Raw genomic sequence first — 57,671 nt, forward strand, 5'->3', positions numbered from 1 at the left:
GTTAGCCGTGAAGCATTATCCCACCAGATCACTATGGCCGGCCTCGAAGTCGATGGCGTTGATGCCGTGGCTGCCGAGTTCAACGGCGTTGTGATTGGTGAAGTGGTCGAATGTGGCCAGCACCCAGATGCAGACAAACTGCGCGTGACTAAAGTCAGTGTCGGCAGTGGTGAACTTATCGATATCGTTTGCGGCGCACCAAACTGCCGCCAAGGTCTACGCGTTGCCGTTGCCATGGTTGGCGCTGTACTGCCAGGCGATTTTAAAATTAAAAAGGCTAAGCTGCGTGGTATGCCTTCAGAAGGCATGCTGTGTTCATACAGCGAGCTGGGCATCGACATCGACAGCGATGGCATTATCGAACTGCCATTAGATGCGCCATTAGGCACGGATTTACGTGAGTATCTCCAGCTTGATGATGCTGTGATTGAAGTGGATTTAACTGCTAACCGTGCCGACTGTTTAGGCATGGTGGGTCTGGCCCGTGAAGTCGGCGTGTTAAACCGTGCAGCTGTGACTGAGCCACAATGGCAAGCCGTAACGCCAACGATTGATGCCAAAGTGGCTATCAATGTGAAGGAAACCGCAGCTTGTCCACGCTACTTAGGCCGTGTGGTGAAGAATGTGAACGTGAAAGCGGCTACGCCATTATGGATGCAGGAAAAACTGCGCCGCAGCGGTATCCGTTCTATTGATCCTATCGTCGATATCACTAACTTCGTGTTAGTTGAATTCGGTCAACCTATGCATGCGTTCGATCTTGCCAAACTCACTGGCGATATCCAAGTGCGTTTGGGTAATGGCGAAGAGAAAATCACCCTGCTCGATGGCAGCGAAGTCACCATTCCAAGCGACACTTTAGTGATTGCCGACGATGCACGCCCATTAGCGCTTGCTGGCGTATTTGGTGGCGAATATTCGGGTGTGAGTGACACCACGCAAGACATTCTGCTGGAATGTGCCTTCTTCGCACCGTTAGCGATTATGGGTAAATCACGCCGTTTAGGTCTGCATACCGATTCATCACACCGTTTCGAACGTGGTGTTGACCCTGAGATGCAGCATAAGGTTATGGACCGTGCGACTCGCTTAGTGCTGGATATTTGCGGCGGTGAAGCGGGTCCTGTGGTTGAAGCCAAATCTGACGCTGACTTACCAAAGCCTACGCAAATCTTATTGCGTCGCAGCAAGTTAGATAAAATTCTGGGTCACCATGTTCCCGATAGCGATGTAGTTGAAATCCTCGAACGTTTAGGTTTTGGCGTCGTTGCAGGTGAGGGTAGCTGGCAGGTCACCACCGCCACTTACCGCTTCGATATGGCGATTGAAGAAGACTTAATCGAAGAAGTTGCCCGTATCTACGGTTACAACAACATTCCAAACGTTGCGCCTGTGGCGTCACTGCGGATGTCAGACCATAAAGAAACCGACTTAAGCCTCAAACGCGTACGTTCGCTGTTAGTGGCCCGTGGTTTCCAAGAAGCCGTGACTTACAGTTTCGTCGATCCTAAGCTGCAAAATCTGGTTCACCCAGGTGAGCAAGCCATGGTGTTACCGAACCCGATTTCTAGTGAAATGTCGGCCATGCGTTTGTCGATGTTCACAGGATTATTGACTGCGGTTGGCTACAACCAAAGTCGTCAACAGGGCCGTGTGAGACTTTTTGAAACTGGCCTTCGCTTTGTTCCTGATATTAATGCAGAATCAGGTGTAAGACAGCAAGCTATGCTCGGTTGCGTCATAACTGGCCTCCAAAATGACGAACATTGGGCTATGGAATCGAAAACTGTTGATTTTTTCGACCTTAAAGGCGATTTAGAAGCAATTATCGGCTTGACAGTTTCCGCATCAGAATTTAGCTTTAGAGTAGCGACGCATTCTGCTCTTCATCCAGGGCAATGTGCTGAAATATTGAGAAATGATCGAGTGATCGGTCATATAGGTGCTATCCATCCTAGTTTGGAGAAGCCTTTTGGACTCAATGGTAAAACCATCGTTTTTGAGTTGGAATTGGATGCTTTATTGCATACCAGTTTACCGCTAGCCCAAGCTGTATCTAAGTTCCCGGCTAATCGTCGTGACATCGCAGTAGTCGTAGATGAAAGTGTATCTGCAGGCGATGTAATGAAATTGATAAGAAAAGTTGGCGAAAATCAGTTGGTTGGCATAAACTTGTTCGATGTATACTTAGGTAAAGGTGTTGAGCCCGGCAAGAAGAGCTTGGCGATAGCACTTACATTACAAGACACTACTCGTACACTTGAGGAAAAAGAGATCGCTGAGACAGTAGATTCAGTTGTTTCTGCCCTGAAGACCGAGTTCAACGCATCGTTGAGGGATTAAAGTATGGCACTTACCAAAGCCGAAATGGCAGAACATCTTTTTGAAACACTAGGTATTAACAAGCGTGTCGCCAAAGAGATGGTTGAGTCGTTCTTTGAAGAAATTCGAGGCGCACTTGAAAGTGGTGAGCAGGTCAAGTTATCTGGCTTTGGCAACTTTGACCTTAGGGATAAGAATCAAAGACCGGGAAGGAACCCAAAAACAGGCGAGGATATCCCGATTTCCGCTCGCCGTGTCGTGACCTTCCGTCCCGGCCAGAAACTGAAAACTCGCGTAGAAGCTGCTAACGCGGGCAAGTAATTTCTTAAAGTTTGATAGGAAAGCCACTCCATCGCGAGTGGCTTTCCTATTTTCTTCCTATGTGAATTCAGTCTTTTACTGTCTGAGGTGATTTCTTTGTCAAGACAGCCAAAATATTTCGACCGTCGCTTCCAAATGGCCCTATTGCACCCTAAATATTGGCTCACTTGGTTGGCGATCGGCCTATTAGTCATTTTTGGGATCATGCCCGCGTGGCTGCGTGATCCTATCGCCAGAACCTTGGCCAAACTGGTGGCGCCTATTGCGAAAAAGCCGATAGGCATTGCTAGAGCAAACTTAAAGGCATGTTTCCCTGAAAAATCTGCCGCAGAGATCGAAGCCTTAATCGATGAGAACGTGCAGAACTTCGTCTTAGTGCTGTTATCTCAAGGTGAGCTGTTGGTACGCTCAAAGGCGCATTTACGCCGCCGTGTGAATCTCATGGGCTTTGAGCATGTGCAAGCGGCACAAGCGGAAGGGCAGCCTGTGATATTTATCATGCCCCATGTGTGGCCCATCGATTATGCGGGACTGAGGTTAAACCTCGACTTGCCTATGGTGACTATGGCTAAGGCCCATAAAAACGCGTTATTTAACTGGTTTAATAATAGGGTACGTAGCAGCTGCGGTGGTCATGTTTATATGCGAGAGGCGGGAATACGCGCCTTGTTGGCCGAATTGAAGCAGAACAATAGCTTTTTCTACCTGCCCGATGAAGATTTAGGCCCAGATCAGAGCGTGTTTACCCCGTTTTTAGGCACAGTTAAAGCGACATTACCCGTGGTTGGCCGCTTAGCTCAGGCAGGAAATGCCCAAGTGCTACCAGTAAAAATTGGCTATAACCAAGCTTCACGCCAGTTTGATTTAACTGTTATGCCCGCCATTGCCGCCGAAGACATGGTCGGTAAAGAAAATGAAGCGTTGGCACTGAATAAAGCGGTTGAGCAAGTGATCCTCGCTTACCCTGAGCAGTATATGTGGTTCTTAAGACTGCTGAAGACCCGTCCCGAAGGGCAGGCTTCGATTTATCAGTAAGTGTTTATGCACATATTGTGAACCTAAACAAAATGGGCTTTAAGCGGAATACTTAAAGCCCATTTTTTATCAAGTGCGGATGCTTAAGTAAGAGGCTTACAGCCACTCAGTGCTCGTCCTCTTGCTCCATCTCGAGCTGCATCAGCAGCATATCTTCGCCATCTAATACCCGCGTATGGTAGCTGTGACAAGTAGGACAAACGATAGAGCGCTCAGCAAGTTCAGACTCTTGGTGGCAATCCAAACAGGCAATCACTAAGGGTTGTAGTGTCATCCGCAGTTCAGCATCACGGCAGATCCCATCGAGTTTAAAGGTCTCAAAGGCGGTCTCAAGCAAGGTGGGTTCGACCCCACTCATCACCCCGAGTTTGATATCGACGCGGGTGATTTTATTGGCTCGATTGGTCTTAGCATGTTGCTCGCATTGCTCAATCAAGGCGCTGACGATGGAATATTCGTGCATTAACAAATCCTTGGCAGCAGTTCACCCTGGGGCAGGTCTAAGTAACGTTTGGTATTCCATGGCGTTCTTAAGATCACTTTTCCTGGAAGCTCGTCGCTGACGGTGCCGATGATGGCCGCCTGCTCGCAATGACCAAAGCGCTGCATGATTTCTAAGGCGCCTAGGGCGATATCGTTAGGGACCGCCAAGATAAAGGTGCCTTCATTGGCTAAATCCATGGCCTCAAAGCCATAGAGTTCGCACAAGCCTTTGACTTCATCGCAAACCGGAATACTGGCTTCATTGACGGTTATCCCGACATTGGCGGCCGCCGCCCACTCATTTAACACGGCAGAGAGCCCGCCACGGGTCGCATCACGCATCGCATGAATGGGAATATTTGCCGCAATAAGCTGCTCAACCACGGGCCAAAGAGTGGCACAATCGCTTTGCAAAGCTGATTCGAGGGTCAGACCTTCGCGCGCCATCAGAATCGCGGCGCCATGGCAGCCCACATCGCGGGAGACAATGATTGCATCCCCCGGTGCGACATTCGCCGCCGAGATATTCGGACGTAAAATGCGCCCAACGCCTGAGGTATTGATAAACAAGCCATCGGCACAGCCCTTAGGCACGACTTTAGTATCGCCACAGACGATTCTGGCGCCGCTCTGTTTCAGCTCCTTCGCCATGCTGCGCACAATAGTGGTTAACTGATTGAGCGAAAAGCCTTCTTCGATGATCACGCTGCAACTTAAATACTGTGGCTCGGCGCCCATCATGGCGAGATCATTCACAGTGCCGGCGATCGCCAACTTGCCAATATCTCCGCCGGCAAAAAACAGCGGTGATACGGTAAAGGAATCTGTGGTAAAGGCGGTCGCGCCTTGCAATTCAAGCTTGGCCGCGTCTTCTTCGCTACGCAGGATCGGGTTATCGAACTCGGCAAAAAACAATTCACGAATGAGTTTATTCATCTCTTTGCCGCCACCACCGTGGCTGAGTTGAATCGCTTTATCTTTGGGTTGGAAATCAGCCATGGTGTGGCTCCTTGCTATCTATGCCTTGATAGCGGTAATACGCATTACACGCGCCTTCGGAGCTAACCATACAGCTACCGAGAGGGGTTTCGGGATTGCAGCCGCGGCCAAAGACTTTACAGTCCTTAGGTTTGGCAAGCCCGCGAAGAATATCGCCGCATTGGCAAGCCTTATGATCGTCAATCTCTTTGACGGGTAATCTGTCCTTAAAGTACTTCTCGGCGTCCCTGTGGGCGTATTCGGGTCTTAACTCAAGCGCCGAGTTGGGAATGGGCCCAAGCCCGCGCCAACGAAACTGCGGCCGAGTCTGGAAAAACTGATCCACCTTGGCCTGAGCGGCAAGATTGCCTTCCTCGGACACGGCTCGGCTGTATTGGATATCTAATAGCGCTGTTCCCGCGACCTTTTGCCGCACGATGCGCAGGATGGATTCCATCACATCGACGGGTTCGAACCCCGATACCACCACAGGCGTGCCGTATTGCTCGACGGCGGGGCGATAGATTTTGGCGCCACTGATCACACTGACATGGGCTGGGCCAATGAAGGCATTTACCCTGGCTTTAGGGTCGTGCATCACGGCATCTATCGCGGGTGGTACTAAGACGTGGTTGATATGAAACAACAAATTCGCCAGCTTTTCTTGCTCGGCCAGTTGCAGCAGCACGGCGGTCATGGGGGTCGAGGTTTCAAAGCCAATGGCGAAAAACACCACGGTTTTATCGGGATTGTCGCGGGCGATTTTGAGCGTGTCTAAAGGGTCATAGATAGGGCGAATATCACAGCCCTTGGCCCTGAAACTGGCAAGCGAGCCTTGGGATCCGGGCACGCGGATCATATCCCCTAGGGTCACTAAAATCACATTCTCTTGCTGGGCGAGCACTGCGGCTTGGTCAATTCGTTCCTTGGGCATCACGCACACAGGGCAGCCGGGACCGTGGATAAACTCAATATTTTCCGGCAATAAATCCAGCAAGCCGTATTTCATGATGGTGTGGGTATGGCCGCCACAGACCTCCATGATATTGATAGGCTCTTTGAGCGTGCGGGCGCATTTAGCGATATCCTCCGCAAATGAGGCTATGGTATCGGGGTCGCGAAAGCCTTGATAAAGTTGTTTTAGGTCAAGCATCTTCAGTCCTTGCGCAGTTTTTGGCTGTTATTTGTTATCACTTTTACTGCGGTGATTACTTAATGCGTGGTCTCAGCTTCAAGTTTTAAAACTATCTCTTTATATAATTCAAGGCTTTGCAGTGCATCATTGCGATCAATTTTATTCATCACAAAACCAATATGGATAAGCACATAGTCGCCAATGGCTAAAGGCTCAGTCATCAAATGGCAGCTCACATCGCGCCTGACACCTAGTGTATCGACGGTGACCGATTGACGCTCGTTATCGACGGCCACGACTTGGGAGGGAATAGACAGGCACATTATTGTGGCTCTCCCGAAGCGTGGTGAAGGTTGTTGTTCAGCCATGCAACGACGGCTCGCATAGAATCGCCATCCTTAATTGAGACTTCCAAAATCTGTGTGTCGGGGTTGAGCTTCTTAAGTTGGGCTTTGGCCTCGTCAACACTGAAATCGAAGTAGGGCAAGAGATCACACTTGGTGATGAGCACCAGATCGGCGCGGCGGAACATGACGGGATATTTCTCAATCTTATCATCGCCTTCGGGAACCGAAAGCAGCACGATATTTTTATGGGTGCCGACATCGTAACTGGCGGGGCAGACGAGGTTTCCCACGTTTTCGACAAAACAAATATCTAAGCCTTCGAGTGGCAAGTGATGTAAAGCGCCGTGCACCATAAAGGCATCGAGGTGGCAGGCACTGCCGGTTTGAATTTGATGGGCCTGAATGCCTTTGGCGATTAAGCGGTCGGCATCGCGGGAGGTCTCTAAATCCCCTTCAATGACGGCGTAGTTGAGGGAAGTGTACTCTTTTAAGTGTTCGAGCAAGGTGGTTTTGCCACTGCCTGGGCTACTCATTAAATTGAAGGCGGTGATATTGTGCGCCTCAAAATGCGCGCGGTTATGGGCGGCTTCAACATCGTTTTTATCGAGAATTTTATGGATCACCGACAAGGTTTTTTTATCGTTAAGCTGAGGATTTGTGTGCAATTCCTGATGGTGATGCAGATGGCCGTGATCATGGGAATGGCGGGGTAAGGAGCAGCCGCAGTCTTTACACATCTTATATTTCTCCTTGTCCTAGGCAAAATGCCTCTTTGGGCGGTATTAGCCTGACAATATGCCGATGCTATTAAATAGGGTTAATTTGATTACGCTAATGTTAAGTGTGATACAAATCGGCTGTGGATTCTTTGATGTTCGTCAGGTTTATTTGGATAAACAAAGGCCAAAGAAAATTTCTTTGGCCAGTGGGGATAATGCGCTTACGTGGCTTAGCGTTGAAGGATGTTGATTTTGTTGCTGCTCGCGGGGGTTAAGATAACGGGAACCGATTTTGAGGTCGGGGTGTAGGAGCCTACGCCCACACTGTCGATGGCGACTAAAGGATTAGTCTCTGGGTAATAGGCGGCGATATTGCCCTTGGGGATCTCGTAATAAATTACCATAAAGTCATACACTTTGCGCAATTTTCCATCGTTAGTGAGCGATTGGATATCGACTAACTGGCCGTCGCTAAACCCCTGCGCTTTGGCATCATCACTATTCATAAACAGCACATTGCGCTTGCCCTTAATGCCGCGGTATCTGTCATCCATGCCGTAGATGGTGGTGTTGTATTGATCGTGTGAGCGCAGACTTTGCAGTAGTAACACTGGCAGCGTACTGGTCAGGGCCTGACTCGAACAATCGGCAATGATGGAGTCGGGTAAAGCACAGGCGTTAAATTCAGCCTTGTGGCTTTGGGTATGCCAGTCGAGCTGCGCGGCATTATTGGTTAAATGGAATCCCGCAGGGACGTTAATTTTTTGATTGTAGTCTTCGAAACCTGCAATGGTTTGCTCAATCAAATCGCGGATCAGGCTGTAATCATCCCTTAGGGCTAACCAGTCAATTGACTTGGCACTGGTTGCATTGATTGAGGGGGGGGGCACAGCCAAGGTGGCATGTGCCATGCGCGCCACAATATCGATTTCCGACAGGCAGAGTGGCGATACCGCATCGTTCATCCCAGTTGAGGCGTGCACCATGCTAAAGGTATCTTCGACGGTGATTTTTTGAATGCCGTGTTTTTGCTTATCGAGTTCGGTGCGGCCAAGGCAAGGTAAGATCAGCGCATCATTGCCGACCTGTAAGTGACTACGATTGAGCTTAGTGCTGATTTGCACATTTAAGCGCGCTTTTCCCATGGCGCTATAAGTAAAAGCGCTGTCGGGCGCCGCTGCGGCCAGGTTTCCGCCGAGGCAGATAAGTACTTTGCTTTGCTCACACTCTAAGGCCTTTAAGGCTTCAACCACGTTATGACCCGCGGCGCGGGGTAATTGGCTGCCTAAATACTGCTCTAAACGGTCAATAAACTCGGCTTTGGGTTTTTCGTTAATTCCCATAGTGCGGTTACCCTGCACATTGCTGTGACCGCGCACAGGGCAAAGCCCGGAACCTGCTTTGCCAATTTGACCGCAGAGCAGATGCAGGTTGATGATTTCACGGATGGTATCGACCGAATGTTTATGCTGAGTGATGCCCATGGCCCAGCAACTGATCACCGTCTTGCTTTGGCTAAAGACTGTGGCGGCTTGAATAATATCGACCTTGGATAAGCCCGATTGGGCTTCAATCTGTTGCCAGTCGGTATGACGGATACTCTGCTCATAGTCTGCGAAAAACGCAGTGTGGGTGGCGATAAACTCACGGTCGATACACTTTGCGTTCGACTCAAGGATATGCTTTGCCATGCCGCGAATAGCCGCCATATCGCCGCCCAGTAGCGGCGTCAGGTATTGATGGCTAATGGTGGTCGCAGCGGGAGTTAATAACTCAGTTGGACTTTGTGGGCTGGCGAATCGCTCCAGCGCCACTTCTTTTAAGTTATTGAAGGTGACAATTTTACAACCCTGTCTGGCGGCTTTACGTAGGGCATTCATCATCCGTGGATGGTTGGTGCCGGGATTTTGCCCAAAGACAAAAATCGCTTCGGCCGCATCGAAATCGCTTAATACGACTGTGCCTTTGCCGACACCAATGGCTTGGTTGAGTGCAACACCGCTGGCCTCGTGGCACATATTCGAACAATCCGGGAAGTTATTGGTGCCATACAGTCGGCCAAACAATTGATAGAGATAGGAGGCCTCGTTGCTGGCGCGGCCCGAGGTGTAAAACTCCACCTGATTGGGATCGCTAAGGCCATTGAGCGTATCAGCAATCAGCTGAAAGGCATCATCCCAGCTGATGGGTTCATAGTGATCGGTCGCGGCGTTATAACGCATAGGTTCGGCCAAGCGGCCCTGATATTCGAGCCAATAGTCGGTCTGCTTAGCTAACTGGCGCACCGAATACTCGGCGAAAAAGTTGCGGTCAACAATCTTGCCCGTCGACTCCCACGCCACGGCTTTGGCGCCATTTTCACAAAACTGAAAAGCACCAGCCTTGTTATCGCCCCAGGCACAACCCGGGCAGTCAAAGCCATCGGTTTGGTTTACCCTGAGCAGATTTTTGATATTTTGCTGGGTCTTTTGGCTCCGCAGCACATGCTTTAAGGTCGATTGCAGTGAGGGGAAGCCGCCGGCTTTGGTCGGTTTTTCAATATGAACAGGCATAAAATTCTCCGCGATTGCATTGGGATGCAAGGCTTTCATCAAATATGGAGTAGTGGATTGGCGGATCAAACTTAGGAATATGGACAAGATTAAGCTGGTATTTCAGCGCCAGTTTTACCGCGAGCTGGCTCGGTGACGCGAGACTAATCAAATGGTTGGCACCATAACGCACCGCCTTTTGGATCAACTCGCTGCTGCAGCGACTGGTCATCAGCAGCGCCTTGGCGCTGCGCTTTTGCCGCCGCAGCGCGCCAATGAGCTTATCTAACGCATTGTGACGACCGATATCTTCACGACACTCAAGGATATTACCAGCCTCATCCAAGGCAAAAGCCGCATGGATAGCGCCGCTACGCTGCGCCTTAAGTTGATGTGTATGTATTTGCTGTTTGAGGCTGTCGACATGTTCAAGTACTAAGGGCGCGCAGGCGGGTAATGGCGAAAAATCTGGTAGGGCATGACCTAGGGCTTCCACACCGCAGATCCCACAGCCAGTTGCGCCGACGAGCCGTCTTTTGCGTTGTTTAAGGGCGATGAAACAACGATTGGCTAAAGTGACATCGAGCATTACGCCGTCTTGGACGGGAGTGATATCAATCTCATGCACATCTTGGTCTTGGCTGATAATGCCTTCGGCGAATAAGAAGCCAATCACAAAATCCTCAAAGTGATCGGGCGTTATCATCATCACCGCATAGCTGATGCCATTGAGGTTGATGGCGGCAGCGATCTCTTCAACCAGATGCGAATAACGGGTGTTAGGCTGTTGAGCCGTGTTTGGGCCGTGTTGAGATCTAGGGCAGAGGCTTGGATCATTCGCCGAATCGAGTGGGTGAGTTAGCACGCATTTCAACCTAAAATTGGATGTTGATCACATTCTAGGGAGGGTTTCCGCGCTAGGCCAATCAAACTATTTTATGGATTGATAGAGGATTTCTATTAAACTATGGATACCAATAGGGTTTGATTTTTCAGATTTGTCTAAAGCACTGTATCTAACTATGTCGAAAACACTATGAATATTCGCCACCTGCATTATTTCCAACAACTCGCACAATTACAGCATTTTGCCAAAGCGGCGAACGCCTGCCATGTGACGCAACCGACACTCTCCGCGGGGATAAGCGCCCTTGAAAAAAGCGTAGGCACAGAGCTTGTGGTGCGGGGGAGCCAGTTTGTGGCGCTCACGGATGCGGGACAGATCATGCTGCAATACGCCGAGAGAATGTTGCAGGAACAGGCAGCGTTGAAGCAGGAGTTGAGTCTGTTTCGTGGCCAGCTCACGGGTTCGTTACGGATTGGCATAGTGCCGCAATCGAGTATCGACATCATGCCGCTGATTAAGCTGTTTAATCAGGCTTATCCCAATATCAGCATCAAGTTATCTGTGATGACCAATGGACAATTGATTGAAAATCTTAGTCTGCATAAAACCGATATCGGCCTTGGGTTTGACGAACAACTCACCGAGGCTAATCGGCGTAGCTTCGTATTTTATCCGCAGCGGGCCAATCAAATGGCGCTGTTGTCCTGTGATTCGGTTGATGGCAGTGCAAGCAAATCCTTGTCTTTAGCGGACATAGGTACGCGTCCCTTAGTGCTGCTGAGTCAAAATATGCAGTTTAGAAAATACATAGATAATGCGATGGCGCAGGCGGGGATCGATTTTAATTTGGTACTGGAAACCGACTCATTATTCCACTTAATCGGCGCGGTAAAGCATGGTTTAGGCAGTGCTATCGTCAGCCGCGGTATTGCCGAATCGGTGGCGCAACTCTTTGGGATCCCGTATCAGCTTTTGGACGGAGTCAGTTCAGGGCAAACGGTCTTTATGACCCGTAAGCACAGCATTACGCCCGCAATGAAAGCCTTTATGAACCAGCTTGAGTCTTAAACCATCACTGGTTATTGCTCACGTTTTGATGGATACCATACCAAAGCTGCCCGAGGGCGATACCGCCATCGTTGACGGGAATATGTTTATTGGCCAGCACTGTATTACCCTGTTGGTGCAGTTTACTGAGGCAATATTCGAGCAAATATTGGTTTTGAAACACGCCGCCGCACAGCACTACGGGCAGAGTTGGGTAGCGCGCAGCATAACCACAAACGGCATCCCCCACACTATGCAAAAAGGCGCGGGCTAACTGCGCTTGCCGAACGTCAGTGAGCGGCGCTTCGGTAATCAGCGTGATTATCTGCTTAAAGAGCTGGCTACTGCGCCAGATATACGGTTTGTGCATCGGGCTGTCACTGGGCTTATCCGTCATTTCCAAGGGCAAGTCGAGCATCAGCGTCGGCAGTTGTTTGGCATCGGCCCGTCTTGCTGCCGCTTCAATTAACATGCCCGCTTGGCCTTCAAATTGGGTGGTGTCGATAAAGCCTAAGGCGCAGGCGAGGGCATCGAACAAGCGCCCCACCGAGGAGCTGTTAATCCCATGGCCGTTTTGCCAGATCCGATGCAGATTGCTTAAGGTGATGGGGCTTAAGGTTGTCAGAATCGGCAACTTAAGAGCTTGCACTTCCTCGAGACTCATCTGCTGAAACAGTAATGCCAGCAGCAATCGCACTGGCTGCTTAATTGCCTGTTCTCCACCGAGTAAGGGAATTGCCTCGAAATGGGCAAGCCGCTCGGCGCCGTGAAGGGTGGTGAGTAAGACTTCACCGCCCCAGAGGCTGCCATCGTTCCCAAGCCCTGTGCCATCGAAACTAAAGCCTAATACTGGCTCTTTATATTGATTGATGGCCATCACGCTCAGCACATGCGCATGGTGATGCTGCACACTTAAGGTTTGGATTGGGTGCGTGTCTTGGCTTTGTGTATCAAGGCTGTGCAGTTGCTGCGTCTCAGCCCAGCGCGATGGTGCGTAGTCTGGGTGCTTATCGTGGACAATCAGCTCGGGGCTGAAATGATACAGACGAGCAAAGGTCGCCAAGGTGCGCTCGAAGTACTGCTCGGCGCTGACACTAAAGAGATCGCCGATATGCGGGCTTAAAAACACATTCGAGCCAAAACCTAACGCAATGGCATTTTTTTGTTGGGCGCCCACGGCAAGAATGGAGTGACTCAGCGGCTTAGGTAACGGGAAGCTTAAGGGCGCATATCCCCGCGCTAAACGCAGCACTTGCACCTGTGGCGCACAGCCGTTTGGCGGTTGGATAAGTTGCACCACGCTGTCATCACAGCCGTTGAGGATGGGGCGGTTGTGATCGACTATGGCATCCACCACATGGCCTAGTTGACTGATAAGCTCATCACAATCGGTAATAATTGGCTCGCCAGAGACATTCGCACTGGTCGCGACCAGTGGGCCATTAAATCGCCCGAGCAGTAAATGATGCAGCGGTGTGTAGGGCAAAAATATTCCGAGTTTTGGGATATTAGGCGCAATCTCAGTGCTCAGATTGTGTTTATCCAGCGCCTGCATCAGTACTATGGGCCGCTCCTGCGCGCTTAAGGTTTGCCACTCTGCCTGTGTGCCCGTTACATAGCGTTTTGCCACTTCGATGCTCGGCATCATCACCGCTAGCGGCTTAGCTTTTCGTTGCTTGCGTTGCCTTAATTGATTGATGGCTAGGGTGTTGGTTGCATCGCACATTAAGTGGAAGCCACCTAAACCCTTTATCGCAAGAATCTGCCCTTGGGCCAGTTTTTCGGCCGCGGCCGACAATACTGCAAGGCTGTTGCCGTGCGAATGAGGCAAGGCGTCAAGGGCGATGACATCACCAGTCGGCGTTTTTAAACTGAGCTCGGGGCCACACTTAGGGCAACTCACAGGCTGGGCGTGATATCTGCGATTTAGCGGATCTTGATAAGCCTTGGCGCAGTCGGGGCACATGGCGAAATCTGCCATGGCGGTATGATGGCGATCGTAGGGTAAGGCATTGATAATGGTGTATCTTGGGCCGCAGTTAGTGCAATTGGTAAAGGCATAGCCAAAGTGGCGATCCTGCGGATTATGCATATCGCTTAAGCAATCCTGACAGGTACTCTTGTCGGCCGATACGGCAACGAGGGCGGCTAAATGATGCTCACCAGATTCATCACTTTGGTCATCACCTTGGCTATCACTTTGAATAATATCGAAGCTAGTCTCTTCAAGCTTTACCGCTAACGAACTCTGGGTCATCAGATCGATACGCGCCAGCGGCGGCGGATTGGTGGTTAACTCACACACAAAGCTATCCAACTGAGCGGTGGGGCCTTGCAGCTCAATCATCACGCCCTTGGCATTATTTAGCACAGTGCCGGTTAATTTAAGCTCACTCGCCCAGCGGTAAACAAAGGGGCGAAAGCCCACGCCTTGCACTATGCCCGTGATATGCAATTGGCGGCGCTCGAGTTGATCGGTTTGATTAGTGGGTGAGGTGGCTTTTTTCAATCTCGGTATTCTTCGCTTATCTGGCGGCATCTGCATGGAAGATAAAACATTTTATCCTCCATGCGTTAGCGCTATCTGAATGTAAGGCTAGCGGTGAGCGGGTGTTGTTAAAGGTTATTTAACTGCCGCTGCTTCACATAGAGCGCGCCTACGGCCAGGTTGTCGCCCTCTAAATCCAGACTGCGATTGACCAATAGCGGGAAGTTTTTCCCGAGTCGTAGGCTAATACGCTTGCAGAGGGTTTCGTTGGCTAACTCATTGCCCGCTAACGCAATGTTGTGTACACCGATATTTAAGTCAATGTGTTCCAGCCAATTAGCTAGGTAGTCGGCGAGGGAGTCCTGCATTGCAAAGGCCAGTTGACTCGGATCGCTGTGCCCAGCAACGCGAAAACTCAGCAGCGTGCCTAGGGTTTTACACCAATTCAGGCTGCGGTGGGCCTCACCTTTGGTGAGGGGATAATCGATGCGCGGCGCATTCGCACCATGGTAACGCATGGCGGCGGCAAGCAGTGCATCGCTCAAATAAGCTTGCGATTGAGTTTCTTCCTGTGGATTTAGGCCAATCAATACTGCAGCAATCGCCCACAGACTCTGAAGATTATCGCGTCTGCCGTTAAGTTTTAGGCTCAGCAGCTTTAAGTAGTCTTCTGGAAACAAACTCTTAAATTTTTGCGCAACGGCTTTTTGTGGACTGCTGTCGAGGCAATGGAAAATCTCGTAACCATTGTCGGGCAGTTCGGGGAGGGCGAAAAACAGTGAGGTGTCTCCCTTATTGTCGCAGGTGACGATTTGGCCAGTGTGGTGATGGCTTAAGTAAATCACCGCCGCATTTTTAGCCTGCTTATGGATCGTAAATTTACCATTAAGCAGCGCTGCAAACAGGGCTGCATCCGCTATGGTATGGTCTTCCTCACTCGCGGCATATTCAGCTGTATCGGCCTCACTTGGTATGGCCTGCACAGTCAATAAACCTTGGTGTGAACGGGTTTTCTTATTGGCTTGCCATTTGGCCTTAAAGCCTAAAAAGTGGATGTCTTCTCGCAGAGGCTCCGGCGCACTGAATTGCTTAATGGTTTGCGGCGCTGTGCTTTCGGTTGTGTGGCTGCCTAACTGAGCCCAAGCGCCATCGACCCAGGCGAGCGCCGGCCTCTGGTGCGCACCCTCAAGATAAACCCAATCGATACCTTTTTGCCGCAGGATTTCACTGAGCACTAACACCACTCGGCTGTAACCAAAGCAGATATCGTAGAGCGGTGCGGGCAGCTTTTGATTATCTTGGGTTGGTCTGACACACATCAGCGGTTTTTCGATACTGGATAGGGCGAGGACTTGATTATCCTTCAGGCAAAAATGCGCGTTGAGGGTATTGGGATTACAAATAAGCAGTTGCGGTCTGGACACTGTTGTATGGGCAAAGGGCGTTAGGCTTAATTGCACGCCTTCGCAGGCTAAATCGAGTGAGCCTTGGCTGATAAGCTGCGCGGCCATCGCCTTGAGATCGGACAGCGTTAACGCCTTTTGGGCGCTGGTTAAGCGCTTTTCACCGTGGCAGCAAGTGCAGGCTAAATCGAGCTGACCAAATTGCGCCGCCTGATTATCACCAAATCTGGGATAACACTGCTGGCAAAAAGCCGCGACCGATTGCACGTTAAGCGCACCCTCAGTGGATGGGACGGTCAATAATGTCCGTTGTCCCTGCGGCGCCTCAATCGCATGAATGCCTGAGTCGATCAGCCAGACTGAAATTAAAAAGTCGGCGGCGATCGCCTCGGCTAATTGTTCCAGCTGCGTTTGTTCGCCTTGGGCCTCAATAAAATAAGTGTGCGAACCAAAATCCTGCTGACTGTCGCAGCCGATGCTGATATTGAGCGCATCGTAATTTAGGTATTGATTACATAAATGCGCATACAAAGGCACCTGACGCGAGCAGGTAAACTCAAATCTGATGTGTTTCATCTTCTATATTTTCACCAGTAGTGACGCCACGTTTGTAAGAATTGGGGATCAGCGAATCGATACTATGCTCGGCAATGCGTGTCGCGGTGAACCCGAGGGAGGCTAAGTGGGTTAACAGGGTTTGTTCCATCAAGGGGACGGCGGCGGCCACCTTAGTGGTTAGTCCCAGTGTCATCGGTTCTAACACGGTAGGGGTGACACCTAACACAAAGGTTTTGGGTCTGTCGCCCACCATTTCCATCATATTGAGGGTTTGCAGCATTTCGACTTCATGGGCGCTGCCTTGCCAGTCGATTTCCTGCGGGGCTTTATCAAAATCAAAGAAATACACTTCGCCAGCCTCGACGCCGTTGGCATTGACGGTATCGACTACGATCAAATAATCGTATTGGCAAATAATCGGAATGAGTCCCTGGGCCAAGGTGCCGCCATCGAGCATCTCCAGCTGGTGGGACTCGTGTGTGAACTGATAATTCTCAGCGATGTAATTGACAAAATGTACGCCGATGCCTTCATCGGCGTACAGGACATTGCCAATACCCAGTAGCAATATCTTCATTGGACTCCTAGTGGTGTGAGTCTGGTTTCGGGTAGTCGTAACCAGAGACAATTGAGTCGACAGAGTTATGTTTGAAGCGTATCCCTGACCAAACCGCCATATAGACGTGGATAACCACAAAGATAACGAAAGCCCAAGTGAGGTAATGGTGCCAAATTCTCACCTGTGCCAGTCCACCCATTTGCGCCGTGATCCAAGCTGCGCTGCTCCAAAGCATGCCACCTAAACCTTCATGGTAGACGTTGGCATACAGCACGAGTCCAGTAATACATATCACAAGTGCCACGAAGGAGATTGCTACGTAGGTCACAAATTGCAGCGGTCCGTAAACACCGGCTTTATGCAAGTGTCCCATCCAAATGTAGGATTTCAGTTGGGTGATCCAGCTCTTAACGCTCATCACATCACGGAATGAGCGTCGCTCGATATCGCTTCGACTGAAAAAATACAGGTAGAAGCGGACCAAGGTGACTGCGGTCAACACAAAACCGCAGATCAGATGGGCAAATCGCACCCAACCTTGTACCAATACATCCGTGCTGTCGGGCGCCACAAGAAACGGCCAAGCGATATAGAATCCGGTGATCACCAGCACTAAAATCGACAGTGCCCGTAGCCAGTGGAAAATCCGTATCGCGGGACTAAAAACCAGTGTCCGAATGCGGGTTTCAGAATGGTTCATGTTGCGTTCCCTCCCTCGTTGTTATTGACCATTGGGGCTGACACGGAACTCGCTCAGTGCTTGACCTTTGAAATCCATCACGTGTACTGAACACGCCATGCAAGGGTCGAATGAGTGAATAATACGTATCACCTCAAGGGGCTTAGTGGGATCTTCCAGTTTCAAACCAATGAGTGAGGCTTCGTAGGGGCCAATCTTGCCATTAGCATCCACAGGGCCTGCGTTCCAAGTGGTGGGCACCACGGCTTGATAGTTCTCAATGACACCGTTTTTGATGCGGATCCAGTGGCTTAACATACCGCGTGGCGCTTCAATCATGGCGTGACCCACATATTCACGACTTGGGTCGATATGGGGTTTCACATAGGTGGTTTCATCGGATTGAATATTGGTTAACAGGGCATCGAAGGTTTTCAAACCTTCCTGCGCCACGATAACCGTTTGCAGCATCCGCGCCGCGGTACGGCCTAAAGTGGTGAACAGGGCTTCAACCGGCAAACCCGTGCGAGCCAGCAGCGCATTGACGGCATCGACGACCACTTTGTTGCCACGGGCATAGCTCACCAGCAGGCAGGACAATGGACCCACTTCGACGGGTTCGCCTTGATAGCGGGGCGATTTCACCCAAGAGTATTTGCCATCGCCATCTAAGGTGGGCAGTTTGCCGTAAACTGTATCGCGCTCAACAAAGCCGGTGTAGTTGGGGATAGTTGTGCCATCGTAGGGATGCTGCGGCGCATCGGCGCTATACCAAGCATGGCTGACGTCTTCGGCGATTAGCTCTGGGTTGATGTCGCTCACGCCCGCTAGGTCGCCCTTCATGATCACGCCTTGGTCGAACAGGTATTCGCCATTGGCGAGTACAAAGTCATTGGTCGCCATGAAGTTTTTAACGTTCACGCCGCCAAGTACGCTGGCTTCACCACCAAAGGCTTCCGCCGCCATGACGATATCTGCTTGATAGGCACGCAGAATAAAGTCGGTCACTATCGCGTGTTTTTGTTTCCACTCCTGCAGACGCGCAGGGCTTAACATATCGCGAACTGAGGTCACACCGCCCACAACCAATGATTGTGGATGCGGCTGTTTACCCCCGAAAATCGCCAGCATTTCGGCGGCAACTCTTTGTACTTCAAGGGCTTTGAGGTAGTGCGACAGGGCAATCAGGTTTTGCTCTGGGGTAAATTTATAGGTGCCATTGCCCCAGTAAGCGTTAGCGAAGGGGCCGAGTTTGCCGGTTTCGACAAAGCCTTTAACCCGCTCTTGCACCGCTCTTAATTCGCCTTCGCCCGCGGCAATCGGCTTGTCGGCATATTTAAGGGCAACCTGTGCAGCCTTGGCGGGATCGGCGCTCAATGCTGACACGACATCCACCCAGTCTAAACCGTGTAGATGATAGAAGTGCACTATATGGTCATGCATATAGAGCGAGGTTTGCATCAAGGAGCGCAGGTATTTCGCGTTTAACGGGATTTGAATGCCTAGGGCATTTTCCACCGCTTCGGTACCACAGCGATAGTGGGAATAGGTACAAACACCGCAGATCCGCTGCACGATCAGCCCCACGTCCATTGGCGTGCGGCCCTTGAGGATGACTTCAATACCACGCCACAGGGTAGAGGATGACCATGCTTTGTTGATGACATTATTCTCATCAACTTCGACTTCGATACGTAAATGACCCTCAATACGGGTGATAGGGTCGATAACAACGCGCTTGCTCATGGCTTATTCCTCCAGCGGCTTGGCAAAAATACTGGCAACGGCGTGGGCTCCAATGCCGACGACGGTTGCGCCTAAAATCACCGCACCGACTGTGTCTGCGGTAGCATCCAATCCATGGAGTAGTTGACGGCCAAGGGGTTTTTCAAAGTCGGCCATATCATCCCAGAAGTTAGGTTCTGAGCAGCCCATACAACCGTGGCCCGCTAACACTGGCCAGCTGGTATGGTGGTTAAAGCGCTCTGTGGGGCAGTTGTTATAGGTATAAGGTCCTTTACAGCCCACTTTGTAGAGGCAGTAACCTTCCTTCGCACCGTGATCGCCAAACTCTTCAACGAACTCACCGGCATCGAAACGGCCGCGGCGTTCACAGTTATCGTGCACCCGTGCGCCATAAGCCCATTTAGGACGATTAAACATATCCAGTGCGGGTAATTTGCCGAACATGATGAAATACATCAGGGTGCCGACGATGTTTTTCTCACTCGGTGGGCAGCCACCTAAGTTGATCACAGGCTTGCTCACGACTTCGTGTACCCCTTTCGCCCCTGTGGGGTTAGGGTAGGCGGCTTGCACGCCACCAAAGGAAGCGCAGGTGCCCACAGAAATAATCGCCGCGGCGCCTTCGGCGGCATGCTTGATAATTTCTAAGCCGGTATGACCTTTACAGCCCACGGTTAAGAAGCTGCCGTTATTAGCGGTCGGTACGGCACCTTCAACGGCGAGTAGATAACGGCCCTTGTAGGTTTCCAGGGCGTGCTCGAGGTTTTCCTCTGCTTGCCAGCCGGCAGCGGCCATTAAGGTTTCGTGATATTCCAACGAGATATGATCGAAGATCAGCGAATCTAAATTAGGTGTATCGGCGCGGACTAAGGATTCAGAGCAGCCAGTACATTCGGCCATGTGTAACCAGATTAAGGGTACACGGTCGGCGAGTTCGGCGGCTTCGGCAACTAAGTTACTAAAGGGCAGTGGTAGGGCGAGCATGCCCGTCACCATGGCGCTCCACTTCATAAAGTCACGACGGGTGATGCCGTGTTGTTGTAATTTTTCGATTAATGTTTGCTGTTGACGGGGAGCGAGTTGGCGCAGTGCGTCTAAGCGCGCCTTTCCCTGTTCATAGAGGGCTGCATGTGTGTCCATGGGTCAACCTTTTTGTTATTTGAATGTAAATTGGTAAGGGTTTACATAATTGACACTGCCAGTTTAGGCCTTAGGCGACACAGAATTCTTGATGCATATCAAGAATTTTCAAGAGATGTGATGAAACTGATTTTGACATTTAATTAACATGATGCAGATCTAATTTCGATTTTGCAAATGGGACAAAATGTCGCACTTTTAACCTTTTTTCTGTTGTAGCTCACTTTGTAATCAATTGATACGGCAAACAATAACCGCCAACGCGAGCTTAAATTTATTCTTCTACAGTTTAAGCAAACCTTAAGATTCAGTTAATAAATTCAAACGCAATTGTGATGGATGGACCTAGTATGAAAAAACTCTTGTTGTTACTCAGTTTGTTAAGTCATGGAGCCCAGGCTGCACCGTCGCTGGAGCATCAGGTGTTTGATGCAAATAACCAAAGTGTTTCCTTGACTGAGTTTAAGGGCAAAGTGGTCTATGTCGATTTTTGGGCGTCTTGGTGTGGTCCGTGCCGTAAGTCTTTCCCTTGGATGAATGCGATGGCACAAAAGTATCGCGAGCAAGGTTTAGCCGTGGTGGCGATTAACCTCGATACCGATAAGGCGCTCGCCGATGAATTTTTAAAGCAGGTTCCTGCGACCTTTACTGTGCGTTTTAACCCTGAGGGTGATGTGGCACGAAGCTTTGATTTACTGGGCATGCCCAGCAGCTTTATGTTCAATCGCCAAGGCGATCTAGTCAAAAGCCATGTGGGCTTTTACCAAGATAATGCCGCCGATTATGAACAAGAACTCGTGAATCTGTTGAAGGAGTAAGTTATGCGTAACATCGCGTTAGTTACCATGTCGTTAGTGATGTTAGGGGTGAGTGGGTGTTCGAGCCTTGGGGTGCAGCCTTGGGAGAAAGGGCAACTCGCGCGGGCGGATATGGCCCTTGACAGTGAAAAGTTAGATCAGGCGTTAGACGATCATATCTACTTCAGTAAGGAAGGCAGTAGCGGTGGTCGCGCGTTTGCGGGCGGCGGCTGCGGTTGTAACTAAGCCTTGTACATTCAACAAGTGGTACCTGAGGTTTAGCCTACTGAGGTTTAACCTAAAATAGGTTTTTAGTCTAAAGACGCGTTAATGACATAAAGGTGTTGTCTGCCATGACAAATAATAACAATAAGTTAGACTCAATCGCCCCACAATCGCTGCAAGTCACAGCACAGGTAAAACCCCAGACTAAACATATTGCCAGCGCCTTAGCCTTGGCCAGTTGTGGCTTGTTTGTCTCAAGCGGCCATGCCACTGAGCTGGCAAAAAATGCCGATGATTGGAAAGTCGATGCCGCGCTGATGTACTACGGCGAGCAAGACAGGGTCCAGGCGGTTGAAGCCATAGGTACGGCGCAGAAAAACTTTGGCGACGACAGTGTGCTGGATTTAAAGCTGGTGGTCGACAGCTTAACGGGTGCCTCGGCCTCCGGTGCGGTCGCCCAAAGCGACAGCCAAACCTTCACCCGTCCTTCCGGTAATGGCCAATATAAAGTGGCGGCCGGTGAGACTCCGCTCGATGATACCTTCCACGATACCCGAGTGCAGGGCAGTGCCAATTGGTCACAGGCGCTCAATTCCGATTGGAAAGTCAATGGCGGCGTGTATGGCTCAAAAGAATTTGACTATATGTCGATGGGTATTAATGCAGGGGTAGAACGTGGTTTTAACAAGGACAATACCACGCTGTTTTTGGGCACGGCCTACAGCTTCGATGTGGTTGACCCCGTCGGTGGCAGACCCGTGGCATTATCCTCTATGGCTATTCGCGACAATTTTACCAGTGATGAAGCTTATCGCACTGCATTCGATGCCACTCGCCAAACGGGTAGTGACGATAAACAAACCGTCGATTTGATGCTAGGGATCACCCAAGTACTGAATCAACGGTGGTTATTACAGGCGAACTATGGATTATCCAGCGTCAGCGGCTACCTAACCGATCCCTATAAAGTGTTGAGCGTGGTGGACAATAACGGCACGACCGAGGACATAGTCTACGAGAATCGCCCCGATTCGCGCCTGAAACACAGTTTTTATGTGATGACCAAAGGAGCACTCGATTCCGGCGTTGTGGATTTCTCTTACCGCTATAACACGGATGATTGGGATTTAACTTCGCACACCTTAGAAACCCACTATCGCTATTACTTTAGCGGCAGTTTCTACGGGCAATTGCATTTACGCTATTACCAACAGTCGGCGGTGAATTTCTATCAACCGTTCCTGCTTGCCGATACGCCGTTACCCGAATTTGCCAGTGCAGACTACCGGATTGGTGACATGAGTGCCTATACGATTGGGGTCAAGTTTGGTCACCGTCTCTCTGGTGGTCATGAGATGACTTATCGCTTGGAATATTACCAACAGGATCCGAAAAACAACGGCACAACAATTCCAGGAGAGCTGCAAAACTACGACTTATTCCCGACCCAAAAGGCAATAACGGCGCAGTTTAGTTATTCATTTTAAAGGTAAACTGTGCTACTTAGTACAAACTATCAGCGCAAACAATATGGGTAGCCTTGCTGCCCATATTGAGTTTTGGCTAAGCCATAGCATAAGGATTTTAAGATGCCAGCAGTTTCCCCTAATGCGCCTTATCGACTCCAACGCCGAGATTGGGGTTATTTAGGTGAATTTAGGGCCATGGCGAGCCCCTGTGAGTTATTGATCGCAAGCCACGACGAAAGCATTGCCTACGATATGCTCGATATGGCAGCCCGTGAGGCGCAAAGAATCGAGCAAAAATACAGCCGTTTTATTGAGGGCAATTCTCTGTGGCGGCTTAATCACGCCCAGGGTGAGCGCGTCGGCATTGATGAGGAAACCTGGCAGTTGCTAGCTTTTGCCAAGCAATGCTTTGAGTTAAGTGAAGGGCTATTTGATGTATCTGCTTGCCCTCTAATGCAAGTATGGCGTTTTACGGCCGATGCCAAGATGCCCGCAAAGGCGGATATCGAAGCCGCGCGAGCCTTGGTCGGCTTTGAGCGCATCGAATTTAATTCCCATGAGTTGTTGATGCCCAAAGGCATGCAGCTCGATTTTGGCGGTATCGCCAAAGAATATGCGGTCGATAGGGTCGCCTATGAGCTTGCCGAGTCCTATGCGGGGATTTCGGTATTGGTCAATTTTGGCGGTGATATCGCTTGTCCAGTGGCAAATGCCGTGCCTTGGCAGGTGGGGATTGAAGATCCGCATCAGCTCGACCATGCCGCGAAAGTGCTGGCAATAACCCAGGGCGCTTTAGCTACTAGTGGCGATACACGGCGATTTATTGAAGTTGATGGCAAGCGTTATGGGCATATTGTCGATCCGCGCACTGGCTATCCGGTAAGTGGGGCGCCGCGTTCGGTGACGGTTCTTGGGCCAAACTGCGTCACCGCAGGCATGTTGGCTACCATGGCCATGTTACAGGGTGAGCAGGCCGAAGCCTTTTTAGCCGAGCAATCGGTGCAATCTAGTATTTTTCGATAGGGCATTATCAATGCGTATCATGTTAGTGGAAGACAACGAGTTATTAGCCCAAGGGATCTGCTTGAGCCTTGCCAAAATGGGGATGCAGGTCGATCACCTAAGTAGTTATCAGCAAGCATTAGTGGGCATTAAGAATGAAACCTTTAGCGCCATAGTGCTCGATTTAGGCTTACCCGACGGCAATGGTAAGGAGCTACTCAAAGCGTGGCGGGCAGAGGGCGTGTCGATTCCGACCATTGTGCTCACGGCCAACACGGATTTTGATACCAAACTTGAGTGCCTCGATATCGGCGCCGACGATTATTTAGGTAAACCCTTCGATGTGCGTGAGTTAGCCGCGCGTATTCGGGCGATCGTTCGCCGGCAATATGGCCTGGATAATAACAGCTTGAATATCGGTGCATTAAGTATTGACCTCAACACCCGTGAGGTGAGTTTTCGCGATCAAAATGTGCCGTTATCACGTCGGGAGTTTCAGCTGTTACTCGAACTGGCGCAATCCGCTGGCCGAGTGTTAACCCGTAATCAGCTAGAGCAGTTAACCTATGGCTGGGATGAGGTTGGCAGCAACTCGATTGAGGTCCATATCCACCATTTGCGTAAAAAGTTAGCCAATGACTTGATTAAGACCGTACGCGGCATTGGCTATACCCTAACCGAAGTCAATTAACCTGAAAATTAACGCGAGAGTCAGGATTTAAGTGACAAACCCGGCGTTTATCGGTATTTAGTAACAGCCTTTTAGGCATGTTTACTCTCACCATAAACGACGGGGACTACGGGGTGAATCGACTCAAGGTGCTGGATGTGTACTCATTACGTTTGTTATTAACCTTGCTGATGCTCTCGGGGATTTCGGTTTCCGTGGGCATTTCAAGCTGGTTCAGCACCCGGGATTCTAAGCATCAAATCGAAGAGTTATTTGATGCGCAAATGCTGCAAAGCGCGAAAATGCTTGAGCTTTTTTATCACGATGAGGCGGAATTTAAAACGCCACAAGAGCTGCCGCAAATTCTCCATGTCCCCGATAGCCAGATCAGTACCTTTGCACAAAAGGCCGATGCGCTAAAGCTGGCCTATGAGCACAAACTCGCATTTCAGATCTGGAGCGAGGCGGGGCAAGCGCTGGTGTTTTCAGACAATATCGGCCGACAACCCATAACTAAGTTTGTTCAAGGCTATAGCAAAAAAGTGTTCGAAGGGGAGCTGTGGCATGTGTTCAGCTTTTTTTCGGTTAAACACAAAGTCTGGATCATCACAGCCCAGCAAGATGAAGTGCGCCAAGAGCTGGTCTCGCAAATTATGCACAATGCCGTAATCGTGCCGCTGATCGTTGTGCCCTTGACCTTACTTATCGTCAGCTTGCTGTTTTACATCTTATTCCGTCCGTTGAAGTCCTTCGAGCGCGAGTTAATGGCACGCTCGCCTAACGATCTCACGCCGCTCACTATGTCACTGCCTAAGGAACTCGTGCCCGTGCGCCGCGCGCTAAACCAATATATCAGCAGCATTGCGCACTTTATTGCGAGGGAGCGTCGCTTTAGTGCCGATGCGGCCCATGAGTTAAAAACCCCCTTATCCGTGATTAAATTACACCAACAGGGGTTAGAAGGTTTAGTGGGCGAGGGTGATGCGGAGCGCATTCACCTTGCCGCTATCGATGCCGGTGTGAAGCATATGAGTCACACCGTTGAGCAACTTTTGTTGCTTGCGCGGGTCGATTCGATTGCCGAACTCAATGTGCAGCCTCATCTGTTACTGCCAATGGTGGAAGATGCGCTGAATCAGCTAATGCCACTGATCACCGACTATGAATGGCAAATCGAGGTCGACGCCGCATTAACGCTCAACTGCGATCGGTTTTACCTGCTGATCGTGCTAAAAAACGTCATCGAAAATGCCTGTAAATACAGTCCTGTCGAAACTGAGATTAGTATCAGTGCCGCAGTCACCCACACCCACGTCGAGATAAAGATCGCCGACCGCGGGCAGGGCATGACTCTGGAGCAAATCGCCAGTGCGACGGAGCGTTTTTACCGCGTCAATGAAAACGAAGGAATAGGCGCGGGATTGGGGCTGTCCATCTGCCACCACATCATTGATTTACACCAAGGAGAATTGACGATCACGCCCCGTGAAAATGGCGGTTTAGTGGTCACGCTTGCGCTCCCCCTGTAACCCACATTTCAAATGGTATTTCAACGCGATTCGCAGCCTTAACATAATTATTTTATGCCCGCTGGCTCGCGTATTGGCAGGCATCATCTAAGATTTGTAGTTAGGGCAAATCGCTAAGATGAGTGATACAGCAAATTTGCAAAACAGATTGATTTTGTTTCTATTATGCGAACTTGGCAGCACTTTATTAGCACTTGTAACTTTTAAAGATCAAATTGGTATGTTAATTCGAATTTGATATTCTTTATTGGTATAAGTATATTGCTAAATAGTATCGTGCAAAAGGAGTTAACTGCATCTTTATTTATGAGTTTTTTACTCCTTCTGATATCTTTCGCGATATGTAACAGCCTGTGTTTTTTTTCGTTCAAACAGCGGTAAAAAAATTTCACTGTGCACACAAAAAACGTTGATTTCTTAGTTTATTTTTAGGTTACCTATCCTATGGTTAGCTTGTTGCGTTGCCAATCGTTTAAACCTTCTTCTTCACTCATTTGCTCACTGGCGCTTAGCGCAGCATTTGCGCTGTCGAGCTCGGCATTTGCTGAAGAGACAAAGCCTGCTGAAAACAAACCCGCCACACCTGTGGTGAGTCCACCTAAGGCGACGGCTCAGCCGGCGAACAAAAATCAAGTGAGATTTACTAAAACGGGCACCTTCGATGGCGACTCAGTCGTGAAGTTAGCTCGCAAGTTGGCTGCTAAACCCTATGTGGTACTAAAGGATCCGCTGCCAGCAGGCCTCGCTAAGTTAACCTACGATGAATACCGTGACATTCGCTTTAACCCGATTTCGTCGATTTGGCGCGATCAAGGTTTACCCTTCCAAATGCAAATGTTTCACCGTGGCTTCTATTTCCAAGATTTAATCGAAATTGCCATTGTCGAAGCTAACCAAGCGACTCACTTAGCCTACGAGCCTAAGTATTTCACTGCGGGTGAGGTTATCACTCAAGCGTTGCCAAATGATGACATTGGTTACTCAGGCTTTCGCATTCATAACCAGTTAAACACCAACGGCGTTTATGACGAGCTGATGGTGTTCCAAGGTGCGAGTTATTTCCGTGCCTTAGGTAAAGGTAACTCCTATGGTTTATCTGCCCGTGGTTTAGCTTTGAAAACCGCAGACCCTGAAGGGGAAGAGTTCCCGATTTTCCGCGCATTTTGGGTTGAACGTCCTTCCTACGACAGCAACCTGATCGTGGTTCATGCACTGCTCGATAGCCCAAGTGTGGCAGGTGCGTACCGTTTCTCGGTGCGCCCAGGTGACAACACCCAAATCGACGTTGAAGCGACCTTATTCCCTCGCGTCGAACTCAGCAAAGTGGGTCTAGCGCCAAGCACTAGCATGTTCTTACATTCACTCAATGGCCGCCACGATACTGACGACTTTAGACCCGAAGTCCACGATTCAGACGGTTTGTTAATGTTTAACGGCCGCGGTGAGCACCTATGGCGCCCACTGGCTAACCCACGCCAATTACAGGTAAGTGCGTTTTCTGACAACTCGCCACAGGGTTTTGGGTTAATTCAACGTGAACGCAATTATGCCTCTTATCAAGATCTCGAAGCCCACTACGAGCGTCGTCCAAGTTTGTGGATTGAACCTGTGGGTAACTGGGGACAAGGTGCGGTCGTTCTGACAGAAATTCCAACAGAATCAGAAATTCATGATAATATCGTGAGCTTCTGGAAGCCGCGTCAGCCTATTCCTGCGGGCAGCGAATATCATTTTGCTTACCGTATGAGCTGGGGCGAGGAGCCAGTGGCGAAAACCAATTCTGTCGTGGTGAGTCGTACTGCCAGTGGTCGTGCCGACATCGCAAAAGCGACCCCAAGACGTTTGTTTGTCGTGGATTATCATCTTAACGGCGCCATGCCCGATGAATTACCGCTCGCGAAGGTTGAGTCTTCCGGTGGGGTGATTTCAAATGTGGTTATTGCGCGTAACGCGGCTAACAATGGTTATCGCCTCGCGTTTGAGTTGGAGCCAGAAGATAAGGAACTTATCGAATTACGTGCCGAACTCAAGTTCTCAACACCGCGTCAGGTTGAAACCTGGCTCTATCGCTGGACGCTTTAAGGTCCATGACGGAGCAACATAATATGACTGTATCCGAGAATTCGGTTCTTGAGACTGAAGTGCTCGTGGGTGGTAGCGCCATGCCTAATGAAAGGCCAGGCGCAATGGAACCCCAAAGCTTAAGCCAAATGCCTGAAGGATTTCCGCGTCGTAGCACAGTTGCTAACGGCGTGCGCTCGAAGGTATCCCGTCGATTCTTTGTCGTGGGCGGAGCTCTGGCGCTGTCTGCTTTTGCTATCTACGAAATGGGCGCCGTATTCAGTATCGGAGGGATCACTCCCCTCGAATATCTGATGTTGGTGCTGTTTGCGATTAACTTCTGCTGGATTGCCTTGGCATTTTGTAGTGGTATCGCAGGCTTCTTCATGTTGCTGAAAAAGCCCAAGGCAAACGAGCTTGAGCAGACTGAGCTACATACCCGCACCGCGATTTTGATGCCAACCTATAACGAGTCGCCTGATCGGGTGTTCTCCGCGGTATCTGTGATGGCGGAAGCCTTATCCCAAACGGGGCATGGCCATGCGTTCGATTGGTTTATCTTAAGTGATACCACAGATCCTGAAATCGCCCTGTTAGAAGAACAGGCGTTTTTAGTGCTGCGCCAAGAAACCCATAAACATTCTCGCGTGTATTACCGCCGCCGTCGTAAGAACGTGGCGCGTAAAGCGGGTAACGTGGCGGATTTCTGCCGCCGTTGGGGCTCTCGTTACGATCACTTATTGGTGCTCGACGCTGACAGTTTGATGGAGTCATCGACCATCACTGGCTTAGCACAACGTATGCAGGCCGATCCTGACGCCGGACTTATCCAGACGATTCCATCGCTCATTAATGGCACCACCTTAATGGCGCGTCTGCAGCAGTTTGCGGCACGTATTTATGGTCCTGTGATTGGTACTGGGCTCGGTTGGTGGGTACAAAAAGAAGGTAACTTCTGGGGTCATAACGCCATTATTCGTACCGAAGCCTTTATGGGCGCAGCAGGTCTGCCAAACCTTAAGGGTAAACCGCCATTTGGTGGTCATATCCTAAGCCATGACTTCGTCGAAGCGGCGCTGATTCGCCGTGCGGGCTGGAGTGTGGTCATTGCCTACGACTTACCAGGCTCTTATGAAGAATGTCCGCCATCTATTGTCGATTTAGCCGTGCGCGATCGCCGTTGGTGTCAAGGTAACTTGCAGCATTCCCGTATTCTGCCAACCAAAGGCTTGCACTGGGTCAGCCGTTTGCACTTAATGACGGGCATTATGGCGTATCTGTCATCGCCATTCTGGTTGTTATTGATTTTGACCGGTTTGATGCTCGCCTTGCAGGCACACTTTATTCGTCCTGAGTATTTTACCGACCAATTCTCGCTGTTCCCGACATGGCCAATCATGGACTCGGATAGGGCATTAAGATTGTTCTATATCACCATGGGCGTGTTGTTTGGACCTAAGATTTTCGGCGTATTATTGCTGCTAAAAGATGGCAATTTTGCCCGCAGTGTCGGTGGTCGCATCAAAGCGATTTTAAGCGTGATATTTGAGGTGATCCTCTCTGCACTAATCGCACCTATCATGATGTTCATCCACTGCGGTGCGGTGATGTCGATTCTGATGGGACGTGACAGTGGTTGGTCTCCACAGCGTCGTGACGATGGCAGCATGCCTTGGTTAACCCTGATCTATCGCCACCGCTGGCATATGCTGGCGGGCGTGATGTTAGGTTATGCGGCGATTTTGGACTCCTTAACATTGCTTGCGTGGATGAGCCCCGCCTTGATTGGTCTTTGGTTAGCCGTGCCGATTTCGGCGTGGACGGGGTCAATCAAAATTGGTGAGTTCTTCAAACGCATTGGCATTTTGGCCACGCCAGAGGAGCGTAATCCAGCGCCTATCTGTATTCGTGCTCAAGAGGCTCGTGCCGCTTATCAGGCGCATATCGAGCAGCCTTGGACATTAGCGCAAGTGTTAAAAGATCCAGCGTTAATGGAACTGCATTTAGCTATGGTTGATAAGCAGCCACTGCGTGCAGCGGGTACACCCATTGAACCGGTTGAAGCTATTGTGCACGTAAAAGTGCATGAAGCGCAGTGCCAACAGAGTGCCTTGGCGTTATTTAACCGTCAGGAGATGGCGCTGGTGCTAGCCAATCCGCTGATGCTGCGAAGTTTACAAAAACTGCCCGAGCAGTTTGTGCCAGAAGACTTGGTCTCTTTCTGCTAGGTAACACGTTTTTAGGGTAGCAATTCGCCCCGCTTAATGGGCTTAATTGTTGTCAAATAATTGAAATGCCACTGACGTCTGTCAGTGGCATTTTTGTTTTATCCCTTTACTCGCCTGCATTTCGGCAACGGCTTCAGCTATAGTGAACACAGATTACTGGTGAATTGAGTGTCGATGTTTGCACTTGCGGTAATTTTACGGTCAAGAATCTGCTGTGACAGGGGACGTGTATGATGCCTGTGAGTCGATTAACGCTAAATCCTAATACATCCAACCGCAGCTTTAGCTCACCTAAGCGCTGGCTATTCGGCGCATTGTTGATGGGACTTTCGCTTGCAGTCATAGAATCCTATGCCGCCGAGCCACTGGTAACAGCACCTTTAAGCGTTGAAGCAGAAACGGTTGAGCTGGCCGCTCTTCCGCCTTCTGCTGAAGTCGCTGACCCAGACACTGCAGTTGAGCAAATTCTAGGGCAAACCTTACTCTTGAGTCTTGCCGATGTTAGCCCGGTTTTTAGCGCCAATTATCAACAGTTGATCCAGCGGCAGCATAGGGCGCTGAATAACGAGGAGCAATTGAAGCTTCGCCAAATGCAGCTGCAATTGGATAACTATTGGCAATATCTTGATGCCCAAGCTGAATGCACTGCACCATGCTCATCGGCAGCACTGATCCCTAAGGATGCGTATTTTCGCGCTGTGGTCCTCAAGTTGAAGCAATTGATGGCGTTAGCGGAGTCTTCTTCGTGGGAGACACTCATCCTCGAAGATAAGCTCAGTCCAGGGCAAGAGAGTCCACTCATTGCGTCGATTGCACAGCGCCTTTTCCTATTAGGTTTTCTAGCAGAGATGCCTAGTACGGCTTCCGAGTCAGTAGTCGATAAAGCAGCTTTGCCAGTATCTGAGCTAGGATCTAAGCCAGTCATTAAGTCAGACATTGATCCAAACATTGAGTCAGACCGAATTTCACCAAACGCAACAACTCATGCTGAAACAGTTGCACGGACTGAGCAGGCTGCAACTGATAACAACCTCATGCGTTATGATGATGAACTGGTTATTGCAATAAAAAACTTTCAAACCCAGCATGGCTTACAGGCGGATGGGGTGATAGGTAAACAAACCTTGTATTGGCTTAATCAATCCCCTTATGCTCGGGCAAAGCTGTTGGCGAAAAATACCCTTAGGCAACAGATTTTTACTCGTACCTTACCTGCAAGCTATCTGGTGATAAACATCCCAGCATTTGAGTTGCAATTCGTCGAAGCGGGGAAGGTGATCCTTAATTCAAAAGTGATAGTGGGCAAAGCATCGCGGCCAACACCGTTGCTAAGTAGTCATATCTCCAGCGTGGTGCTCAATCCACAGTGGCGCGTGCCGCGTACCATAGTGCGGCGCGATATCTTGCCCCATATACGCCAAGATGGTCATTACCTACAGGACCGTGGGTTCGATGTTTACGATTATGACGGCGCGCGAGTCGAACATTCGCCGCAGGAGTGGCAAGAGTTGGCGTCCAGCCATTTTCCCTATCGATTAGTGCAACGCCCCGGGACGAAAAACGCCTTAGGTCGATATAAATTTCATTTCGACAACAGTTTTAGCGTGTATTTGCACGGAACTTCTGAGCCAAGTCTCTTTAAAAAGACCGATAGGGCCTTATCATCGGGTTGCATTCGGGTTGAAAAGGTCGAGGAGCTGGCCCGCTGGTTTCAAACTCACTTAGTTAAAGATACGCGCCTTTGGGACAAATTAACGCCTAATACCACTCAATCCCAATGGTTTGCGTTATCAGATACCATGCCTGTCTACACGGTTTATTGGACAGCATGGCTTGATGATGCTGGGCAAATTCAATATCGCAATGATATATATCACTTAGAAGCTGAGTTTACCCAGGCGGTGCCTGCATCAATTTTTTACATTCTATAACGACCTGAACTTTTAAGAGATTTTGAAATCTGAAATCTTGTGAGCCAGTCAAGGCTTGATCTGAATGGCGATTCAGTATAATTTGCGGTTTTAGTGTCCAAAAAACGAACAAAAGGTGATGATGTGACGTTACTTTGTCCTGCCCGTAGGCAGTTGTTGTTAGGCCTCAGTGGTGTGGCATTGTGTTCTTTAATTCCTTCTAAAGCGTTTGCAAGTCGGTCAACCAAAGGGGTTCGCGATCTCAGCCTCTACAATCGCCACACGGGCGAGCATAACAATGGTAGTTATTGGATTGACGGCCATTACCAGAGCGAAGTGTTGAATGATTTTAGTCATTTGCTGCGGGATCATCGCCAGAATGTGGCGGCGCCCATGGATAAACGCTTATTCGATCTGCTTTACACCCTCAAGAGCACCCTCAATACGGAGAATGAGATCCATGTGATTTCTGGTTATCGTTCGCCCAAGACTAACGCCATGTTGGCGGGTAAGAGCAGTGGGGTAGCAAAGAAAAGTTATCACATGCAAGGCATGGCAATGGACATCGCTATCCCGGGTGTAAACCTAAAGACCCTTCGTGATGCGGCGTTATCGCTTAAATTAGGAGGAGTGGGTTATTACCCTAAGTCAGGTTTTGTGCATGTTGACTGTGGCCCAGTCCGCCACTGGTAGTCTTATCGTTTTGCACTGAGAGCTGCTGATAAAACTGCAGCTCGAGTGCTTGAATATCCTGCAAATAATGTTTTAACAGCGGCAAAAAGAGTTGTCCAAGCTTGTTCATTTCCCGGTGTTGTTGCCAGTCGTTCACATGCTGATTGAGGCACTGTGAAAACTTAAATTGCCTGAGTCGCTGGCCTTCAACGGCGGATGATTCACAAAGCTGCATCAACATCAGCAAGCTACGATTTTTTTGTTGAGTGCAGGCGAGCAGCTCTAACAGCTTCAATTCGATCGTGGTCTGCTGATAGGGCACAGTTTCGATAAGTGAGACGAGTTCACGGGCTAATTGGCATGAAAGACGATTTTCTTGTTGCAATAAATACAGCTCGTGACGCATGTTTGACAAGACTAAAGTGACAAAATTTGCCCGAGCTTAGCAGGCATCGACTGGCTTAAGTGTGATCAAGATCGCGGGTTTTTTGATTCAGATCAAAGCCGCTTCGGCTATTTAACAGGCTACAAACAAGTTTTCCAATTCAATAAATACTCTTTGTGATTTATAACGATAGCCGCTCGGTATCATTCAGGTTTAAGAGTGGGGCTGTTCTTGTACCTGCCGAGTAACTGTGTTAGTATGCGCGCGCTTTATATGAGTCACCATTGGTCGAAAATGGTGACGGTTTTTACTCTAAATTTAAGTGAGAAACACATGTCTTACACTATCCAAGCACAAACCCGCACTGAAATAGGGAAAGGTTCGAGCCGCCGCCTACGTCATGCAGGTAAAGTTCCTGCTGTTATCTACGGCGCAGGCAAAGAGCCAGTTTCTATTGTTTTTGATCACAAAGACATCATCAACATTCAAACTAACGAAGACTTCTACACTTCTGTTGTGACTATCGTTTTAGATGGCAAAGAAGTAGGTGTTCGTGCACAAGCTATGCAACGTCACGCGTTCAAGCCAATGATCGAGCACGTTGACTTCGTTTACGCTTAATCGCGTGATTGAAGCAAAAAAGCGCCTCTAGGGCGCTTTTTTTGTGGCTGTTTTTAACGAGCAAGAGTAAAAGTATCCCCGCGCAACCTAGCTACGCGGGGTTGCATCACTTGATATTGAAGTTGTAATAGATATCGAGGGATTGGCCTAAGGTGCCCGATACTGTTTCCAGATAGAGTTGCGATAACAGGTAGTATCTGACCGTCATCTCATACCCTGGGTTAAATACCCCAACACCATATTTCACCATCAGGTTATCACCGATAAAGCCACTGATCGCCACGCGGCCCTCATCGTTGGTGTCCAGTTGTACGTTCGAGAAGCCAAACTCTTCAATAATCCCCGTGGCGGTACTGCCAATGTTATTGATGGCGCCACCGCCGCCGACTTGTGAACCTAAGCCCAGCGCCGCCCCCATCATCAACGAATTATTTTGCTCGTTATTGCTACTATTAAAACCGCTGCCTTTGATAATGTAGGACAGGATCTCCGCTTGTTCCTTAGCAGGGTTAGAGAACAGGGTTACCACCGGGCGGGCAGGTGTGCCTGTGACACGGACACCCGCGACCAGATCTTCACTCTTAATTTCACGAATAGCTTCGATATTTAAGTTAGGCACGGATGTCGGGCCGACAAACTGCACTTCACCGGTACGGATTTTCAGGGTTTGTCCCATAAACTTATAGCTGCCTTGTTTGACTTTAATATCGCCAAATAGCAGTGGTGGGCGGAACGCCTGTTGCTGCAGTTTTAAGGTTCCTTGCAGTTTACCTTTAAGGCCCATGCCATCGACTTTTAAGTCGTTACCGACATTAATGTTTAGATCCGCCACAATGGCATAGGGGCTGGCTTTAGGTTGCGCCGCGGCAATTGAGTCATCGAAGACCACATCTTCCGACAGGGCAACACCGCCTTCAGCGAGTTGGACTATCTTGATATTACCCGAAGGCACATCGACAACCCCTTTGACTTCGAGCTGTTGACTGCTAAAGGCGATGGTGAGATCGGGCGAGACATCAAGTAGCGCAAGTGGCGGTTGGATCACGGCTAATTTGTCGCCCTTAATTGCAAGCTCGCCACTGAATTGGCCCTGAGGCCAGCGCATATCACCCGTAACACGCCCCAAACCATTGCCCATCATCCAGCGGCCTTTGAGGGATGCCTGTTGGCCGCCCAAGTCCATCGACATGTCGATTTTATTGATAAGCGTAGGGTTGGCGGTCAATGCGAGGGCGCCTTGGGTTAAGGACACATTGCCCGACACCTCTGGCGCATCCAAGGTGCCAGCAAAGTTTAATCTGCTGGTTAGCAAGCCTTCGAGGGTATTGAGCTGTGGGAAAAACTCGCCTAAAGGTTGCAGGTTAATTTGCTTGATATTGGCATAACCCGACAAGGTTCTGTCCGGCGTCACGTTGACCGTGACCTCACTCTGCCAACTGGCGACATCTTCCGATTCAAAGCTAATCGACGAGAGGAGTCGTTTAGCATCTAAGTTAGCTTTGAAATCAAGCTGTTGATAATTAATGGTGACTTCACGGTTTTTGGCCCGTTTAAGCTTGATGCTACCGGGAGTAAAATTAAAGTCGACATTGGCCGTGGGTTTACGTCCCGTCGCCCAAGCAAAGTTTGCTAACAGTGAAGAACTGCCATCCCACTGCATATTGTTGGGTAATACAGGCACTAATAGTTTGCCTAGATTGCCCGCATAACTGAGCTGAGCCTCGCCAGTTTTGCCAATGGTCACTTGATTATCGAGGCAAATCTTACTGTTGGGGTTGACCAAACAGAAAGGGGTGATATTACCTTTGGACTTATTTTGATCCCAGCCGACAAGAATATCCTTATCAATCTCCCAACGTCCGACGGGGGTTACCAAGTTGATTTTATTCACCTGCGCCTGCAGTTGGGATTTTTTCATATCGTATTGGCTAGTGACGCCAAGCTCGAGCCCAAGATCCCCTGTAGCGCTGAGAGTCAGTTTTTGGTTTTGAATATCGCCTTTACTGCCCAAGGTCACCGTATCTAAACTCTGTGAGCCAAGTTGCAGCGCCTTTGACTTGAGTGATAGGGCAAACTCATGGGCATCCAAAGGCTTATAGTAAGCCTTGAGTGTTGACTCCCTGAGCTTAATATTTTGATGCACCAGATCGACCAATTGCGCGGTTAACTCGACTTGTGGATGTTTCTCTTCCCCAGTGACATTGATATCGGCCTGCAATTGACCACTGGCCTGGGGCAACCATAAACCGAAATCGGGGACTTGCAGTTTACCCTCAAGGTTCCAGGTTTTATTGGTTTCGCCCGCTAAGGTTAAGGTGGAACCCAATACCTTGGCATTGACACCTTTTGCGCTGATATACAGTTTATCGTTGATGCTGACATCGGCTGTGATATCAAACGGATAACCCTGCATTGTGCCAGACAGTTGGGTGTCCGTTAGAGCCACTTGCCACTGTTTATCTAACAGGCGCCCGGTGGTCTGCAATTGGCCCGAGATTAAACTGTTTGGCAAGCTGCTCGTTGCACTTGCACTTGTAGTTGCTTTTGCATTTGTAGTTGCAGCTGCAGTTGTTGTCGCAGGAGCGGGAGCATTTGTTATTGCCGGCGCTGGCTTATCGGTATTTGTGCTCGGTGCTTTAGAGTCTTTTTTGGGTGTCGATTCTGGAGTCTGTGCAGTTTGTGGCAGAGTGATTTCCTGTAATTTCAGGTTATCGAGCAATACCTTGGCTTTCCAAGTGATCGCCTTAGCGTAATCTAGCTCACCAGTCACATCGACCGAACCTAGTTCGCCCTTCGCAGTAAACTGCTTAATATCGAGCTTTGCATCCTGATGATGAAGCTCACTGCTAATTGCTAACACTTTATGGAAAGGTGTGATGACATTTCCATTAAGCGTCGCGGCTTGCTGCGTGAGGGAGCCTTGGCTGTCGAGGTTGAGGTCGCTCACAAGATACTCGGCATGTTGCAGCGGCCACTGTGCGCGGACTTTTTCCAGTTTGACTTTGTAGGGCAGCGTGGGATCTTTGAGGGTCAATTGTCCATTGAGACTAAAATCCACATCCCCTTTGGCAAGGGCGTGGATCCCCAGCTGTCCGACGCTTTGGCTAAGGGTTAGGCTTAATTGTTGATGGGTCAGTTCTGGTAACTCGGCAACCTGAGTGACATTGGCCTGAACCTCAAGTGCGAGCGGATAGTCCTGTTCGAGGGCGAGTTGACCCACCACAGATACTTCGCCATAACTATGGGCAAGCAGCAGTTTTTCTAGGGTTAACTGATACTTGGCAAATTGACCTTGAAGCTCGATATGGCTAAACAGATCTTCACGCGGACCAATCTGTAAACGGCTGTTGTCTAAACTGAGGTGCTTGACATCCACCGGGAAAGGCATAAAAACCTGTGGTAAATGGGCAAGTGCCCATTCCTCTGTAGATGCTTGCTTATCGGCGTTTTCATCCGTTTGTTTATCTGCTTGAGGATTTGCGGCAGTTTCCGTAGAAGGTTTCTTTTCGACAATTGGCTTGTCCGCTGAAGCTTTAGCACTTGCTGTCGCCGCTGTGGTTGCTGATTTTTCGGTCTCAGACTGAGTGCTCGCCGCTGCGGTCGTAGTTTCAGCCGCAGCAGTTGCAGCTGTCTCGGCTGCCTTGGTGTCAGTAACTTGTGTGCCTGTGATTTGAGTGTCAGTGGCTTGAGTACCTGTAGCTTGAGTGCCTGCGCCTTGAGGATCTGTGTCTGGCGCTGGGCTGTCGTCGGTTGGAATTAACACAGCCAAGCCTTCACTGCTAAGCTGCTCGACCGTCAGTCCTTCGGCAAACCAAGTGGCAGCGGTCTGGATATGATTTGCCGAAAAGCGCATCTTATCGACCGCAATATTGATGTTGTTCAGTTCGGCGCTGTCGAGCTTTATGCCAAAGGGCAGAACCAGTTCACTCGGCTGATCATTTTCGGGGGTAACGTCGGCTTCAGTGGAACCTGAGCTTAAGGCCTCAGTATCGATATTGACATCGATTTGGCTCGCCGTTAAGGCATTCACGCACAGCTGCTTTTGTAGCAGACAAGTGGGTTGCCATGCCAAATGTAAATCCTTGAGCTCGACCTTAATCCCATCCATAGACCAACTGGCGTGGGCTAAGGTGAGATCTTTATTTAAGGAGCCCGAGGTGTAGGTGAGCGCCAGATCGGGCACAAACTTATCGGCTAAACCCACACTTATCCGCGAGCCAATTTCAGTCCCGAGCAGTAATGCGGTTAATACCAAAAGACTTAAGGGAACGTAAACAATAATCCGCGTGCAGAGTTTAAATATTTGCCAAATGCGCAGCTTAAGTGTTTTGGGCTGCACACACGTTGGATTTTGTTCCAAAGACAATTGCTCAGGCGTTTGATTCTCTTGTTGAGCCAGTGCATTAGACTCATGAATAGGGGGCTTGCTCATAGCTCTGTCCCCATGGTTAAGTGAATGCGCCATGAACGGTCAATGGTGTCTGTCTCTTTCAAACCAACCCCTAAATCTAACTTAATTGGGCCAATGGGGGAGATCCAATGGATACCACCACCCACTGAGACTACGGGTTCAAACTGATTGTTATCAAAGGCGTTACCCGCATCCACAAAGGTGGCAACACGCCAAGTCGGGGTGACGTAATATTGATATTCCAAACTGCCGACCATGAGATAGCGACCACCGATAACTTCACGATTGACTTTGCCATCGGCATCGATGTAATCGAGATAAGGCCCAAGTTCTTGATAGCCATAACCACGTATGGTTTGGTCGCCACCGGCAAAATAGCGCAGTGATGGTGGGATAAAGGCCAGCTCATTTTCATTGGCTAAGTTGGCGGCGAGATCCATACGCGCCACGATTCTGTGGTTATCAAAAAAGGTGTCAATCCACTTAAACTTGGCCTGTAAGCGGGCAAGGCGTGTCTCGGAGCCAAGATAAGGATCGGCATAATCTAGGCTATACATTTGCCTGAAACCAGACTTAGGATCGAGTGAGTTATCCCCACGGGTCGTTTTAGAAAAGTTAATCCCCGCCAGATAAAAACTGGGGCTGTAATCGGTATCGGACTGAGTATATTCCTCGCGAATTGCATCGAGGGAATAGGTCATCAGCCATTGATTATCTAAGCGTTGCTGCCTGAGTAGCCCGAGCAAATACTTAGTTGACTCCAATTGGCCTGTGTTACGAAAATCGCGATTCTCGGGCTCGTAAATCTGGGTTACCCCGTATTTATCCCGCAGCAAGCCTAGGCGAATTTTCAATTGATCGTCTAAGGGATGAGTCAGCGGAATCGTATAAGTGGTTAAAAACTTAGGCCTGTCAGGCGACCACTCCAAACTGGTTTCTTGGGAGTGACCGTATTTATTGATTTGTGGCGTACGCCAAGTGACCCGTACTCGCGGATCGAAGGTTTTATCTGCGCTTTGGCCTATGTCGCCACCGAGACCTAATTCAATCGAGTGGCTGGCCTTATTGGTGAGCTCCACCTTGACGGGCAACTGGTTATCCTTTGCCTGATCGATCTGCGGTATGACCTTGATATTGGCGAAATAGCCCGTATCCAACAATTGGCGATTTAGAGCGCTGACCCGACGGGTCGAATAGGCGGCATCTTCCTTGAAGGGGATAAGCTTAGTGAGAATATCCGGCTCTAAGGTATGGCCTTCAAAGCTCACTTGTCCAAAATGGTAACGTGCGCCTGAGTTAAAATGCAGGCTAATTTGCGCCGTGTTTAAATCGCGGTTGATTTTGATTTGCGACTCGGTGAATTCGCCATCGAAATACCCCCTCGCTAGGGCAAGCGTCACCAGTTGGGATTTCACATCGGAATACACCCCATGGTTGAGCGTATCCCCAGGCTTGATATTGACCTCCGCAAGCCACTTATCGAAGGCGCGATCGTCGAGCATCTCACCAGAGAAACTAATATCAACCCATTGGATCTTTACCGGTTCACCCGCTTTGACCGTGAGCTTTAATTCCCACGGGCCTTTTTCTTTTTCGACTAACTGTTCTTCCACTTCGCCATGGTAATAGCCCATGGACTCGAGGGCGGTGGAGACATTGTCTTCCACGTTAAATAAGAAGGCTCGGCGCTGCACTTCGGAGTCGGGCATAGCACCTAAGTGGGCGAGAATATTACGCTTTAGGGCTTCGTCGACCCCGTTCACTGAAAGCGTTAACAAGTTATCGGCGGCCATCGCCCCCGATGTCACTAAACTCAGGCCAAGTAGCAAATGAAGACGAAAAGATAATGACGTTATTTGCAAGTATCGCTGCACTTTATAATCCCTGTGATGTGAGTTCATTGTCGCCAGAATAGGCGCAACAGGCAAGGAGATGATTGAAATTAGTCATTGAAATGGTTACAAAGGACGTTACTGTTTAAGGGGATGTAAATAATGAAAATAAAATTAGCCACCTTTAGTTTAATTCTCTCGAGTGCACTTTTTATGTCACAAAATACCCAAGCGAATGAAAAACCTTTTGCCATTGCGATCCACGGTGGCGCTGGCACGATTTCTAAGGCCAACCTCACACCAGAGCTGCGTCAGGCCTATAAAGACAAGCTTAAAGAGGCCGTCGATAAAGGCTCAAAAGTGCTCGAGCAGGGCGGTGATAGCTTAGTTGCGGTGCAAACCGCTATCAATGTATTAGAAAACAGCCCGCTGTTTAACGCCGGTGTCGGTTCGGTTTACACCTATGATGGCGGCCACGAGTTAGATGCTTCGATTATGGATGGTAAAACCATGAATGCGGGCGCCGTAGCGGGTGTACGCCATATCGCTAATCCCATCGATTTGGCCTTAGCCGTAATGAATAAGTCTGAGCATGTCATGCTGTCGGGCGCAGGCGCCGAGGAGTTTGCCTTAACCCAAGGTTTTACACTGGTACCTAACAGCCATTTCGATAGCGATGCCCGTTATCAGCAATTACTCGATGCCAGACAAAAACTGCAGGCGGCTGAAAAATCAGATCAAATTGCGGGTATTGAGATGAAAGATCTCGATTATAAATTTGGGACCGTTGGTGCTGTAGCCTTAGATAAAAACGGCAACTTAGCGGCGGGCACTTCCACTGGTGGTATGACGGCCAAGCGCTTTGGTCGCATTGGTGACTCGCCCGTGATTGGGGCTGGCACCTATGCCGAAAACGGCGTTTGCGCTGTGTCGGCCACGGGCCACGGCGAGTTTTTTATTCGCTACCAAGTGGCGGGCGATATCTGCGCTAAGGTGAAATACCAGCAAAAATCCATTATTCAAGCGGCAGATGAAGTGATTAATCAACGCCTTATCACCGCTGGCGGCTCTGGTGGTGTGATAGCTGTCGACCACAGGGGCAATATTGCTACGCCATTTAACACCGAAGGCATGTACCGCGCTACCCGTAGTAATGGCGAGCCTGCCCAAGTGATGATTTGGCAGGACCAATAAGGATACAGTCTATTGCCTTAGCGCGTGCTTAACATGCGCTAAGGCAATACCTCTAAGCCATCCCTTTCAAAATGGCGTTTGTAGGCCCAATGTTATCCCTCTAAATCACCGCTTTTATCCGCCCAATTTCCTTCCCGCTGAGTAAATAGATAAGTCCAATCGATATTAATCGCTTACCACTTGCGAGATTTTGACTAGACTCAAAGCGTAAGCCGAGTTGAGTTAGTAAAGGATAGATTGGGGAGATTGCTATGGATTCAATAAAAATACGCGACCATATGGATCGTCAACCCGTATTGCTACGCGCCAATATGTCGCTGGCCACTGCGGTTGAAAAACTGTTAGACAATAACAAGATGGGTGCCGCCGTCGTGGATGATAACGGCGATTTAGTGGGCTTTTTATCCCAGCAAGATTGTTTAGCCGTGATGCTAAAGAGCAGTTATCACTGTGATATGACCTCAGTGGTAAAAGATTGTATGCGCACCGAAGTCTTGTATGTCGGTCCCGATGACAGCATTTTGCAATTAGCAGAGCAAATGCTTGGCTCTAAACCTAAGATTTATCCCGTGGTTGAGCAGGGCAAAGTCGTCGGCACCATTAACCGCACGAACGTGCTGCGCGCCATGAATGTGTATATGCAGCAATGTTACTTAGCACCCGCCTAAGCTCTAAGCTCTAAGCGCTAAGCCTTTCAAAAGGTGATTAATTTGCCTATTTTTCATCCTTTTGAGGCCAAATTAGTCGTACCAATACGTCACGTTCCTTGCTAGGATCGCTGTTTTCGATGCTAGCAATGGAATTTGGTTTTGAACTCTGACAAACATCCGCTATCGAGCGACTTTCTCAAGCAGTGCTTTCAAAGTGATGCCTCGCGGATCCGCCGCCGTTTATTTAAGCTCAATAAAGAAGCCGATTCTGATAAGAAAACCCAAGAGTTAGCCAAACTTGCCGAGCAGGCGCAATCAGCGTTCGAAAAGGTCGAGCAGCGCCTTAAGGCGCGCCCGAAAATCCAATACCCAGATAATTTGCCCGTAAGCGGCATGCGCGAAGAAATAGCTAAAGCCATCAGTGAAAACCAAGTGGTGATCATTGCGGGTGAAACTGGTTCGGGTAAAACCACTCAGCTCCCGAAAATCTGTTTAGAACTGGGCCTTGGTAGTCGCGGCTTTATTGGTCATACCCAGCCGCGCCGTTTAGCGGCGCGCAGCGTGGCGACACGTGTTGCCGAAGAATTACAAAGTCCGCTCGGCGAAGTGGTGGGCTTTAAGGTGCGTTTTGCCGATGCCTTAAAGAGTGAATCCTATATCAAGCTGATGACTGACGGGATTTTACTGGCGGAACTCACCTCGGATCGTTATTTAGATCAATACGATACAATCATTATCGACGAGGCGCACGAGCGCAGCCTCAACATCGATTTTATCTTGGGTTACCTCAAGCAAATTCTGAAAAAACGCCCCGATCTTAAGATCATCATCACCTCGGCGACTATCGATGTTGAGCGTTTTTCTAAGCATTTCAATAATGCACCTATTATCGAAGTTTCTGGCCGGACGTATCCGGTGGAAACCCGTTATCGCCCGCTGGTGCAAGATACCGAAGCGGATCTCGACCAAATCGAAGGGATTTTTGCTGCCGTAGATGAGTTAGTCGCAGAAGGCTTGGGCGATATTCTGATCTTTATGAACGGCGAGCGTGAAATTCGTGATACTGCCGAGCAGCTTAATCGTCGCAATTACCGCGATACTGAGATTTTGCCGTTATATGCGCGCCTGTCTTACGGCGAGCAGTCCAAGGTATTCAGCAGCCATACTGGGCGTCGCATCGTGCTTGCCACTAACGTGGCGGAAACGTCGCTGACAGTCCCTGGTATTCGTTATGTAATTGATCCAGGCACAGCGCGGATCAGCCGTTACAGTTATCGCACTAAGGTGCAGCGCCTGCCAATCGAGCCCATTTCACAGGCCAGTGCCAATCAGCGTCAAGGCCGCTGCGGCCGTGTTGGTCCAGGTATTTGTATTCGTTTATACGATGAGGCGGATTTTAACAGTCGTCCCGCGTTTACCGATCCTGAAATCCTACGCACAAACTTAGCCTCGGTGATTTTGCAGATGCTTGCCATCGGCCTTGGCGATATTGCGGCGTTCCCCTTTATTGAGCCGCCCGATCCGCGCCATATTCGCGATGGCTTCTTACTGCTTGAGGAATTACAGGCGGTTAAGCAGCAGAAGGGCAATATAGTGTTAACGCCGCTGGGGCGGCAGTTATCGCAAATCCCCGTCGATCCACGTTTAGCGCGTATGGTGGTCGAAAGCCACCAACTTGGTTGCTTAAATGAGGTGTTAGTGATCGCCGCAGGTCTGTCGATTCAAGATCCCCGCGAGCGTCCCATGGATAAAAAGCAGGCGTCCGATGAGGCCCATCGCCGTTTTGCCGATCCCCATTCTGATTTTGTCAGTTGGGTGAACCTATGGCAGCACTTAAAAGAGCTGCAAAAGGAATTATCCGCCAGCCAGTTCCGTAAAAAATGCCGCGACGAGTACTTAGCCTACCTGCGTGTGCGTGAATGGCAGGATTTATATACTCAGCTAAAACAAGCGGTTCACGATTTAAAGTGGCGCTTAAACGAGACGCCAGCCAACTACGATGCGCTGCACCGTGCGTTGTTATCGGGTCTACTTAGCCATATCGGCTTTAAGGACAATAACAACGAGTACTTAGGCGCGCGCAATCGTAAGTTTTTTGTGTTCCCTGGTTCACCGCTGGCGAAAAAAGGCCCGAAATGGATCATGGCGGCGGAGCTGACCGAAACCTCTAAGCTGTTTGCCCGCTGCTGCGCCAAAATTGAACCCGAGTGGCTCGAGCCGTTAGCGGCGCATCTGATTAAAAAGAATCACCTCGAGCCGCATTTTGAGGCAAAACAGGGCAGTGTGATTGCCTTTGAAAACCAAGTACTCTACGGTTTGACCGTGGTGCATCGCCGCCGCGTGCAATATGGGCCGATTAATCCTGTTGAAGCGCGGGAGATCTTTATCCGTAGCGCGCTTGCCGAAGGGCAATTACAAACCAAAGAAGCCTTCTTTATCGCTAACCAAAAGTTACTAGAGGATGTCGAAGCGCTCGAGCACAAGTCCCGTCGCCGCGATATTTTGGTCGATGAACAAGTGTTGATGGACTTTTACGAGCCGCGCATTCCCGAAGGCATCTATAACGCGCCTAAGTTCTTTAGCTGGTGGAAGGAAGCGCGCCGAACTCAACCCGATTTACTCGATTTTAATAAGTCACTATTGATGCAGCGCAGCGCCGATCACATCTCGGCGCTCGATTTCCCCGACACTTGGCATAAGGGCAATATTCGCTTGCAACTGAGTTATCACTTTGATCCTGCGGCGAGTGATGATGGTGTCTCTGTGCATATTCCTGTGGCGCTACTCAATCAAATCGATGATACGGATTTCGATTGGCTGGTGGCGGGGATGCGTGAGGAGAAATGCGTTGCCCTGATTAAGTCTTTACCTAAGGGACTAAGACGTAACTTTGTGCCTGCGCCCGATTATGCCCGCGCCTGCGTACAGGCGATGCAGCCCTTTAGCGCCAGTTTACTCGACGCCATGTGCAAACAGCTTTTGCGTATGAGTGGCACGCGCGTCAATCCCGAAGATTTTGATGTCACGCAGATGCCCGCGCATTTGCAGATGAACTTTAAGATTGAGGACGACAAGGGCAAATTAGTCGCACAGGGGCGGGTACTCGATACCCTAAAGGCCGAGTTACAGGGCGTTGTCGCTAAGGCGATACGTCAAGTGGCGGATAAGGGCATTGAGAAAGAAGCGCTCACCGAGTGGTCCTTTGGCGACTTACCGAAACAGTTTGAACAGCGTAAGGGTAACTACCAAGTGCGGGCTTTCCCCGCACTGATTGATAATAAAGACTCAGTTGCCATCAAATTATTTGATGATGAATTTGAGGCGCAGTCGGCGCATCGTCAAGGTCTACGTCGCTTGCTTTTACTCAATATTCCATCGCCGGTAAAACACCTGCAACAGGCTCTGCCGAACAAGGCAAAACTGGCGATGTATTTCAATCCATTTGGCCAAGTGCAAATTCTGATTGATGACATCATTTCCGCAGCGGTGCAGCAATTGCTTGATGAAAAGGCGCTGGATGTACGCGATGCCGCTCAGTTCGAACAGGCCAAGGATTGGGTACGCCAAGAGCTGAATCCAACGGCTGAGCAAATCGCCCTAAAAGTGGAGCAGATTTTGACGCTCTATCAGGGCATTAAAAAGCGGACTAAGGGTAAAATTAGCTTAGATATCGCTTTTGCGATGAGTGATATTCAAAGCCAATTAGACCAATTAGTGTTTAAGGGATTCGTCGAAGCCTGTGGTTGGAATCGCTTAGCGGATGTGGCGCGTTACTTAAAGGCGATTGAAACCCGTATCGATAAGTTGCCTGTGGATCCGACCCGTGACCGTTTGCATATGCAGAGTATCACTAAAGTGCAGGAGGCCTTAGCGGCGCAACTTGCCAAGGTGCCGCGCTCACAGCCCGTACCTGCGGCACTGATTGAAGCCCGTTGGATGATTGAAGAGTATCGGGTGTCTTGCTTTGCACAGGCGCTGGGAACGGCTTATCCCATCTCGGAGAAGCGTATCTTAAACCATATCCTGCTGAGTTAATGATGTTGATACATTACGGATTGAATCTGTAGATTCAGTGAGTTGAGCGTAGCGTTATCTTTAGCATTAAAAGCCGAACCTTAGGGTTCGGCTTTTTTATTGATCATTTTCACCTAACTACCATTAGCCACGACAGACTTGTCCCTTACTGCATAGACTTTCGCTTTGGGCTATCACAGGCTAACCCCAAAGGACAAAGTCGGTGGCGAATGAATGGGTCTTAATGGCGATATTAAGAACCTCAAATTTGCGTGGTCAATTAGCCAATACGGTAGGGGATTTGGCTGTTTCTTGAGTGAGTTAACGCGTTGACGAAGATATTAAGCCGATTTCGCCGTGGATAATCGGTCATTCGCGCCTTCCTTTACCATCCCCTAATACTCCTTAAGGAATATTTTGTTTAAATCTTGTGCGCTTTACTTGCTGAGCGCCTATCTTTTTTCCATGCTTTAGCAATTGGTTAATAAAAAAACATAACCAATCAATCTATTTACAATCTAAAAAAACGCTTAAAAACCATGATCTAACTAAATCTATCGCCAAATTGATGATCTGGATCAAGCATCAAAGGGTTTACCGATTTGGAGGTATACAGTTTGTTAACACCTTAACGCTATGATCATTTCGTGGATCAAAGATGCAATTGAGATACCTATAAATCCTGCATTGGTCAGAGCAATCCATCACAGGAACGAACCTCTTGGAGGACGCATGAGTGCTAACAGCGCAGCAGAAAAATCCTTAGAACTGAAAATTTTTATCTTTTTAACCGTATTTCTCGCCCCCCTCTTATCCGTGTTGTTGGTGAGTGGATTGGGATTTGCCATATGGTTTAGCCAAATCTTCACCGGCCCACCGGGTGCAGGTTGAGGCCTAAAGAACAATAACAACAGCATGAATAAGCGGAGTGTCGGATGAGCAAAGAGCTTCATATCACGAGTCTAGTGGTGCAAGTCATGCCACAAAAAATGGCGGATGTTAGGCAACACATTATGGCGATTGAAAATGCCGAACTCTCTGTTAATAACGAAGTGAAACTCGTCGTCGTACTTGAAGGTGACTCCCAACGTGCCTTGATGGACGGTATCGAACAGATTAATGCCATTCCTGGCGTCTTGTCCGCCACTATGGTTTACCACCAGAGTGAAGAGCTCGAAGAGGGTGAAGAATGAACATGAATAGACGTGACTTTATCAAAGCCAATGCGGTGATTGCAGCAGCGGGCGCGGCAGGCTTAGCACTGCCGGCGTCGGCGAGCAATTTAATCACCAGCTCAGAACAAACTAAATTAGAGTGGAACAAAGCCCCATGCCGCTTCTGTGGTACGGGCTGCTCTGTGATTGTCGCGACCCGCGAGGGCAAAGTGGTTGCTACCCACGGCGATGCAAATAGTGAAGTGAACCGCGGCCTTAACTGTATTAAAGGTTATTTCCTGTCGAAAATTATGTACGGCAGCGATCGTTTAACGACGCCAATGCTGAGAATGACCGACGGCAAGTATGACAAGCACGGTGAGTTTACCCCCATCAGCTGGGACAGTGCCTTCGATATCATGGCGCAGAAATGGAAAGAAACCCTAAAAGCCAAAGGCCCGACTGCAGTTGGGATGTTTGGCTCGGGTCAGTGGACCGTTTGGGAAGGTTATGCCGCGGTTAAGCTGATGAAGGCTGGCTTTGGCTCTAACAACATCGACCCGAATGCGCGCCATTGTATGGCGTCTGCCGTTGTCGGCTTTATGCGCACCTTCGGTATCGATGAGCCTATGGGCTGTTACGATGATATGGAAGCGGCCGATGCCTTTGTGCTTTGGGGCTCCAACATGGCCGAAATGCACCCGATCTTATGGACTCGGGTGACTGACCGTCGTTTAAGTGCATCCCATGTGAAGGTGGCTGTACTCTCGACGTTTGAGCATCGCTCCTTCGACCTCGCGGATTTACCGATTGTATTTACGCCGCAAACCGACTTAGCCATCCTAAACTTTATCGCCAACTACATCATTCAAAACGATAAAGTGAACTGGGACTTTGTGAAGAAGCACGTTAACTTCCGGCAAGGTACCACGGATATCGGCTATGGTTTACGTCCAACCCATCCGCTGGAGCAGAAAGCCAAGAACGTGAAAACGGCAGGGGATTCGACTCCGATTGATTTCGATACCTTTAAGGCCTTTGTGGCCGAATATACGGTGGAGAAGGTCAGCAAGATGTCGGGTGTGCCTGAGGCTAAACTTATCGAGTTGGCCAAACTCTATGCCGATCCTAATACCAAGGTCACCTCTTTCTGGACCATGGGCTTTAACCAACATACCCGCGGCGTGTGGTGTAATAACCTGATTTATAACATCCACTTACTGACTGGTAAGATTTCGACCCCTGGTAACAGTCCGTTCTCGTTAACCGGTCAGCCTTCTGCCTGTGGTACGGCTCGTGAAGTGGGGACTTTCTCCCACCGTTTACCGGCCGACATGGTGGTGACTAACCCAGAGCATAGAAAACACGCCGAAGAAATTTGGAAGATCCCTAGTGGCATTATTCCGCCAAAACCCGGTTATCATGCCGTAGAGCAAAACCGCCGCTTAAAAGATGGCGACTTGAACTGCTATTGGGTGCAAGTGAACAACAATATGCAGGCAGGGCCGAACATCAATGAGGAAGGCTTACCTGGCTATCGCAATCCTGCCAACTTTATTGTGGTGTCCGATGCGTATCCCACTGTCACGACTCAGGCTGCGGACTTAATTTTGCCAACCGCCATGTGGGTTGAGAAAGAGGGCGCCTATGGTAATGCTGAGCGTCGTACTCAATTTTGGCATCAAATGGTGCAAGCGCCTGGCGAATCCCACTCGGATCTGTGGCAGTTGATGGAGTTCTCTAAGCGCTTTACGACCGACGAGGTCTGGTCGAAGGAAGTCTTAGCGGCGAATCCACAATTTAAGGGCAAAACCTTATTTGAAGTGCTGTACCAAAACGGCAATGTCGATAAGTTCCCACTGGCCGATACCGATCCTAAGTATTTGAACAACGAGGCGAAACATTTTGGCTTCTATGTTCAAAAAGGCCTGTTCGAAGAATATGCGACCTTTGGCCGTGGTCATGGCCACGATTTAGCGCCTTTCGAGGCCTACCATGAAGCTCATGGTCTTCGCTGGCCCGTGGTCGATGGTAAAGAAACCAAGTGGCGTTTCCGTGAGGGCAGCGATCCCTACGTCAAGGCTGGCACTGGCTTCGAATTCTACGGTAAACCCGATGGCCGCGCGGTGATTTTCGCCTTGCCTTTCGAGCCACCCGCAGAATCACCAGATGATGAATACGATATGTGGTTATCAACTGGACGTGTGCTTGAGCATTGGCATTCAGGTTCGATGACTCAACGCGTGCCAGAGCTTTACCGTGCCTTCCCCGATGCAGTGTGTTTTATGCACCCAGAGGACGCCAAAAAACGCGGTTTACGCCGTGGGGATGAAGTGCGCGTAGTGTCTCGCCGCGGTGAAATCAAAACCCGTGTCGAAACCCGTGGCCGTAACAAACCACCTGCGGGACTCGTGTTTGTACCTTGGTTCGATGCCAGTCAGCTCATTAACAAAGTCACCTTGGATGCGACAGATCCACTGTCAAAACAAACCGACTTTAAGAAATGCGCCGTGAAAATCGTCAAGGTATAAGGAGTACAGGATGAAAACATTCAAATTAGTCTCAGCATTCAGTGTGCTTGCCTTCTCCACCCTGATGATGACCAGCGTGACTGCGGCGAGCATTCCTGAGGACAGAATAGATACTTTGCGTCAGGCGCCAATCAACGTTGAGCCAACTCCGCCCGCGATGCAGGCGGTGCTGAACAAAGATATCAAAGAGATGCGTAACTACCCGATGCAGCCACCAGTGATCCCGCACAAGATCGACGGTTATCAGCTCGATCTTAAGGTCAACAAGTGTATGTCATGTCATGCCAGACACCGCACGGGGGACTCCCAAGCGCCTATGGTCAGCGTGACTCACTATATGGATAGGGATAACAATTTCTTAGCTGAGCTTTCGCCAAGACGTTACTTCTGCACTCAGTGCCATGTGCCGCAACTGGATGCCAAATTACTGGTCGAGAACGACTTTGTGGATATGGATCATCTGATTAAAGCGAACACTGAGCAGAAAACACACTAGGAGTCAGCATGTTAGATAAACTCAAAAAGATCTGGCAAGTTCTCAATCGTCCGAGTGTGCACTACAGTTTAGGGTTTTTAACCTTAGGTGGCTTTGTGGCGGGAGTGATCTTCTGGGGGGGCTTTAACACCGCGCTTGAAGCCACCAACAAAGAAGCCTTCTGTATCGGTTGCCACGAAATGGAAAATAACGTCTATCAAGAGTTACAGTCGACTATCCATTTCACAAACCGCAGTGGTGTGCGTGCGACTTGTCCTGACTGCCACGTACCGCACAACTGGACCGATAAGATTGCCCGTAAGATGCAGGCATCGAAAGAAGTGTGGGGTAAAGTGTTTGGTACCATCAATACCCGCGAAAAGTTTGAGAACAAACGTCGCGAGCTGGCCGAACATGAATGGGAACGGTTAAAGGCAAACGACTCGCTCGAGTGCCGTAACTGCCATAACTTTACCTACATGGACTTTACCAGACAGTCGCCACGCGCCGCCCAGATGCACTCAACATCCTTGGCCAGTGGTGAGAAAACCTGTATCGATTGCCATAAAGGGATTGCTCACCATCTTCCCGATATGGCAGGGGTTGAAGGTTTCTAGACTCGACTCACATTCCATCTCCAGCCAAAGGCCAAGTGCTCTCCACACTTGGCCTTTTTTATGGCGAAGAAAAATCCGTATGTGGCATAGGCGGGATTTAGTTCGCTATCGCCTTTTCTGGCTCGTTTCACCATGGCGCGTTATCGGGGCTACTGACAATTAACTCAGCAAGCTGTAAGTAGACCAAATTTTAGTAATACTGCTGAGTTTCGAAAGGACTCTGACATTTATAATGTGTCTAACGGGCTAGTTGTCCCCGCAAAATGTTGGCCAAGTACATGTGTATAGATTTGTGTGGTACTAACGTCGTTGTGGCCCAGTAACTCTTGAACACTTCTTATATCACGACCAGCTTGAAGCAAATGGGTTGCGAAGCTATGCCTAAACGTATGGCAGGTGACGCGTTTATTCATTTGAATATTACGCACGGCATTCCCGAGCGCTTTACGAATAACACTTTGATGTAAATGATGCCTGCAAAGTGTTCCTGTATAAGGATTGATACAGGTTGTACTAGAAGGGAAAATAAACATCCATCCGTGTTGCCTAAACGCATTGGGATACTTGCGTTCTAATGCATTTGGCAGAGATGGACCTATCCCTCGAAGGTTGTCATTCTGTTGAGTCTTAATAGCCTTTTCAATATATGTAGTGAGCTTTTCTGCGCATCTATGGCTGAGGATGGTTTGCCTATCTTTATGTCCTTTACCGTCTCTAACGCTCAGCGAAGCTCTCTCAATATCAATATCTTGGATACGTAACCTGAGGCATTCTGACACTCTTAGTCCACTACCATAGAGTAGTTCTATTATTAGCTTATCGCGGCCATCAAGTTCATTTAGTATTAGTGAGATTTCTGATGGGGATAACACTGTCGGTAAATGTCTCTGTTTAGTGGCATAGCAAAAACCTAAATCCCCAAGCTCATGGTGCAAATGTTTCTGATACAAATAGGCTAACGCGTTAAGTGCAATTTTTTGTGTGTTGATGGCCACATTTCGTTGATTGGCAAGGAAGGTTAAAAATTGTGTAACTTCTTCCGTTCCCATTGTTTCAGGGTGACGCTTGCCGTGAAAGTTAATAAAGGCCTTGATCCAATACAGATAGGTTTTTTCCGTTCTAATACTGTAACCACGCATACGCATTTCTTCTTGAAGGCTGCTTAGAAATGGGCTTTTTAGACTCATGATGGCCCTCGTCCTTAAATACTGTTGTTTTATACAGTATTATTTGAAATTCCAAGATATCAAGGAGAATAGTGAAAAAATTTTGCGCGTTTGTACATGAACAAATTCAGATTGTTTATGTTTATCAAAAAGTTATGTCTTTGCGATTTGAGATAATAGGTTTGGAAAACGCGCATGCGCGTTTTTACTGATGGTATATTTAACAGAATGCTGATAAGTTCTTTGCATACAGATAGTTAACAGTGCGCGTTTTCACTGGTCCAACGAGATAAACGCGCATGCGCACTAATAAAATGTTAGGCGTCAAAGATGGATCTTCGAATATCGCCTGCAAGCATGCGTGATGTAATTTTCGCTAATGGGCTTGCACAAGAGAATATGCGCCATTACTACGAGCGTTATGATCTCGAATGGAACAGCGATGACTTCTCACAGGAATGGAACGCGCTTGAAAGCTACGTTATCTTTGAAGCCAATACTCAGGTTGGATTCTTGAGTTTAAACATGCACTGCGCCAACCTATACATACGCGAAATACAGATTACAGAAAAATATACCGGCCAAGGTATCGGAACCTGGGTAATATCTCAAATCACATCAATCGCAAAAAAGCGAAACCTACAATCCATTCGACTAAAAGTCTTCAATGACAACCCAGCAAAATCGCTATACCAGCGCCTTGGCTTTCTTGTTGTAGGCACTGAGCCTAATTTACTTCGAATGGAGCGTGGTGTTGCCCCCTAACAAATGGTTCAAACCGTTCGCTTCGCTCACTGGGACGGGCTAAAGCCCGCCCCTTAACCAAACGTTAGGCATTCAAATAAATGACATTACTTGTAGCTTGGACTGGTATCGATTCTAGAAGCCCTGCTTCGGTATATATAGCTACCGATAGTAGAGTTTCTTGGGGTGATCAGGACTATTTTGACAATGCAAATAAAACATTTGCTCTACGACAATTTCCAGCAATATTAGGTTATTGTGGAGATTCACTTTCCAGTCAAATGCTCATTTCACAAGCGATAGCAGTGATTGAAGCAATACCTGAATACAAGGGTACGACTCTTGAAGACTTAGTAGATATATTCATCCGCCTTATTGTAAGAAATTACAAACAGTACCCAGCAAAACTGTCAACCGGAACTTTTACCGTTGTGATATGCGGAAAATCGACAGTGAGTTCAGTCGGCGACTTTGAATGCTTTCGTATTGATTCTAATTTTAATAAAACAACTAAAACGAAATTAAATTTCCCTAGTGTGTCAGGTCCCATAGTTATTGCTGGTAGTGGGGAAGATGAATTTAAAACGCAATATAAAAAGCGACAAGTAATCGAAAATCCGAACCAATCAACCAGTCGTGACGTTTTTCATTCCTTCTATCAAACTATTAGTCAAAGTGAAAATTACACTGTTGGTCCAATCCCACAAATCGTCTCTGTTATTCGAAAGCCTAACACTGGAGGCTCTCATTGTGGGGTTGTTATTGAAAAGAAAAGGTATATCTCAGGACAATTGATAGATAGAGATATTGCTCCTCTCGGCCTGCAGTGGTTTAATGGTAACTTCGAAATAACTAATCCGCATACGAAACAAAGAGAGCCTGATGCTCAAGTCCAACCACCGTTTCGTTGCAAATAGAGCAACTCCCTACGCCCTCCCAATCTATGAGGGTGCGAGGTGCTGTCGGCCCAGTCCTCAGCGAGGGCTGGGCCTAGTAGGGTCCTTCAATAGCCTAACAAACATGTCAACCGGACAGCTTTTGCTCCGAACTTTTGTGCATTCCGCTCCATTTTTGCACAAAACTACTCCTCAAAAACTGCCGGTTACATGGGCGTTAGCTTGTAAAAGCATGGTCGGTTCAATTGCGCTTTTGCGGTACGTTCGGTGGTTTTGTCAGTTCGTTACTTCAAAGCCGGTTTTCATCGCGCAACTGGCCTGAAAGGGAAGTGAAAGTAGTACAAACCGTTGGCGTCTTGCGCCAACGACCCGGAAGCGGCAGCTTGGTTTTGTAGTTTTGCTGTCGTTAGTTTTTAAATTGCACGGCTGGCGCTGTTTGTTGCACGGGTTGCTAACAAAACGCGCCACAGGGACGCAAACCGCAGGCGGTTTGTCGCCCGTGCGCTTGGTGTTATGTGATTATCGTATGAACGAGTATTTTGTCGAAGTAGAAAGAGATAGCGTTTGTATGGGTGATGATATCGATGCCCCGCATTCCTATAGTTTTAAAGTTCCAGCTCACGCTACTTTAAATGAGATTTTTGAGCACTTGGCAAGTAAACGGTACTTGGCCACGGTGGCAGGTCGAGATCATAGCTGGGAAGCTGTTATCGGGAACAAGTCGCTAGCTCTATTTAAAGGAAATAACCGGCAGCCAGAGCCTTCCGGTACGCTTTCAAATAGTGTTTCAAAATACGCAAGTAAGGGCAGGTTAAATGTCCGTTTTAAATACAACAGTGCAGCCACATAACAAGGTGCGGCATTACGCCGCCGCAAGCGGCGGCGGGACGCTCGTAAACTCGCGCCCATGCGCACGTCGTTAAATGGCATTTATGAACACTGATGGTTTCAGGCTTTACGCAGGCGAAAATGTTTCATCTTATGCTACTTTCGAATTGGCAAAAGAAGCAGCCAAAAAGTATATGCCAAACGAACAATATCTTCGGATAGAAATAATTAGTGGCGTTGCTCCAGGTGATGCTGATTGGTGGGCTTATGAATATGATAAAAATGAATGGGTTCCATCTTGAGCTTTGTAGTTGGTTGCCATTTAACAAGTTGCTTAATTTCGTTCCAGCCACAAACAGCGTGGCCTCCACGGGACTGCCTACGCTACGCTGCAGCAGCCCATTAGCAAAGCGTTATGTTTTTAAGGAGAATTACGTGCCAGTCGTTATTGTTTTGATCTTGTTTTCTTTGATTTCCCCATTTTTGCTCAAACTATATGTTACTTATGCACCTGGCGAAATGATCGGAGACATTAATGGTTGGTTAGGCTTCCTTGGCGGATATTCAGGCGGGGTTTTGGCATTCCTTGCTGCCTATATGATATTTCACAAGCAAAGGGCTGAAAATGTTAGACCATTTTTGATTACGGAGCCTTCATTAAGTGACAAAAATTCGAAACAGTGTCTCTACTTTCTTGAAAATTATGATGTAAAAGTTGACCCTGTAACATACGTTACCAGTGATCCTAATCGTGGTGACAGGTTTATCAACTTAGCTTTAAAGAATATTGGTATAGGACCTGCGTTGGATGTAAACATCTTCAACTCAAAAGGTAAAAAGGTCGCATTAGCGGATCTGTCTACTGGCGTTTTCCAAGAGTTTAGATCGTTGGGTCATATCGCTCCCAATGAGCATATGAGCTGGATATTTTGTATTGATACCAATTTAGCAAGTCAATCAGGGGAGTACAAAGAGGAGCTTACGTTGGAGTACAAAGACATTTATAGTAATAAGCATGTGTATAAACTCCATACTTTTCTAAATGTACCACGAGGTAAAGCTGGCGTTAGTTTAAAAACATAACAAGCAATTTAAGAGGGATTCACAACGCTTGGCATTTTTGCTTCTACTTCAAATTTAGTGTTTATGGCGCAATGCTTTAGGTTTGGTGGAGGCGTTGTTCACCCCTTAATTGGGCGTTATGTTTTTTTCATGGTGTGAGGTGTTTAATTGGGGCAGCAGGTGGGCTTTCAGCACTCTAGCGCATACTGTAAAAACAGAGCGCATTGTCGGAAAAAAACCTTGCAGGCGCGCAAAAAACATTAGCGCATTGCAAAGTGCCTAAGCATGGGCGTATGTGGCATTCAATCAGCAATGATTTTCACATAACAAACGGCTTAATCCGACCTCCATTACGTTGCTTGCTTTGCGCTAAGGCGCTACGCTAGCGCAAACCAATCAACTACATTCCGGCGGCTTAGCCGGGCGTTATATGCCTAGAGAAATGTCTTAATGAGTTTTGCTATTTTAGCTGAAGTTGAAGTATTAAAAGTTGAAGATAAGGACTGTTTGGCGAGATTTGCTAGTGGTGCTAGGCCAACCATATCCTACAAAGGATTGGAGGTTTCAGGCTCTTCTTTCGCATCATGTGCGATTAACCTAGGTGATGTTGAAGAAGCATTTCCGGGCGACAAATTAGAAATTGAAATCGGTTTTCTGAACCCTGAATTACACGAATCACTAATGTACGTTGGGTTAGAGTTTGGGTTATATGCTGGTCCTTGGATGATAGCCAAAGGTACAGTTTCTTTATTAAGTAACGGCATATAACAAATTGCTTAATTTCGTTCCGACCACAAACCGCGTGGCCTCCACGGGACTGCCTACGCTACGCTGCGGCAGCCCATTAGCAAAGCGTTATGAGTCATGAGTAGTATGGAAATATATCCAAACAAAGGAATCGGAAATATTAAGTTTGGGATGAACCCACAAGATGTGAAAGAAATAATGGGATCTGATCTCGTCTATCAAGAATGGATGGGAGGTAACCTAAACGACACTTTGTTTTACTCCGATTTAATAGTTGGCTTTAATGATTGCGACGGTGATGAGCCTCTCCCAAATTCCCGCGTGGTTGAGTTTCGTGCCAATGCCAGTGAGAGAATTAAATTTAACGGTGTTGCTTTGGCTAAACTTTCTAGAACGGAATTAGCTTCAATGGTTGTGAAAGGTTCTAAAGCAGTGGTCGATAAAAACCAAGATGTAATATTTCAAGACTTAGGGGTTAGTTTTGGTTTTAATGAAAATGGTTCTGTCTGCATTCTCGAAATGTGGCAGCAAAACTCATAACAAGCAAAGGCAGCATCGCCCTACGGGCTGGACGCGCTAACGCGCGCCGCTGCTTTGGGCGTTATATTTTTTAATAGGAGTTTCAATGATCAATGGTATAAGAGTCTTTGATACAGTTTTGGATGGCAAGAATATCAAAGATACTGTTTCCAGAAATTCAGCTGATTTCTGGAAACCATTCTGTAAATCAGCAGGCTGGAAGTTCAGTCATGAAAGAGTACATTCACTTAGTGATTTAGAGTATTTCTTTTCTAAAAAGATAAAAGAAGAAGTCATAATATTTTCTGGGCATGGTAATGAAGATGGATTTTATCTATCAAATGGAGAATGCTTTAATGGGCAGAATTTAAAAGCTTTCCCTAAAAAGAACCACGACAAGATTATTATTTTTTCATCTTGCCTTATTGGCAAAAATGAAGACCTTTCTCAAGAGCTTAAATCCTACTTCTTTGCTAATGCATTATTCTCGTATCGGCATCTTATGTATGACAGGTTTTGTTTCTTGAATGAGTCAATATTACTCACTTCAATTGAGCATAAATTGACTAGAGGGAAGCAAAGTTTCACGTGGAATGACTTTCTTGAATTTCAGGCTGAGACAGACTTCATGAAGAATATGAATGGTAAGTATGTAAAACTTCACCCAATGGTGATGGCATAAATATAACAAACTGTTTAAGAGTGATTCGCAACGCGTGGCATTTTTACTATGTGTTGCATTTAGTGTTTAAGGTGGTATGCGGGAGCTTCAGTATTGCGTTGCTCACACCTTAACAGGGCGTTAGGTGTCAATAGCAATTAATCTCATGGCTTCTCAAATGTATATGAAAAAATTAAGTGAAATAACAAGAACGGAAGTTTTTTTTACTTCATCTCTGCATCATGCGTATGTCAGCGATCGTG

At 48.6% G+C, this 57,671-nt stretch carries 49 protein-coding genes (2 of these 49 running past the window's edge); 32 read left to right on the forward strand and 17 right to left on the reverse strand.

Translation table 11 applies throughout. From position 1 onward, the window contains the following. From pheT to lpxM, 3 genes are all read left to right on the forward strand, one after another. Positions 1-2,343 carry the 3' portion of a phenylalanine--tRNA ligase subunit beta gene (pheT, locus tag CBX96_RS04750; RefSeq protein ID WP_109285897.1) on the forward strand. The gene continues 45 nt to the left of window position 1, outside the view, so 2,343 of the gene's 2,388 nt are visible here — the last part of the coding sequence; its start codon lies off the left edge, out of view; its stop codon occupies positions 2,341-2,343. Positions 2,344-2,346: 3 nt separating this feature from the next. Beyond that, entirely contained in the window at positions 2,347-2,643 is a 297-nt protein-coding gene (gene ihfA / locus CBX96_RS04755; protein ID WP_011716870.1) for an integration host factor subunit alpha, read from the forward strand. A 96-nt stretch (positions 2,644-2,739) separates the two neighbouring features. Further along, positions 2,740-3,678: a lauroyl-Kdo(2)-lipid IV(A) myristoyltransferase gene (gene lpxM, locus CBX96_RS04760; protein ID WP_109285898.1), complete on the forward strand. Its 939-nt coding sequence runs from the start codon at positions 2,740-2,742 to the stop codon at positions 3,676-3,678. A 106-nt stretch (positions 3,679-3,784) separates the two neighbouring features. Here the strand turns inward: lpxM and hypA are convergent, their stop codons facing one another. From hypA to fdhD, 7 genes are all read right to left on the reverse strand, one after another. Further along, a complete protein-coding gene (hypA, locus tag CBX96_RS04765; protein ID WP_109285899.1) occupies positions 3,785-4,141 on the reverse strand; it encodes a hydrogenase/urease nickel incorporation protein HypA in 357 nt (118 codons plus the stop codon). Beyond that, the gene (gene hypE / locus CBX96_RS04770; RefSeq protein WP_011626302.1) at positions 4,141-5,160 is read right to left on the reverse strand and encodes a hydrogenase expression/formation protein HypE; all 1,020 of its coding nucleotides are present in this window, start codon (positions 5,158-5,160) and stop codon (positions 4,141-4,143) included. Before hypE ends, hypA begins: the two co-directional genes overlap by 1 nt. Then, positions 5,153-6,292: a hydrogenase formation protein HypD gene (gene hypD / locus CBX96_RS04775; RefSeq protein WP_011622585.1), complete on the reverse strand. Its 1,140-nt coding sequence runs from the start codon at positions 6,290-6,292 to the stop codon at positions 5,153-5,155. Before hypD ends, hypE begins: the two co-directional genes overlap by 8 nt. Positions 6,293-6,351: 59 nt before the next feature. Continuing rightward, positions 6,352-6,597 carry a HypC/HybG/HupF family hydrogenase formation chaperone gene (locus CBX96_RS04780; RefSeq protein WP_109285900.1) on the reverse strand — a complete coding sequence of 82 codons (246 nt, stop codon included), beginning with the start codon at positions 6,595-6,597 and terminating at the stop codon, positions 6,352-6,354. Continuing rightward, positions 6,597-7,358: a hydrogenase nickel incorporation protein HypB gene (gene hypB / locus CBX96_RS04785; RefSeq protein ID WP_109285901.1), complete on the reverse strand. Its 762-nt coding sequence runs from the start codon at positions 7,356-7,358 to the stop codon at positions 6,597-6,599. Before hypB ends, CBX96_RS04780 begins: the two co-directional genes overlap by 1 nt. Positions 7,359-7,570: 212 nt before the next feature. Then, a complete protein-coding gene (locus CBX96_RS04790; protein WP_109285902.1) occupies positions 7,571-9,892 on the reverse strand; it encodes an FdhF/YdeP family oxidoreductase in 2,322 nt (773 codons plus the stop codon). After that, on the reverse strand, positions 9,876-10,736 hold the full coding sequence (gene fdhD / locus CBX96_RS04795) for a formate dehydrogenase accessory sulfurtransferase FdhD (protein ID WP_109285903.1): 861 nt from the start codon (positions 10,734-10,736) through the stop codon (positions 9,876-9,878). Before fdhD ends, CBX96_RS04790 begins: the two co-directional genes overlap by 17 nt. A gap of 171 nt (positions 10,737-10,907) precedes the next feature. Between fdhD and CBX96_RS04800 the strand changes: the two genes are divergently transcribed. Continuing rightward, positions 10,908-11,786 carry a LysR family transcriptional regulator gene (locus CBX96_RS04800; protein WP_109285904.1) on the forward strand — a complete coding sequence of 293 codons (879 nt, stop codon included), beginning with the start codon at positions 10,908-10,910 and terminating at the stop codon, positions 11,784-11,786. 4 nt (positions 11,787-11,790) lie between these two features. On the opposite strand, the gene hypF is transcribed toward CBX96_RS04800, so the two are convergent. The 6 genes from hypF to hyaA all read right to left on the reverse strand — a co-directional run bounded on the left by hypF (position 11,791) and on the right by hyaA (position 20,338). Further along, a complete protein-coding gene (hypF, locus tag CBX96_RS04805) occupies positions 11,791-14,310 on the reverse strand; it encodes a carbamoyltransferase HypF (RefSeq protein WP_109285905.1) in 2,520 nt (839 codons plus the stop codon). A 71-nt stretch (positions 14,311-14,381) separates the two neighbouring features. Beyond that, the gene (locus CBX96_RS04810; RefSeq protein WP_109285906.1) at positions 14,382-16,232 is read right to left on the reverse strand and encodes a NiFe hydrogenase; all 1,851 of its coding nucleotides are present in this window, start codon (positions 16,230-16,232) and stop codon (positions 14,382-14,384) included. Next, positions 16,213-16,791 (reverse strand): HyaD/HybD family hydrogenase maturation endopeptidase, encoded by a 579-nt coding sequence (locus CBX96_RS04815; RefSeq protein WP_011622590.1) that lies wholly within the window; start codon positions 16,789-16,791, stop codon positions 16,213-16,215. Before CBX96_RS04815 ends, CBX96_RS04810 begins: the two co-directional genes overlap by 20 nt. Positions 16,792-16,798: 7 nt before the next feature. After that, positions 16,799-17,473, reverse strand: coding sequence for a Ni/Fe-hydrogenase, b-type cytochrome subunit (gene cybH / locus CBX96_RS04820; RefSeq protein ID WP_011626297.1), 675 nt, complete (start codon positions 17,471-17,473; stop codon positions 16,799-16,801). 21 nt (positions 17,474-17,494) lie between these two features. Continuing rightward, the gene (gene hyaB / locus CBX96_RS04825) at positions 17,495-19,198 is read right to left on the reverse strand and encodes a nickel-dependent hydrogenase large subunit (protein ID WP_109285907.1); all 1,704 of its coding nucleotides are present in this window, start codon (positions 19,196-19,198) and stop codon (positions 17,495-17,497) included. A 3-nt stretch (positions 19,199-19,201) separates the two neighbouring features. Continuing rightward, complete coding sequence (hyaA, locus tag CBX96_RS04830) at positions 19,202-20,338, reverse strand: nickel-dependent hydrogenase small subunit (RefSeq protein ID WP_109285908.1); 1,137 nt, start codon at positions 20,336-20,338, stop codon at positions 19,202-19,204. A 350-nt stretch (positions 20,339-20,688) separates the two neighbouring features. On the opposite strand from hyaA, the gene CBX96_RS04835 reads away from it, so the two are divergent. The 10 genes from CBX96_RS04835 to CBX96_RS04880 all read left to right on the forward strand — a co-directional run bounded on the left by CBX96_RS04835 (position 20,689) and on the right by CBX96_RS04880 (position 32,922). After that, positions 20,689-21,156 (forward strand): TlpA disulfide reductase family protein, encoded by a 468-nt coding sequence (locus tag CBX96_RS04835; RefSeq protein ID WP_109285909.1) that lies wholly within the window; start codon positions 20,689-20,691, stop codon positions 21,154-21,156. A 3-nt stretch (positions 21,157-21,159) separates the two neighbouring features. Further along, entirely contained in the window at positions 21,160-21,381 is a 222-nt protein-coding gene (locus CBX96_RS04840) for a DUF4266 domain-containing protein (protein WP_086903676.1), read from the forward strand. 107 nt (positions 21,382-21,488) lie between these two features. Further along, entirely contained in the window at positions 21,489-22,847 is a 1,359-nt protein-coding gene (locus tag CBX96_RS04845) for a DUF3570 domain-containing protein (protein ID WP_109285910.1), read from the forward strand. Between the two features lie 102 nt (positions 22,848-22,949). Further along, complete coding sequence (locus tag CBX96_RS04850; RefSeq protein WP_109285911.1) at positions 22,950-23,852, forward strand: FAD:protein FMN transferase; 903 nt, start codon at positions 22,950-22,952, stop codon at positions 23,850-23,852. A 10-nt stretch (positions 23,853-23,862) separates the two neighbouring features. After that, on the forward strand, positions 23,863-24,522 hold the full coding sequence (locus CBX96_RS04855; protein ID WP_011716887.1) for a response regulator transcription factor: 660 nt from the start codon (positions 23,863-23,865) through the stop codon (positions 24,520-24,522). A 113-nt stretch (positions 24,523-24,635) separates the two neighbouring features. Beyond that, positions 24,636-26,030, forward strand: a complete 1,395-nt coding sequence (locus CBX96_RS04860; protein ID WP_109285912.1) for an ATP-binding protein — start codon at positions 24,636-24,638, stop codon at positions 26,028-26,030. A 444-nt stretch (positions 26,031-26,474) separates the two neighbouring features. Then, entirely contained in the window at positions 26,475-28,112 is a 1,638-nt protein-coding gene (locus CBX96_RS04865) for a glucan biosynthesis protein G (RefSeq protein WP_086903679.1), read from the forward strand. Positions 28,113-28,135: 23 nt separating this feature from the next. Then, positions 28,136-30,319, forward strand: coding sequence for a glucans biosynthesis glucosyltransferase MdoH (mdoH, locus tag CBX96_RS04870; RefSeq protein WP_109285913.1), 2,184 nt, complete (start codon positions 28,136-28,138; stop codon positions 30,317-30,319). A 230-nt stretch (positions 30,320-30,549) separates the two neighbouring features. Next, the gene (locus tag CBX96_RS04875) at positions 30,550-32,250 is read left to right on the forward strand and encodes a murein L,D-transpeptidase (RefSeq protein WP_109285914.1); all 1,701 of its coding nucleotides are present in this window, start codon (positions 30,550-30,552) and stop codon (positions 32,248-32,250) included. 123 nt (positions 32,251-32,373) lie between these two features. Further along, positions 32,374-32,922, forward strand: coding sequence for a DUF882 domain-containing protein (locus CBX96_RS04880; RefSeq protein ID WP_011622603.1), 549 nt, complete (start codon positions 32,374-32,376; stop codon positions 32,920-32,922). Here the strand turns inward: CBX96_RS04880 and CBX96_RS04885 are convergent. After that, positions 32,873-33,307, reverse strand: a complete 435-nt coding sequence (locus CBX96_RS04885) for a hypothetical protein (protein WP_011716892.1) — start codon at positions 33,305-33,307, stop codon at positions 32,873-32,875. The genes CBX96_RS04880 and CBX96_RS04885 overlap by 50 nt on opposite strands. A gap of 312 nt (positions 33,308-33,619) precedes the next feature. Between CBX96_RS04885 and rplY the strand changes: the two genes are divergently transcribed. Continuing rightward, positions 33,620-33,907 carry a 50S ribosomal protein L25 gene (rplY, locus tag CBX96_RS04890; protein ID WP_011622605.1) on the forward strand — a complete coding sequence of 96 codons (288 nt, stop codon included), beginning with the start codon at positions 33,620-33,622 and terminating at the stop codon, positions 33,905-33,907. 106 nt (positions 33,908-34,013) lie between these two features. Here rplY and CBX96_RS04895 read toward each other — a convergent pair whose 3' ends face one another. After that, the gene (locus CBX96_RS04895) at positions 34,014-38,339 is read right to left on the reverse strand and encodes a translocation/assembly module TamB domain-containing protein (RefSeq protein ID WP_109285915.1); all 4,326 of its coding nucleotides are present in this window, start codon (positions 38,337-38,339) and stop codon (positions 34,014-34,016) included. Then, positions 38,336-40,192 carry an autotransporter assembly complex family protein gene (locus tag CBX96_RS04900; RefSeq protein WP_109285916.1) on the reverse strand — a complete coding sequence of 619 codons (1,857 nt, stop codon included), beginning with the start codon at positions 40,190-40,192 and terminating at the stop codon, positions 38,336-38,338. Before CBX96_RS04900 ends, CBX96_RS04895 begins: the two co-directional genes overlap by 4 nt. 120 nt (positions 40,193-40,312) lie before the next feature. Between CBX96_RS04900 and CBX96_RS04905 the strand changes: the two genes are divergently transcribed. The 8 genes from CBX96_RS04905 to CBX96_RS04940 all read left to right on the forward strand — a co-directional run bounded on the left by CBX96_RS04905 (position 40,313) and on the right by CBX96_RS04940 (position 50,785). Then, positions 40,313-41,344, forward strand: a complete 1,032-nt coding sequence (locus CBX96_RS04905) for an isoaspartyl peptidase/L-asparaginase family protein (RefSeq protein WP_109285917.1) — start codon at positions 40,313-40,315, stop codon at positions 41,342-41,344. A gap of 251 nt (positions 41,345-41,595) precedes the next feature. After that, entirely contained in the window at positions 41,596-42,012 is a 417-nt protein-coding gene (locus tag CBX96_RS04910) for a CBS domain-containing protein (RefSeq protein ID WP_011716896.1), read from the forward strand. 135 nt (positions 42,013-42,147) lie between these two features. Next, the gene (hrpA, locus tag CBX96_RS04915) at positions 42,148-46,029 is read left to right on the forward strand and encodes an ATP-dependent RNA helicase HrpA (RefSeq protein WP_109285918.1); all 3,882 of its coding nucleotides are present in this window, start codon (positions 42,148-42,150) and stop codon (positions 46,027-46,029) included. Positions 46,030-46,740: 711 nt separating this feature from the next. Further along, positions 46,741-46,899 (forward strand): periplasmic nitrate reductase, NapE protein, encoded by a 159-nt coding sequence (locus tag CBX96_RS04920; RefSeq protein ID WP_011716898.1) that lies wholly within the window; start codon positions 46,741-46,743, stop codon positions 46,897-46,899. A 44-nt stretch (positions 46,900-46,943) separates the two neighbouring features. Continuing rightward, positions 46,944-47,201, forward strand: coding sequence for a chaperone NapD (locus CBX96_RS04925; RefSeq protein WP_011716899.1), 258 nt, complete (start codon positions 46,944-46,946; stop codon positions 47,199-47,201). A gap of 2 nt (positions 47,202-47,203) precedes the next feature. Continuing rightward, complete coding sequence (gene napA / locus CBX96_RS04930) at positions 47,204-49,693, forward strand: nitrate reductase catalytic subunit NapA (RefSeq protein WP_109286032.1); 2,490 nt, start codon at positions 47,204-47,206, stop codon at positions 49,691-49,693. 10 nt (positions 49,694-49,703) lie between these two features. Beyond that, on the forward strand, positions 49,704-50,189 hold the full coding sequence (locus CBX96_RS04935; protein ID WP_011716901.1) for a nitrate reductase cytochrome c-type subunit: 486 nt from the start codon (positions 49,704-49,706) through the stop codon (positions 50,187-50,189). A gap of 8 nt (positions 50,190-50,197) precedes the next feature. Next, a complete protein-coding gene (locus tag CBX96_RS04940; protein WP_011626281.1) occupies positions 50,198-50,785 on the forward strand; it encodes a cytochrome c3 family protein in 588 nt (195 codons plus the stop codon). A 227-nt stretch (positions 50,786-51,012) separates the two neighbouring features. Here the strand turns inward: CBX96_RS04940 and CBX96_RS04945 are convergent, their stop codons facing one another. Next, a complete protein-coding gene (locus CBX96_RS04945) occupies positions 51,013-51,972 on the reverse strand; it encodes an integron integrase (protein WP_109285919.1) in 960 nt (319 codons plus the stop codon). A gap of 309 nt (positions 51,973-52,281) precedes the next feature. Here CBX96_RS04945 and CBX96_RS04950 point away from each other — a divergent pair, with 309 nt between their 5' ends. The 9 genes from CBX96_RS04950 to CBX96_RS04995 form a co-directional block, all read left to right on the forward strand. Next, positions 52,282-52,716 carry an N-acetyltransferase gene (locus tag CBX96_RS04950; RefSeq protein WP_109285920.1) on the forward strand — a complete coding sequence of 145 codons (435 nt, stop codon included), beginning with the start codon at positions 52,282-52,284 and terminating at the stop codon, positions 52,714-52,716. A gap of 80 nt (positions 52,717-52,796) precedes the next feature. After that, the gene (locus CBX96_RS04955; protein WP_109285921.1) at positions 52,797-53,612 is read left to right on the forward strand and encodes a hypothetical protein; all 816 of its coding nucleotides are present in this window, start codon (positions 52,797-52,799) and stop codon (positions 53,610-53,612) included. A 505-nt stretch (positions 53,613-54,117) separates the two neighbouring features. Beyond that, a complete protein-coding gene (locus tag CBX96_RS04960) occupies positions 54,118-54,441 on the forward strand; it encodes a hypothetical protein (protein ID WP_146194326.1) in 324 nt (107 codons plus the stop codon). An 82-nt stretch (positions 54,442-54,523) separates the two neighbouring features. Continuing rightward, a complete protein-coding gene (locus CBX96_RS04965) occupies positions 54,524-54,721 on the forward strand; it encodes a hypothetical protein (RefSeq protein WP_109285923.1) in 198 nt (65 codons plus the stop codon). Between the two features lie 133 nt (positions 54,722-54,854). Continuing rightward, positions 54,855-55,502, forward strand: a complete 648-nt coding sequence (locus CBX96_RS04970; RefSeq protein WP_109285924.1) for a hypothetical protein — start codon at positions 54,855-54,857, stop codon at positions 55,500-55,502. Positions 55,503-55,931: 429 nt separating this feature from the next. Next, positions 55,932-56,249 carry a hypothetical protein gene (locus CBX96_RS04975; RefSeq protein WP_109285925.1) on the forward strand — a complete coding sequence of 106 codons (318 nt, stop codon included), beginning with the start codon at positions 55,932-55,934 and terminating at the stop codon, positions 56,247-56,249. A 105-nt stretch (positions 56,250-56,354) separates the two neighbouring features. After that, complete coding sequence (locus CBX96_RS04980) at positions 56,355-56,768, forward strand: hypothetical protein (protein ID WP_146194327.1); 414 nt, start codon at positions 56,355-56,357, stop codon at positions 56,766-56,768. A gap of 85 nt (positions 56,769-56,853) precedes the next feature. Next, positions 56,854-57,429, forward strand: a complete 576-nt coding sequence (locus tag CBX96_RS21595; protein ID WP_219930412.1) for a hypothetical protein — start codon at positions 56,854-56,856, stop codon at positions 57,427-57,429. 145 nt (positions 57,430-57,574) lie between these two features. Continuing rightward, positions 57,575-57,671, forward strand: the 5' portion of a protein-coding gene (locus CBX96_RS04995) for a hypothetical protein (protein ID WP_181382141.1). Its footprint extends 455 nt past the window's final position; the window shows 97 of its 552 coding nt (coding positions 1-97); its start codon is at positions 57,575-57,577; its stop codon lies beyond the right edge, outside the window.

It is taken from the genome of Shewanella sp. BC20, assembly GCF_003129585.1.
Classification (GTDB): Bacteria; Pseudomonadota; Gammaproteobacteria; order Enterobacterales; family Shewanellaceae; genus Shewanella; species Shewanella seohaensis.

Coding starts and splice junctions, on each gene's coding strand:
- hyaA (WP_109285908.1), bottom strand. CDS start 20,338: ATGGACACACATGCAGCCCTCTATGAACAGGGAAAGGCGCGCTTAGAC.
- CBX96_RS04875 (WP_109285914.1), top strand. CDS start 30,550: ATGATGCCTGTGAGTCGATTAACGCTAAATCCTAATACATCCAACCGC.
- CBX96_RS04790 (WP_109285902.1), bottom strand. CDS start 9,892: ATGCCTGTTCATATTGAAAAACCGACCAAAGCCGGCGGCTTCCCCTCA.
- hypA (WP_109285899.1), bottom strand. CDS start 4,141: ATGCACGAATATTCCATCGTCAGCGCCTTGATTGAGCAATGCGAGCAA.
- CBX96_RS04865 (WP_086903679.1), top strand. CDS start 26,475: ATGGTTAGCTTGTTGCGTTGCCAATCGTTTAAACCTTCTTCTTCACTC.
- hypE (WP_011626302.1), bottom strand. CDS start 5,160: ATGGCTGATTTCCAACCCAAAGATAAAGCGATTCAACTCAGCCACGGT.
- CBX96_RS04960 (WP_146194326.1), top strand. CDS start 54,118: ATGAACGAGTATTTTGTCGAAGTAGAAAGAGATAGCGTTTGTATGGGT.
- CBX96_RS04920 (WP_011716898.1), top strand. CDS start 46,741: ATGAGTGCTAACAGCGCAGCAGAAAAATCCTTAGAACTGAAAATTTTT.
- hypF (WP_109285905.1), bottom strand. CDS start 14,310: ATGCAGATGCCGCCAGATAAGCGAAGAATACCGAGATTGAAAAAAGCC.
- rplY (WP_011622605.1), top strand. CDS start 33,620: ATGTCTTACACTATCCAAGCACAAACCCGCACTGAAATAGGGAAAGGT.
- CBX96_RS04955 (WP_109285921.1), top strand. CDS start 52,797: ATGACATTACTTGTAGCTTGGACTGGTATCGATTCTAGAAGCCCTGCT.
- hypB (WP_109285901.1), bottom strand. CDS start 7,358: ATGTGTAAAGACTGCGGCTGCTCCTTACCCCGCCATTCCCATGATCAC.
- CBX96_RS04800 (WP_109285904.1), top strand. CDS start 10,908: ATGAATATTCGCCACCTGCATTATTTCCAACAACTCGCACAATTACAG.
- CBX96_RS04975 (WP_109285925.1), top strand. CDS start 55,932: ATGAGTTTTGCTATTTTAGCTGAAGTTGAAGTATTAAAAGTTGAAGAT.
- CBX96_RS04835 (WP_109285909.1), top strand. CDS start 20,689: ATGAAAAAACTCTTGTTGTTACTCAGTTTGTTAAGTCATGGAGCCCAG.
- CBX96_RS04845 (WP_109285910.1), top strand. CDS start 21,489: ATGACAAATAATAACAATAAGTTAGACTCAATCGCCCCACAATCGCTG.
- hypD (WP_011622585.1), bottom strand. CDS start 6,292: ATGCTTGACCTAAAACAACTTTATCAAGGCTTTCGCGACCCCGATACC.
- CBX96_RS04935 (WP_011716901.1), top strand. CDS start 49,704: ATGAAAACATTCAAATTAGTCTCAGCATTCAGTGTGCTTGCCTTCTCC.
- CBX96_RS04810 (WP_109285906.1), bottom strand. CDS start 16,232: ATGAAACACATCAGATTTGAGTTTACCTGCTCGCGTCAGGTGCCTTTG.
- CBX96_RS04895 (WP_109285915.1), bottom strand. CDS start 38,339: ATGAGCAAGCCCCCTATTCATGAGTCTAATGCACTGGCTCAACAAGAG.
- CBX96_RS04855 (WP_011716887.1), top strand. CDS start 23,863: ATGCGTATCATGTTAGTGGAAGACAACGAGTTATTAGCCCAAGGGATC.
- CBX96_RS04965 (WP_109285923.1), top strand. CDS start 54,524: ATGAACACTGATGGTTTCAGGCTTTACGCAGGCGAAAATGTTTCATCT.
- hyaB (WP_109285907.1), bottom strand. CDS start 19,198: ATGAGCAAGCGCGTTGTTATCGACCCTATCACCCGTATTGAGGGTCAT.
- CBX96_RS04910 (WP_011716896.1), top strand. CDS start 41,596: ATGGATTCAATAAAAATACGCGACCATATGGATCGTCAACCCGTATTG.
- napA (WP_109286032.1), top strand. CDS start 47,204: ATGAATAGACGTGACTTTATCAAAGCCAATGCGGTGATTGCAGCAGCG.
- CBX96_RS04925 (WP_011716899.1), top strand. CDS start 46,944: ATGAGCAAAGAGCTTCATATCACGAGTCTAGTGGTGCAAGTCATGCCA.
- CBX96_RS04980 (WP_146194327.1), top strand. CDS start 56,355: ATGGAAATATATCCAAACAAAGGAATCGGAAATATTAAGTTTGGGATG.
- CBX96_RS04950 (WP_109285920.1), top strand. CDS start 52,282: ATGGATCTTCGAATATCGCCTGCAAGCATGCGTGATGTAATTTTCGCT.
- ihfA (WP_011716870.1), top strand. CDS start 2,347: ATGGCACTTACCAAAGCCGAAATGGCAGAACATCTTTTTGAAACACTA.
- CBX96_RS21595 (WP_219930412.1), top strand. CDS start 56,854: ATGATCAATGGTATAAGAGTCTTTGATACAGTTTTGGATGGCAAGAAT.
- CBX96_RS04780 (WP_109285900.1), bottom strand. CDS start 6,597: ATGTGCCTGTCTATTCCCTCCCAAGTCGTGGCCGTCGATAACGAGCGT.
- mdoH (WP_109285913.1), top strand. CDS start 28,136: ATGACTGTATCCGAGAATTCGGTTCTTGAGACTGAAGTGCTCGTGGGT.
- CBX96_RS04850 (WP_109285911.1), top strand. CDS start 22,950: ATGCCAGCAGTTTCCCCTAATGCGCCTTATCGACTCCAACGCCGAGAT.
- CBX96_RS04905 (WP_109285917.1), top strand. CDS start 40,313: ATGAAAATAAAATTAGCCACCTTTAGTTTAATTCTCTCGAGTGCACTT.
- CBX96_RS04885 (WP_011716892.1), bottom strand. CDS start 33,307: ATGCGTCACGAGCTGTATTTATTGCAACAAGAAAATCGTCTTTCATGC.
- cybH (WP_011626297.1), bottom strand. CDS start 17,473: ATGAACCATTCTGAAACCCGCATTCGGACACTGGTTTTTAGTCCCGCG.
- CBX96_RS04940 (WP_011626281.1), top strand. CDS start 50,198: ATGTTAGATAAACTCAAAAAGATCTGGCAAGTTCTCAATCGTCCGAGT.
- CBX96_RS04815 (WP_011622590.1), bottom strand. CDS start 16,791: ATGAAGATATTGCTACTGGGTATTGGCAATGTCCTGTACGCCGATGAA.
- CBX96_RS04840 (WP_086903676.1), top strand. CDS start 21,160: ATGCGTAACATCGCGTTAGTTACCATGTCGTTAGTGATGTTAGGGGTG.
- CBX96_RS04945 (WP_109285919.1), bottom strand. CDS start 51,972: ATGAGTCTAAAAAGCCCATTTCTAAGCAGCCTTCAAGAAGAAATGCGT.